Origin of the sequence: Pseudovibrio sp. Ad5 (assembly GCF_001623095.1) — a bacterium.
Taxonomy (GTDB): Bacteria; Pseudomonadota; Alphaproteobacteria; order Rhizobiales; family Stappiaceae; genus Pseudovibrio.
Map to the genome: position 1 here is coordinate 57,672 of NZ_LMCH01000001.1, position 57,230 is coordinate 114,901.

Genomic DNA, 57,230 nt, shown 5'->3' on the forward strand with positions numbered 1-57,230 from the left:
TTACACCGCGTGTTGTTCGCAAGCAGTCTGAACTGCAGAACATTACGCAAAAACTGCGCCGTGAGCTGTCTTCTTTCTAAGCTGCTTTGAGCTGACAGATGTGTCCCCTGGAATGCTTCGGTGTTCTGGGGGATTTCTTTTTTAAGTTGTAGGATGGTGAGAGAAATTCATTCTTTCCGTATCTGCTAGGCTTTTGAATAATAAATGAAAAATAATGCGGATTGAGATTGCATCTTATTCAAACTGTATCGTTTAGCACTTTGTGTTTCTTCGTTTTCTGGCAGTGTTGTCTGCAAGAAAGTAAGGAAGCGGAGTACCCCAATGCTCGATAAATTGCTCAATGATGCATGCCAGATATTAGGCGTGAAACCACAAGAAGATGAACAGGATCCATCTATTCGTGTTGTTGACCTAGATGCATTCTCATTGAAATTTAAGCTGGTTACAGACAGTGATCGTATCTGTGTTTCTGCGCGTTTGTGTGAGCTGACAGCGGTGCAGAGAGACCGGATCCTGGAGCTGGTTCTCGTTTACAACACGCAAAGCTTCCAGTCAGGCGGTATGCGTCTGGTGCTGATCGAAAACGATGCGCTGGTCATGCATAATGACCTTCGTGCTGTTGCCTGGGATGCTCAAAAACTTGCCAAGTTTGTGTTGGCATTTGCTGATGTTTCGGCTGGCTGGCTGAAGATTGTTCGTGAAATGGGCGGGTTGGCTGAAAGCGCAGCTGACGATGATGAGCATGACCTGTTTGAACCAGCTTCTCTGATAAGCCTCTAAAAATCCAAGCTCCTTCCATGGGGCTTAAACGTTTCTTTTTCTAAAAATTTAAGACAGTATCCTGTGACTGATCCTGAGGAGGGTGGTTTGGCGGCTGTCGGTATCTGGCGGGCCACAATGACTGAAATCCTCTTTTCTCAAAATGATCGTTACACCAATGTGGTCGCACGCCTTGAGGCTGCTATTTCGGGCAAGTCGGTTCAGGATGCCCGTGTGAGCCTGAACCGAAGTGCGAGCAAAAATGGTGAGGTGCTTTACAAGGCCACAGTCTCTCGTGAAAACGGGGACGGGCTTAGTGAAAAAGTGCTTGGACTTTGCCGCGCTGTGACACACCACACCCGCTTTCTTCAGCATAAAGCAGATCGACCAGAGCAGAAGGTCTCCAACTGGAATGTGTTTTATCAGTTGTTGAGGAATGAGGCTGCGCAGAGCCTCTATGAAGATTCCGTGGATCAACGTCAGGACCTGTTTGATGAGGCCATCAGCTATATCTCCCAGTTTGTTTATGAGGAAGAGAAGAACAACCCAAAGGGGCTGAAGTTCTCCTCCCTCAAGACACTGAGTTCCTATTTGAAGAACCAGGGTGCTGTGACTGTTCTGCCCGAGAACTTCAAGGAAGAGCCAAAGGCGACTGTTGGTGTTTCCAGCGCGTTGCTGATGTCGTCTCTCGGCTTTCAACTGGCGGGTAATCAGATGCGATATGTCAGTGATGATGACTTCCGGTTTTCGTATGCCGGGTTAGGGCGGCGTAATCTGGACGACTATCTGGAGCAACAGCCTTCATCGCCGACGAATAGTAACGACGGCCCGCATGGCGACATTCCTCATCACGGAGAAGGTGTTTGTCCAACGGATACTGTTCAGCCGCCTGCAGAGGTGCCGCATGATGATCAGCCTGCGTTTGAGTCCAGCTTCAACAGCATGAATGAGGCTTCAGCCACTGAACTATCCCTCCAGCAATCGCGTGAGTTGCTTGATGAGAAGGGGGAAGTGGAGACGGGTGGACCTGATGAGGATGAAGCTGTGCGCGAGAAAGCCTATAGCCGCGACAAGCTGAAGACCAAGGCTGCCAAGATTACACCTGTTGGTGAAGAGGGTGATGTTGCGGATGAAGGCGGACACGAAATTCGTGTTGAGGATGCGTTTGCTGGCGCTGAAGATGATGCCGTTGAACGCGAAGTGCAGGAAGCCAAAGTCGCAGAACGCCGGATTAAAGTGCTGTCGTTTGATCGGGATTACCAGACGAAAAACTCACATGCAATTCGCACGGTTCGCAGTGCTTCAACTGCACCAACACAATAACAACAAAAGTGGAATGATGCTTTATGATTGACCTTGTTCTTCCTTCAAGGCCAACACTTAACGATCTGCTGAGTGCGCTTCTCAGTAGTGAACATGATCTGAAAATCCGAAAGTCTGATCTTGTTATTCCTCCGCTGAAAAAGGCGCGGGGACGAACTGAAGATGAGCTTGTCTTTCAAACCAAGCTGGTGAAGCCGCGTGCGTTCAGTCTCTCTCAGCCTCTCTGGAAGATGGTAGGAAAGCTTGGCGTCAGAGGCAGGTTTTTGACTGCAAAAGCAGAGGCATTCGAGCAGCAAGTGCATGATGTTGAAGATGCCGGGACATGGTTTGATTTTGAAGTCCTCATTGAAAATCAGATCAAAGCGCATGATTGCGATGTGGTTGAGTATATGAAGGAGATTATTCAGCAGACATTTGGTGATGGTGGACCATCAGAGATAGCTTTGAGTCTCGGCGAGCTCACACGCATTAATGCTATTGTCATTGATGTACTCCCATCAGCTCCGGTCTTTTCAATCGCAGCAAAAATGTTTGATGAGGCGGAAGAGAAGATCGAGCTTGGGTTGGTGTACCTCGTGCGGACCAGTGGCTGTGTTCAGGACGAAACCTCTGATGAGGTTCTGGCTGAAATCATGATCAAAACGTTCGGATCTGCAGATAAGCAGAATATCTCTGCCTCTAACGATCAGATACGCAGCTTTAATGAGCAAATGCGGGTTTGGGAAGAGCTTGAGATGAGAGCAATTGCCCGCCAGATGGCAGTTGCTTAGTTCCTGCTTCTTGCATGCCATTTATTTCTGAGAGGCCGGTTCTGTTGGATCGGCCTTTGTGCTGTTTGGCACTTAACGCTAAGTTATTGAGATAACGAAGAATAATCAAATCGTGTTCTGATGCTTTTTCTGCAGGAAATGTCCGTGGCTGTGACCAACGGCACTCAGCTACGTGTCTCAAACGTGCATTCTAAATTCAAGAATTTACAGGTAACGAGCCGTTCGAGGCTTATGGAATGCGGAGGTAAGAATGACCGGAATTAGCTTTTCCAGTAGTAGCCAATTATCTGATGTTTTGGCGCAGATTGATCACCCGGCGAACAGGGACTTCGTTAAAGACAATGCGCAGGTTCGTGTTACTGGTGGTGAGTTCAGAGATGGCGAAACCATCTACAGCGCAGAGACAAAGGATGGAAGCAGTAAGGTTTCCAAGGCAAGTTTGGCCAAGCTGACTGGGGGCAAACTGTTTGGGAATGCGTTGCAAACCCACGACAAAAAGCTGAACAACTGGCATGTCTTTACACAATTGGCAAAGAATGAGATCTCTGCTGGTTTGGAAAAAGGTGGGCTCCAAAACCATCAGGCGAAAACTGGTGATATTCTGGCAGCAGCCTTTGAGAAGGTTCAAAGCAATCCGACATATCACAGCAATGATGTGCGTTTCGGAGCATTGCAAGAATTGAGCACAACGATCAATACGTTGGTTAGCGAGGCTTTGTCGGATGCCAGTGTGTACGATGAAATCTCAGTCAATCCTGGCGGTGGTCGCTTCATTGATCGGGATGGTGCTGTTGTTCTGCCTAACTCACTTTACGGCTCAGCTTACTCTGATGTGTCGGGTGACGGATATAGCTTGCTTGGCGGGGAAGGTGTGCCTGACGAAGAAGAGTATGCAACTGTTCGCTTTGAAGGCGATCTGAATAAGCCAGAGCTTGGGGATCAGCAGTATGCTGCTGTAAACAAGCGTGGCGGTGACAAAGAAGGCGCGCCGATCCTTAAGCATTACACGCCAAATCAGTTGCGAGAAGCCGCAGCAAATGAGCGTAGGGAAGCTGCGGGCGTTCTGGCTGATATCGATCGTCAGGCCATCGAGAATGAAAATCCATACAACAGGCTAAACTTCAACACTGGACCGTTGGCGGAGCCGGGCAGTTTCCTGCTTGATGAGACTTACGCGACTATAGATCAGTCTCAGGCAGATTCTCGCTGGGGAGAGAAGGTGAGCACTGTGAACAATGAACCGCTCTACGTAAATTCAGGGGTGGAGAGTGCTGTAGAGAACAGCAGTGAGTATTCTGATGTGCTTCTTGGTGATGATCAGGCGATCTACGGAAATCTAACGAGGGACGGAAGACCGGCTCCATTGCCCAAGCCAGCAGCTGGTGACATTCCACCAGTTCCGCCAAAGCGGGATGCCTCTCTTCAATAATCGTTAGGTTTGAATAGCGAAATCTATTCGATCAACTGACAACAAGAATTCGTATGCGGCTTGCTCTTTGAATCTAGCAGGTCGCATGCAAGCTTTGGAGTGAGGGTGGAATGAACGCAGAAGATTTTGATAGTGAAACCGTAAAGGTGCTCGCGGAGCTTGGTTTTATTGCTGTCTCCTATGGTCTTGCAGAACATGCTGACTCCATTTTCAAAGCGTTTCAGGTGATGCGACCGGATCAGGAGGCAGGACCTCTGGGCCGAAGCCTTGCTGCAATGACGCGCGGCAATGTGGATGAAGCCTTGCTCTGTCTGGAAAACGCACCGCCGACAGATACCATCCAGACGTATCGCGGACTGGCGCTGCTGCGTAAGGGCGAGATTGATACGGCCTGCGAAATCCTGAGCGAAGTTTGTGAGATGGCAGCTGGTACGCCGTGCGCGGAAATTGCTGCGCAGGCTCTGTCCTCCAGAGACGAACTCGCCAGTCCAGTAAGCGCGATGATGTCCCGTTAAGGGGCGTCCGGCTCAGTTTACCTTAGTTTCAGTAATACGTGAGGAGCATTCATGGCAACAGTATTGGACAGCGCACTCACCTCTCAACTGCAGCAGGCGTTGCAGGGCGGAGCCCCGTCAACCGTTGGTTCAACAGGCGATGTTACCGGTCTTGAGGACCAGTTCCAGACAGCACTCAATGCTGCCGGGGGCGTGCAACCGCCTGTGGCCGGGCAAATCGTAAATGGCAATGTGGTCATTGGCGGAGTGGAGCAAGTTAATGCTGCCCAGAACGTGGCAGCTGTTTCAGCACCAACACAAATCGCTTCCGTCAATCCGACGGACAGTAACTTCGTTATTGACGGGTTGGCCAAGGTCAGGGGTGTTTTTGCCGAGACCAGTTCCAACATCAATGCAATTTCTGAAGGTGGCAAACTCAGTCACTTTGACAAGCTGATCAACATGCAGATCGAAGTGGCGAACTACTCTTTGCTGGTTGATGTGAGCTCGAAAATTGCAGGCAAAACCACGCAAGGTTTGGACGCTTTGATGCGTTGATTAAGACTGCGCATTCAGTAGGTATAGTGAAAGTCTAAATGAATATTCGGCGTTTTATTACAATTGTGGGCATGGTGATTGGTTTGGCCGCCTGCAACACAGATCTTTACACCAACCTCTCTGAGCAGGAGGCAAACACCATGCTCAGCCTGCTGCTGGAAAATGGTGTGTCTGCTCAGAAAGTTGGTCTGGGAGATGGTCTTGTCACCTTGCAGGTGGATGACGACGATATTCAGCGTGCCGTCACAATTTTGAATGCGAATGGCTTGCCGAAACGTACGCGTGACACGCTCGGTCAGGTCTTCCAGAAATCTGGCATTATCTCCTCGCCATTTGAAGAGCGTATTCGCTTTATCTACGCGTTAAGTGAGGAAGTGGCTGAGACCATTACCGAGATCGATGGTATTGTTTCTGCTCGCGTTCACATCGTTTTGCCGGAAAAGGCGGATCTTGGCGAAGAGGTGAAGCCTTCTTCTGCTGCGATCTTCATCAAGCATCGCCCAGAGTTTGATATTGAATTTCTGATCCCTCAGATCAAGCGCTTGGTCAGTAATGCGATTGAGGGTGTTGAATATGCCAGCGTTTCTGTTGCGCTTGTTCCAGCACGTGAGCTGAAGCCAATCTCACAGCGCTCAGCGCAAGAGTATGAGGCCGTGTTCCCGGGCTTACGCATTGCACGCGATGATGCCGGTATGTTCTGGCAGATCCTTGGCGCCGTGGGTGTCGTGCTGCTGCTGTTGATTGGTGGCGTTGGCTATTTGCTGTTCAAGCAGATCAGCTCCGGCAGCAAAAAAGCCAAGGGTGGAGACGACGACGAGCTTCTGCCTGAAGAACTTGCTTAGTAGCAGGGGACTGGCATGATGACAGGCACTCCACATCACTCCGCAGTCTGGCCGCTTCAGGCCAGACTTGCTGCGTCTTTGCTGAACCCTCTTTCCTTTGCGCATGATGACCACCTGACAGCTGCCGGCCTTGAGTTGAACGTGCTGCGTGGTCTGGCTGGGCAGGAGGATTTTCAGAGGCCTTTGAACACGCATGTCTCGCAAAAGCTTGGGCTTACTGCGCTTGCTGCTGATGTGGCGGTCACGCCAACTCTGGCAGTCTCAGAGCAGGCCCGGCTTGCACTGATGTTGTGCAGTTTGGGTGCTGAAGACTTTGGCGGCGTTATGCGCATCATTGCGATTGCCAGACTTCATGAAATGATCGGGCGCCTTGTGCTGAAGAATGATTGCCAGCGTATGGAAGCTCTGTTTGGTGAAGAGGTCTTTGATATCGCCATTCGCGATGTAGCGTTCTTCTTCAGTTCGCTTGGCTACGAAAGTGAGAATGATGAGGCATTCCATCATCTATGCCGCGGAAGTGATGAAGAGGCTTTGCAGGCGCTGACACTTGTTGGTGCCGAGGGCATTTTGGCTTTCGTCAATGCTGTTGATGCGAAACTTGAGCCGCTTGTTCGTCTTCGCTTTTCCAATGAACTCAACGAAAAACTTAGCGCTCGTTTGCAGGTGATGCGAGCAGAGCAGCAAGAGCATTTTGTCCAGTATTTGCGTCGGAGATTGCCACAATGGCGAGCATTTATAGACTGAAAGAGCTGGGCGCAAACCTGACGCCAGGCACGCACATCATCAAGGAAGCTGAATTTGCTTCCGTTGAAACAGCTGACCAGATCATTGCAAATGCGCAGCGCAAGGCAGAGGAAATTCTGCAGGATGCGACGCGCGTTTATGAAGAACAACAAAAGCAGGGCTATGAAGATGGTGTGCGTAAAGCTCAGTCTGAAGCCTGTGAACGCATCCTTGGTGAGCAAGAACTGCTCGACACGCGCCTGCGTGACGTGGAGCATGATGTTGTCACGGTGACCATCACGCTGTTGCGTCGGTTGCTGGATGAGTTTGATGATGCTGAGCGCGTTCGCCTGATGGCCCGTAGTATGCTGAAATCACTGCGAGCTGAAAAACGTGTGCGGTTGCATGTTGCACCAGAAATGTATTCCCAAGCGATGGCCATGAGTGGTGCGATCACTGATGGTTTCAAGCAGGTCGAGTTTCTTGAGATTGTCGAGGATGGCGACTTGCAGGGGGCTCACATTGTACTGGACGCACCTGTTGGCCGCGTTGATGGCAACTTGCAGGTTCGGCTGGAGGAAATTGAAGAGATCCTGCGTCGCACCTCATCTGCTCAAGCACCCTCCAAGCGATTGTCGGAGGTGTAATGGCATCTCTCATTGAACCTGCTGAGCATGTTGAAGGCCGTCGCAACCAGATTGGGTCCGGGGTGCCGCGGCTTGGTCGTGCTCTTGTCAAAGCTGCCACGGATGTTGACCCTTATCCGCTGACAGGCCGTGTCCGCAAAGTGGTGGGTACACTCATCCATGCAGTGGTGCCAAAGGTGGAAATTGGCGAAATTGCTGAGCTTTACACGCGCTCAACAGGTCGCAAACTTATGGCAGAAGTGGTTGGGTTTCATGATGATGAAGCGCTGCTGTCTCCCATTGGCGAGCTTTATGGCGTAGGGCCGGATACCGAAGTTCGTCCGACGGGGCATGTGCAATCTGTTCCTGTTGGTGATGGGTTGCTTGGCCGCGTTCTGGATGGCATGGGCAACTTTATTGATGGGCTGGACCGGGAGTTTACGCCTGCAACGCATTATCCGGTCAACCAGGAACCGCCGGATCCTATGCAGCGCCGGATTATCGACAAACCGCTGCCAATGGGTGTGCGTGCCATTGATGGCATGCTGACCACCGGCGAAGGCCAGCGTATGGGCATTTTTGCGTCTGCTGGTGGTGGTAAGTCCACGTTGATGGCGATGTTGGTGAAGGGCGCCGCTGTTGATGTGACCGTGCTGGCGCTGATTGGTGAACGTGGCCGAGAGGTGCGCGAATTCATCGAGCATGATCTTGGTCCTGAGGGGATGAAGAAGTCCGTTGTGGTTGTTGCCACTTCTGACAAGAGTTCCCTGGAACGTTCGAAAGCAGCGTTTGTTGCAACCTCGATTGCAGAGTACTTCCGCGATCAGGGCAAGCGCGTGCTGTTGCTGATGGATTCCGTGACCCGCTTTGCACGTGCGCAGCGTGAGATTGGCCTTGCTGTTGGTGAGCCGCCGACCCGCCGTGGTTTCCCGCCTTCTGTTTTTGCCACGCTGCCGCGCCTGATGGAGCGTGCAGGGATGAATGATAAAGGCTCGATCACTGCGTTCTATACGGTGCTGATGGAGGGCGATGATATGAACGAGCCGGTTTCGGATGAGACCCGCTCCATTCTGGATGGGCATATTGTGCTGTCGCGCAAGCTGGCAGCGGGCAACCATTATCCTGCTATTGATATTCTGAATTCCAAGAGCCGCGTGATGACAGCGGTTACCACGCCTGAACATCGAGAGATGTCTGGCAAGGTGAACTCGTTGCTGGCGAAATATGAAGAGGTTGAGCTTCTAGTGCAGATTGGTGAGTACCAGAAGGGGGCTGATGCTGAGGCTGATCTGGCGATTGCTAAGAACAAGCCGATCAAAGAATTTCTGCAGCAGCGTACTGATGAGTTCAATGGCTTTGATGAGGCCTTGAGCAAATTGAAGAGCACTGTTGCGTGATCAACCAAATCAAAAAACTTCATCTCGTCAAAACACTTAAGGAGCAAAAAGCTCAACGGACGCTCAACGCTGAGCTGGAGAAAGTTCGGCGTGCCAAAGAGCAGCTGGAGCACAAGCGGCAAGTTGCGGCAGATGAACGTGCTGCGCTGCCAGCCAAGCAGGATGCGCTTTATCTGGAGATCATTAAGAAGGTCATTTCAACGGATGATCTCGATAAAGTGAAAGAACAGGCGCAGATCCTTGAAAGTGCGGTCAAAAAGCTGGAGGACGCAGCGGAACGCGCGGCCTATGTTTATGATCGTGCGCTTAAAAATGCGGATGCTGCCCGCCTTGAGTATCAAAAAGCACTTCGCATCAAAGATAAGTATGGAAAGGTTGCGGATGATCTTCGGGTTGAGACCAATGCCTTAATGGAGGCTGCGGAGGAGCAGGAGATCGAGGAGCAGTTTTCCGGGCGAAGGCAAGTGGAATTATGAAAGTTTCTCAGGGTTCGCAGCCACTTGAGCAGCAGCAAAATCTTGAAAATATACGTGGTAAGCAACCTCGTGAGCATGGCAAAACGTCTGGCAAGCAGCAGGGCAACAAATTTTCCGAGGGGTTGAACCGGCAGGATGTCAGCTTGTTTCAGGAACAGTTACGCAGCGCTGAAGGCAAGTCTGTTCCGGTTCATGGAAAGGGTGCTTTTCAGGAGGAGGGCGAAGGTTCCGAGCAGGGCCAGACTGACCCGCTTGACTTGAGCCATGCCCGGTTGCTGGCCGCGTCTGATCCCGCTGAAGCCCGCAGTATTTCCGTTTCCAATCCGTCCGAGCTGTTCAGCTCCGTGCGTCAGGCGAGTACTGAAGCACGTGTCGATAAGGCGATGAGCGCGATTGCGAACCAGATTGAACAGGCTATGCGCACAGAGGCCATGGCAGACAAAAGCGATGGACGCGTCTTGAGCCTGACCCTTGATGCCAACCGGTTTGGCCTTGCGGGACTGAAAGTTATGACAACACAAGGCGGTCTGGCTGTTGTGCTGGAGCGCGTGAGTGGTGACCGGGTTGCTGGTGAAGTGCAGGCCGCAGCGCAGGGGCTCATGAGCACTTTGCAGCAGCGGTTTCCTGACCGGAAAATTCGCATTCTTGATCGACTGGAACAGCAGGAGATTGAAAGTGTTGATGCTGGTTCGTCTTCAATGGGAGGTCTGTCCTCCATCTTTGCGGGGAACAGCACGAGCTCATGACATCCTTGAATTATCAATCCAAAACAGACCCGTTGGCCTACTGGAACGCAGCTTTGAGCTATGCGGAGCAGGACATTACGGTTGAGAGCACGCACACGCTGAACTTTCAGGTGAGTGAAGCGCCTTCCGCTTTTGCGCAAGGGAGTGTGCTGCGCAGTGCATCTGGTGCAACAGCTCTGCTGGTGCTTGAGGACTTTCCGTTTGCTGCACAACTGAATGTACCGCTCGCTTATGCGGATGTTCTTGAGCTGGAAGACGGACTTCGCAATGCTCTGGTTGAAGGCATTGTTTCTAACTTGCGCAATGAATTGCCCGCTGATTTTACGAAGATCCAGAGCGAGCTGCCGTTGCAGGCTGTATCTGCCTTGTTGCCAGCGCGTGACTTGGAGCAACTGAGTTGGTTTGCTGTCCGGTATGGCGAAATTGGCGGTGCTCCTGTGCTGGCCAAAGTTGGTGTGCGGCCTGACGCGCTCTCCGGTTTTCTTGGAGATTTGCCGCTGACCGCGCAGCCTGCGTGGCGCGCGGTGCGTGAACAGTTGAACACCTCCATCTGCCTGACGCTGTGTGAAGCGCCGTTGCCAACCGCTGAGGTTTCCAGTCTGCGCATTGGGGATCTGGTGGTGCTGGATGCGCCTGCGCTGGGGCAACGGATCACTGTGGACGGGCCGCTGAGCCGGCATTATCTGGTGCTGGTTGAGCAGGGATGGGGCTGCGAACGAATTGAGAGTGTGAACGGTATGAGTGAGTTAACCGAAGAAGCGAATGCAGAGCAGGTGAGTGGTGCTGAGGAAATCGGCTCCATTGATCTGTCGCAGATGACAGTGCCTGTGCGGTTTGAAGTTGATGAGCGCGAGATCTCTATTGCCGAGCTGGAAAGCTGGGCGGCGGGATCGCTGGTGAACATTGATGTGCCTGCGCTCAATGAAGAGACACCGGTTTATGTGCGAGCTGCGGGCAAGCGCATTGCCAAGGGGCATCTGGTGCAGATTGATGAGCGGGTCGCACTGCGCATTTCAAAAACTGACCGGGGCACCGGCCTTTAAAACTGCTTTCGGTCACGCCAAAGCCTAACATAACCAGAGGTGCCCAAAGGTGCCCAATCAGAGATTTGCTGATGACGTCTGATCCATTCTCGCTCATATTAGTGCTTGTGGTTGTGGCCCTTGTTCCGTTTCTGGCCATTGTCGCCACATCCTTTATCAAGCTTTCGGTGGTGCTGCTGCTGGTGCGTAACGCGCTTGGTGTGCAGCAGATTCCGCCTAATATGGCGTTGAATGCGCTGGCTATCATTTTGTCCGGCTACATCATGCTGCCGGTCTTTTTGCAGACATTTGAGATCGTAGAGCAAGGAAACCTCTCCATCACCACGGTGGAGGAGATGAAGACCACCTTTGTTGCTGCTAAGGGGCCGCTTGAAGATTTTCTCGCCAAGCATGCGGACAGCAAGGAAAAGGCGTTCTTCCTTGAGGCGTCCCGTCAGTTGTGGCCTGCTGATATTTCCGCAAGCATGACAGAGGACAGCATCGCAATTCTGCTGCCGGCCTATACCGTTTCGCAGTTACGTGAGGCGTTTGAGATCGGGTTCCTGCTGTATCTGCCGTTCCTTGCGATTGACCTTGTTGTTTCCAACATCCTGCTTGCCATGGGCATGATGATGGTGTCGCCGCTGACGATTTCCCTGCCGTTTAAACTGTTCCTGTTTGTGGCCGTTGATGGGTGGTCGCGTTTGATCCTCGGTCTCATCAAGACCTACGTTTAGCCGGAAATGTGAGAGGAGTAGCTTATGTCCCCTGAAGACGCCGTCTACCGCATTTCCGAGGCGATGATCCTTGTGATGATGCTGTCTTTGCCGCCGATCATTGTTGCCTCGCTTGTTGGCCTTGCAGTGTCGCTGTTGCAGGCTTTGACGCAGATGCAGGAGCAGACAATCCAGTTTGGGGTCAAGCTGATCGCCGTGGCGCTGACGCTGTTTATGATGTCCAGCTTCCTTGGCTCGGAGACCATTGGCTTTACGCAGGCTTTGTTTGATGATTTTCCGACATTGGTCAGGTAACGCCAATGAACCTGCTTGCGGAGATCACCACAGTCCATCGTGATGCATTTCTTGTTTTGTTGCTGACGTTTCCGCGTATTTTTGCGGTGTTTGCAACATCACAGATCTTCAATGCCACGTTGATGTCGCGCATGGCGCGTAATGTAGTTGTGATGGTGATTGCGATCCCGCTGTACCCTTATAACCTGCAGTATGTGGACGGGTTTTCGCCAACCGGATCGATGTTTGTTGTCTACTTCTTCAAGGAGTATGCCATCGGGTTTCTGATTGGCTATACGATCTCTTGTTTGCTTTGGGCTGTGCAGTCCGCCGGGACATTGATTGACAACCAGCGCGGTGCTGCGGTTGCCTCCAGTATTGATCCGATGCTGGGGAACGAGAGCTCGCCCGTCGGGGATTTGTTCTCCCGTGCGTTCATTCTCTATCTCTTCCTGACGCCAGGGTTCTTCTTCATCCTGACACTGGTTTATAACTCCTACATGATCTTTCCGGTGACAGAGTTTATCCCTGTTCTGCCAGAGGAATTTCCGGAGTTGATCCTGTCGATCTTCGACAATGCGATGCGCCTGATGTTTGTTATGGCTGCACCATTGGTGATCCTGATGTTCCTTGCAGAGTTTGCACTGGCGATTATCAGCCGGTTTGATCCGCAAATTCAGGTGTTCATTCTTGCCATGCCGATCAAGAGTGGCGTGGCCGTCATTCTGCTGACGTTCTATCTGTCATTCCTGCTGCCAGAAGCGGCTGAGCACCAGATTGAGCTGAAGCTGTTTACGGACGAGATCTTCGGGATTTTTGAAAAAGGCAAGGACATCTATCAGGATCAAAAGCTTGAGGTCCGTCCATGAGTGGGCAGAGTGCTGGCGAAAAAACCGAACTTCCCACCCCCAAACGAGAACGTGAATCTCGTGAAAAAGGGCAGGTAGCCAAGAGTACCGAGGTCACGACCACCATCTCGCTGTTTGCGGTGATTGCTTATCTCTGGTTTGCGTGGGACCGCAATTTCTCCAAGCTGGTTGGCCTGATGGATGACATGGCCAGTCTGGCGACACGGCGAGACTTTTCTTCCTCCGCCGGAGAAGGGGTCTTTGGTGTTTTTTCGACCTTTATGGACATTGTGCTGCCGCTGATTGGTGTTGCCATTGCGGCGGGTATCTTTGGCAACTTTGTGCAGTTTGGCTTTCTCTGGGCCGTTGACAGCATCATGCCCAAGCTGAGCAAGATCAGTCTGGCTGAAGGGTTTAAGCGCATCTTTTCCATGAAGCAGGTGGTGCAGGTTCTCAAATCCATCCTGAAGATCGCCTTGCTCAGCACCATGCTCTACTTCACAGTGAAGTACGCGATTGGCGCTTACATCAACTCGCTCTCCTGCGGCATTCCCTGCATTGCTAATATCAGCGGTGCGATTATGAAACTGATCCTCGGGATCTCGTTTCTGGCCTTTGTTGGCGTGGCGATCCTTGATTTCATGTTTCAGAAGCACACCCACATCAAGAGCCTGAAGATGACGAAGGAAGAGGTGAAGCGGGAACATAAGGAGTCCGAGGGCAGTCCTGAGATTAAAGGGCAGCGTAAGCGGATTTCTCAGGAAATTCTCATGAGCGACAACCTTGAGAATACCCGCAAAGCCAGTGCTGTTGTGGTGAACCCGACGCACTACGCGGTTGCCATTTCCTATCGCCCGGATGAGGTTGCTGTGCCGTTGGTGGTTGCCAAGGGGCTTGATCTGACTGCGCTTAAGATGCGTACAGAAGCTGAGGCGGCAGGTGTGCCGATTTTTGCCAATGTTAAGCTTGCCCGTATGTTGCATGCGGAAGTGGAGATTGAAGAGCTCATTCCGCAAGACATGTTTGCAGCTGTTGCCGAAATCCTCGTCTGGATCGATAAGAACAAAGACATCCTTTACAACGGCCCGCTTGAACGCGGTGTGATCGATCTTGAGCATGAGAAGAAGAGCGGTGATGAGCCGCTGAACTAAAGCAGTTCGCATTTAAGCTGAAACACCTGAACTGCTTTAGCCTTTGTTTTTGCGTATCTCCGAAAACCGGTCTCCACTTTTCGGAGATACACTGTCGTTTCATCAATGTTCCGAGAAGCGCCCCAAGTCCTATATTTTCTCGTCTTTCTGTCTTGAATAATCCAGCTTGCAGTTGTGTGAGAATCGTGTTTCATTTGTAGTTGTATTGTAATGCAATTGTAATTCATATGAGGGCAAGATGTTTTATAGGCTCAATAAGCGGGACGTGGTTTCGGGTTTCATCACCAGTTTGTTCGTTTTGGTTTTCTTGTTTTTCGCGCAAGCCTCTTTGGCGCAATCGCCGCATCAAAAGGGTGGTCCCATCAGTGAGCCGCTTGGTGAACTGAATATGCAGATTTGGCGGGTTCCGGTTGAGTTGGAAGACGGCAGTAGGACGATCACTTTGGATGCGACCACCTTCAAGCCGGATGGAGAAGGGCCTTTTCCGCTGGCGGTCTTTACTCATGGGGCGGCTCGGAGTGCTCCACGTGATGGTCCCTATGATTTCCGTCCTGACGCTGCAATCAGGTGGTTTCTTGCGCGAGGATACGCTGTTGCCGTTGTTATTCGCAGGGGCTACGGACGTTCAGAGGGGCAGCGTTCTGTTGTTGAGGATGGGGATTCAGAAGGTTTCATAAAGGTCCTTGAGGAGCGCGTTCATGATATCAATAGTTCAGTGCGTTACTTTCAGGATCAGCCGTTTGTGGTTGCTGATCATATTGTCCTTCTCGGATTTTCTGCAGGTGGGAACAGCGTATTAGCCGCGTCTCGGAAGGCTCCAAATGGTGTTCGCGGTGTCATTTCTTTCGCACCGGGAGCCGTGACAATCGATGATTATAGTGCGCGGGATTTAGAACAGGCAGAACAAGGTTTCAGGATGTTTGGGGCTGGGACAACGCTACCAACACTCTGGGTTTATGCGGAGAACGAGGAGTACTATAGCCCGATGTTGGCCAGGTCATTTTTTGAGGCCTACACATCAGAAAGTGATGCAAAGCAAGAGCTTGCCATTTTGCCGCTTGAGGGTGAGAACGGCCATGATCTCTTTCTGAGGGATGAGGGTCCTAAAGTCTGGGGCCCGGTTGTTGCGCCGTTTCTTGAGCGATTGATGCCTTAAAGCAGTTCGCATTTCAATTGAAATACCTGAACTGCTTTAGTCTTTGTTTTTGCATATCTTTATCCGAAAACCGGTTTCCACTTTTCGGAGATACGCTGTCGTTCGTCGCGTTTGCATCAAAAACTTATTCCCCTTGGTTCCGCCAGCCCTAAGATTATCTCGTGTCCACGTACACGGGCAGCTGGCGGAGCGACCGTCAGTTCGGCGTGGGCTGGGCGGGGCTACCGGAAGACATAACGCATCCTCCGGCGGGTCCGTTGAAACACCCCTTGAAAGTCTTTAGTGCAGGGACCAAGCGGAAGCTGGTCACCCGATGGGCGTCTACACTGGCAGCTGCAGCTGTCAGGGACAAGTCAAACTGTCCTTTACAGCAACTGCCCAAAGAGGTGAGTTTCGAAGCAAAGCCTTGTGTTTTGTGAGACCTCACAGTGATGGGTAGGCACCTGCTCCCAATGCCTTTCGGTGGAGACCTTGTTTCATACAAAAACGCCCGGGCAAGGCGACAGCCAATGCCGAAGAAACTAATTTAATACCTAGCGCAGGCACTGCCTGCTCGCCTTGCCCCTCCCGTTTCTCGGGACCCTAAATTCCACCACTGCATGGAAGGCCATGCGGTGCCATTGGTGTTTGTATGGCAGGTTGCTGAGACTTGGGTTGGATTAGTACAAAAATGGATGCTCCACCTTCATGTGAATTTAAAGTGTCCCCGCGAGAATTGCTGGGTAACTTTTCGGAGAACGAGAATGGGTGTTGAGCACGAAAAATGGGTGACTGATGTTTTGAAACACATTGGTGTTAACCCGGAAATCCCAGCTCAGGTAATTGATGAAGAGCCGGTTGGGACTGGTGATCAACCAGACGGCAATGAACAGCCGGAGCTGAAAGCCGGTTCTCAGGACCAGGTGGAAACTGTCGGTCAGGACCACGTTAAGAGCGTGGAAAAGGCTGAGGAAAAAGAGCTCGATGACGTCCACGAGCAGGTTAAAGATGACGTTACGGAGCCTGAAAAAACAGCTGCTCAAGAAAAAGTGGAAGCAGAAGTTCAGGAGCCGTCTAAGCCTGAAGACGTTCCTGCCGTTGATGGTGATGCCTCCAAGCCAGATCTGATCCTGCCGGAAGATGGAAGTTTGAAAGAGGCTGCGGATATCATGGCGATAGCTGAGCGAGAAGTTGGATGCGGGGAAGGGGAAATCAAATTCACAGGCTTCAGTTCTTGCATCGGCGTTACCGTGCGAGACGGCACCAAGGTAAAAGGCGTGCACCTTGCACTGATTAAAGAAGATGGCAAACCATTCAACAAAGATGATGCAGCAAAAGTGCTTACGTCTTTAGGGACCTACTCAGAAGCAATGATTTTTGGCCAAATCGTATTCTGGAAGAATCCTGCAAACCAGGTTGCCGATGCCTTTAAGGTTCTGGAGGAGGGACTAAAAGCTGGAGCGACCAAAGAGGATGGTTATAAGGATTTTCAGTTTGATGACGGGGAGTACGGTGCTGAGATCACCGAGGATGATGATTTCTTCCCAACATTTTAAGAACAGGTGGAACCCGATGACCCGAAGTTGGGGCTTCTGATTATGGTTATTCGGGTTCCACCTTACTGCCCGGGCAAAGGGCAGGTTTTACGCGGTATTCGGGGATCAGGCTGGTAGGGTGCCAACCTTGCCGCGTAAACTGATTTTCTCTAATGGCTGGATGTTGGCGTTTGGCGCCAGTTCCTGGAAGGACAACACAGCCAGATCGGCATAGTCGCGCTCGATTACTTTTCTGAAGAAACGGCGGATATCCATTGGGACCAGAATGACCGGAGCGATGCCGTTGTGTGCCAGATTATCGCCAATGGCGCTGCGCATGACGGTGATGAGCTGGCGGTGTGTATCCGGCGAAAGCGCCAGATAGGAGGCGCCGCTGGTCTGTCTGATGGCACCGCGCACTTCATCCTCGATGTCTTTATCGATGAGATATGCCGGAATGATGTGCTGACCTGCAGAGTATTTGTGCGTGATGTAGCGGCTCAATGCCATGCGGATATGCTCCGTCAGCATGAGTGGATCTTTTTCCTTCTGGCCCCATTCCACGATGGCTTGCAAGATTGTGCGCATATCACGGATGGAGATGTCCTCACGCACCAGACGCTTGAGAACATCGGCCAGCGAGATGAGAGGGACAGCGCGGTTTACTTCGCGCACCAGCTCGTCAAAGTCGCCTTCCATGTGCTTGAGCAGGAACATGCATTCCTGAATGCCGAGGAACTCTGCGGCGTGTTGTTTAAGCACATGAGCCAGATGCAGGCTGAGCATGCCGGTCAGTGTCAGGGTTTGAATGCCAGCGCGCGTTGCTTGTTCAAAGTGCCGGTTGTTCACCCAGAAAGACGGGGTGTTTGGCAGGAAACTGTCGCCTTCCTCGTAAGGAATGTTGAACATAGCGAGGTTTGGCGGTGTTTCGCGGGCAATGAAATAACCGGACCGTGCTGCGCCACGGGCAACAGGGACTTCGTTGACGAGGATACGGTACTCGCCTTCCGGCAGGCTCTCGTTGAGGCGCAGTTTGATGCCGGGGAAGGGGACACCGAGATCGAAATAGAGCGCTTTGCGCACCTTTGCGACTTCTCTGTCGAGCTTCTTCGGGTTGAGTGTAGACCTGACTGAAGACGAGATATCGACAATGAGCGGAACGGTGATTGTAATGGCCAGATCCTGAGCGGCTTCCACTTCGGTCGCCATGTCCTCATCAGGCATCATCATAGCTTCGCCTTCAGGCGCTATGGCGGGCGCAAAGGCTGAGAGCTGCTGTGAATCCTTTCTAGCGGACTGAGATTTTGTCTTTCGCATGGAGAAGAAAGAAACAGAGCCGAAGATTGCTGCAAGGAGCAAGAAGATGAAAGTTGGGAAGCCAGGAATAAGCGCGAAGCCAACCATGATTGTCGCTGCAATCATGAGGGCCCTTGGTTCACTGTTCAACTGTTTGGCAATATCAGATCCAAGGTCGCTGGAATCTTCGGTGCTTACACGGGTGACCATGAACCCAGCTGTGATGGAGATGAACAGAGCCGGGATCTGAGCAACCAGACCATCACCGATGGTCAAAATGGTGTAACGATCCAGAGCATCAACAGCGCTCATACCATGCTGGGAGGTGCCAATGATGACGCCGCCGATGATGTTAACCGCGGTGATGATCAGGCCCGCAATCGCATCGCCCTTCACGAACTTCATGGCGCCGTCCATGGAACCGTAAAGCTGGCTTTCTTTTTCCAGCTTGGTGCGGCGGCGCTTGGCTTCATCCAGTTCGATCTGGCCAGCACGCATGTCGGAGTCGATCGACATCTGCTTGCCGGGCATCGCGTCAAGGGAGAAACGGGCAGAGACTTCTGCCACGCGTTCAGAGCCCTTGGTGATCACCAGAAAGTTTACGATGGTCAGGATCAGGAAGATAACGATACCGACGACCAGATTACCCTGGACCACGAAGTTGCCGAAGGTGTCGATGATTTCACCGGCATCGGCTTTGAGCAGGATCAGACGGGTCGTCGTGATGGACAAAGACAAGCGAAAGAGGGTCGTCAGAAGCAAGATAGAGGGAAAGGCCGAGAGGGCTACAACATCTTTCAGGTAGAGCGCAGCCATCAGCAGGATCGCAGCAAGGCTCAGGTTGATTGCAATGAGCGTATCCACGAGAACCGTCGGTAACGGAAGGATCATCATGAATACGATTGCGATCAAAAGAAATGCCAGGAGAACATCATTTCTCCCTGACAACATTTGAAAGATTTTTTGCACGTCCTGCTCCTGATTTCAGCCTGCTCTTGCTTTCAGGCCAATTCACCTTTCGCTTCTAACAATTGGAAAAAGCCACAGGTGTGCCGCAGCAAACACTTGAGTAAAAATTTAAAAGAAGATTTGGAGTTATCCTTGCTCGTAAACGCTTATCAGGCGGGTAAAATGATTTCGCCGGTGTTTTCGGTCAAGGAGATCTGCGGTCCGGGTGTGGTCTCAATCATGAGATTGAGTTTGCCAGCTTCGCTCAAAAAGTCTTTGAGCGTGGTGTAGAGTTTGTTTCTATCCAGATTGTTGGTGTACTCGGTTTTGATCAATGCGAGATCGCCGTCCTTCTCAACAAGGCCAACACGGTAATTATTTTCTGCCTGTTGTTCCCCTGAGTAGCGTAGGGCGTTAAGATATGTATCCCTTCGGGCTTCTGGCGCAGGGCTGCCTATAATGGTGGAGATATGAAGGATATTATTGTCTTCATCACTTTCCAGGATGATCAGGAAATCTTCCAGTAGAACAGTCCAGGTTTTGGCTTCTGCGTACTCTGATATCTCCAAGGCTTCCAGAAGCGGTCCGACTTCAACCATCAAGTCGTGAATGATTTTGAAGTTGCCCATTCAGTTGTCCCTAACTCTACTGATTTATCTGGGATATTCTGTAGGGCCGGTCTCGAGAGTGTGTTGTGCTGTTTGATACAAACTACAATCATCTGAAGAAGAAAATTGCAGGCTGCATGCAATGTTTATTGGCGACGACTTATGATGAAGTTTTCGAACAGATGACTCGGCTCTGCTTTGAACTGTGAAATTGCTTAAGTCACTATGCGGAATTGGGTTTTACTTATTGCTTGACAATATAGTCTGATGAATATCTCATTACCTTAATAAAATTATAATGAAAAATCTTTTTGGGGGAGGGGTTGTTTTGTCTAAAGGTAATTTATTGAAATCTAGTCTGGTTGCACTTCTGCTTTTCGGCGGTGTTCTCTCTGCGGAAGCTGAAGTTATCAAGATCGGATACATTGATCCGCTATCAGGTCCGTTTGGGAGTACGGGTGATGCTGGGGTGAAGCACTTCCGCTATGCGGCTGAAGAAATTAATGCTGCTGGTGGTATGGGCGGCATGCAGGTGGAAGTGGTTGCTTTTGATAATAAAATCAATCCGAAAGAGAGCCTTGTTCAACTGCAGAAGGCGATTGATCAGGGCGTCCGCTTTATTGCGCAGGGGAACGGGTCGAGCGTTGCGAATGCTTTGACTGATGCGATTGCTAAGCACAACAAGCGAAATCCGGGAGAAGAGGTTCTTTTCCTCAACTATGCAGCGGTTGATCCGGCGCTGACCAACAAGAAATGCAATTACTGGCATTTCCGGTTTGATGCGCATGTGGACATGAAAATGGCGGGTCTGACTGATTGGCTGCGGGATCAGAAAGACATCAAGTCTGCTTATATTCTGGCGCAGGATTATTCTTACGGGCGAGCGTTTACAGCAGCTGCAAAGTCCATGATTGAGGAGAAACGTCCGGACATCAAGATTGTTGGTGCAGAGCTTCATCCGATTGGCAAGGTTAAAGATTTCACGCCGTACGTGCAGAAAATGATGAGCGCGAAAGCGGATGTTGTGTTTACGGGAAACTGGGGAACAGACATGACGCTGCTGGTGAAAGCGGCGAATGCGTCCGGTCATACAGTGCCGTATCTGACGTTCTATGGTGGCGGCCTTGGGGCTCCGACCGCGATGGGGAAGAGCGCTGTTGGGTTGGTGAAGCAGATCACTGAGTTCCATGAGAACATCGAGGCCTCTGAAAAGCAGATGGCTCGGGTGGATGATTTTGAGAAAACCAATAGTCTCGATTACTATTATGAGCGGGTTTTCACCTTGATGAACATGCTTGACAAGGCCGTTGATGCGGTTGGGTCAGTGGATGTGCCCAAGGTTGCAGCTGAGCTGGAAGGGATGACTTATGAGACGCCGTATGGAGAGGTGACCATGCGGGCGGATGACCACCAGCTGATGCAACCTCTTTATATCTCTACGTTTTCTGAGGGTGTTGCCCGTGATGTTGAGAATACCGGTTACGGGTTCAAAACAGATATTACCATTCCGGCAGCGGCGACTGAAACTCCGACGACGTGCAGGATGCGTCGTCCTTCCTAACGATCTTACTTGAACAATGGCATACTCGGGCAATTGGGCTTGAGCATGCTCTTTTCTTTTGAGGGATGTTATGGAGACGGTTGTTTTTGCTCTGCTCAACGGGCTGATCTATGGCTTGTTGCTGTTCATGCTGTCCAGCGGATTGACGTTGATTTTCAGTATGATGGGCGTTCTCAATATGGCTCATGCCAGCTTTTACATGCTGGGTGCCTATTTTGCATTTACCCTTGGCCAGCACACTGGTTTCTGGTTTGCGTTATTTCTGGCGCCGATTTGCGTTGGAGCAGCTGGAGCCTGCGTTGAAAAGTGGGGCCTGCGCAAAGTGCATGCCAGGGGGCATGTGGCTGAGCTGCTTTTCACGTTCGGGCTAGCTTATGTGATTGAAGAGCTGGTGAAGATCATCTGGGGCAAGTTTGCAGTTGCCTATGAGATTCCGCTGGAGCTCAATTATTCGCTCTTTGAACTGTTTGGTTCTCAGTATCCGGCGTATCGCATTTTCATGTTGGCTGTGTCCATCGCGATGCTGGCGGGACTTTGGTACCTGTTGAAGCGAACGCGGGTCGGGCTGATCATTCAGGCGTCGCTGACACATCCGCATATGGTGTCTCATCTGGGGCATAATGTGCCGCGGATCTTTATGCTGGTGTTTGCTGCGGGCTGTGCGCTGGCGGGTCTCGCCGGGGTGATTGGCGGCAACTATCTGGTGACCGAGCCATCCATGGCGTTTTCAATCGGACCGATTGTTTTTGTGGTTGTTGTGGTCGGCGGTATGGGCAGCCTGGAAGGGGCGCTTATCGCCAGTTTGCTGATTGGCTTTCTTCAGACATTTGCCATCTCAATCGATAGCAGTTTTGCTGAGATCTTTTCGTTTGCCGGATTGAGCGCTGATGGCGATATCGGGCGTATTACAATTGCGTCTTTGGCTCCCATGTTGCCGTTTCTTCTTTTGGTACTGATGTTGATGCTGCGTCCGCGTGGTCTGATGGGGGAGCGTGAGTTTTGACCGACTACAGTCTTGACCGGGTGCCTGATCTGGCTCCGAGTGCACGCTACAAATTTGCGACACGGGTTCTGCCGCTGTTGCTGCTTGCTCTGATCCTGTTGAGCATTCCGCTGTTTGAGCCGTCCAGAACGTGGCTATCGCTGTTCAACGCGATTGGCATCAATATGGTTTTTGCTCTGTCCTACAACATGTTGCTGGGGCAGGCAGGTATGCTTTCGTTTGGCCATGCGGTCTACTTTGGCCTTGGTGGTTATGCGGCTATGCACGGGATGAATGCGATTGAGAACGCAAGTTATGATGGTGGTGTCTGGGCAGCCTTTCCCATGTTTGCCCTTCCACTGGTGGGGTTTGCGGGAGGAGCGCTGGCAGGCGCTGTGATTGGCTGGCCGTCCTGTCGGCGGGCGGGTGTGCCGTTTGCCATGATCTCGCTTGGCATTGCCGAGCTTGTTGCAGCTGCCGGGTTCATGTTTATCAGCGTCTTCGGCGGCGAAGAAGGCATCACTGGCGATCGTATGAATGGTGTTGAGCTGTTCGGGTTGTCTCTTGGGCCGCTGGGCGAAGTGTACTGGTTCATTGCGTTCTGGACTTTTTTAGGCACCGCGCTGATGTATGCCTTCACCAGAACACCGCTTGGCAAGATGGCGCAGGCGGTGCGGGATAATCCGGAGCGTGTGCAGTTTGTGGGCTATAACCCCAACCGTGTTAGATATCTGGTGTTTATTGCAGCTGGTGGTTTCGCCGGGCTGGCGGGCGGAATGTCTGCGGTGAACTATGAGATCTTTACGCCGGAAAGCCTGAGTGTAATCCCGTCGGGTCTGGTGTTGCTGATGGCGTTCATTGGCGGAGCACGATATTTTGCAGGGCCTATTCTTGGGGCTGTGGTGCTGACTTATATGCAGTCCAATCTCTCAGATTATTCAGAGGCGTGGCTGCTTTATCTGGGACTGCTGTTTATCGGGATGATCCTGTTTGCACCGGGCGGTCTTGCAGGGCTGTTGCTGAGCGGGACTGCAGCCTTAAAGCATTCTTTGAGTGGTAAGGGGGTGTTGCGGGCTGGGGTGTTTGCGACTTCGGCCCTGATGGCTGCAGCTGGTGTTATTGTGCTGGTTGAGTTGGCAGTGCGGCATTCCAATGGGTTTGGAGAGGTTTTTGAACCGTTTGGCTTCCATCTGGCTCCTGACCAGATGGTGCCGTGGGCAGTTGGTTTGATACTTGCCGGTGTTGGCATGAGCTCGCTCAAAGTGCTTTCCAGACAGGGAGGTGTCGGCTCATGAGCGCTCCAGCCTTACAGCTGACGGACCTTCGCAAAAACTTTGGTCCGGCGAAGATCATTGAAGGGGTTTCGCTGGACATTGCCCGAGGTGAACGGCATGCGATTATCGGTCCCAATGGAGCTGGCAAGTCCACGCTGTTCAATCTTATCTCCGGTCTGTTTCCGCCAAGTTCGGGAACAATAAGTTTGGCTGGGCAGCAGATCTCGGGCCTGAAACCTCACCAGATTAACCGACTTGGATTGTCGCGTAGTTTTCAAGCCTCCAACATCTTCGCCAATATGTCGGTGCGCGAGAATGTGCGCTGCGGAGTGTTATGGTCGCTTGGGTATGGGCACAGTTTCTGGCGGAATATTGGTAACCTGAAGGAGGTGCAGCGCAAGACTGCCGAGGTGTTGGAGAAGGTGGGGCTGACGGATAAAGCCGATGTGCCTGCTGTGCTGCTGACCTATGCGGATCAACGCACGCTGGAGATTGCTATCACCATTGCAGGTGGGGCAGATGTGATTTTGCTGGATGAGCCGACGGCTGGCATGAGTCACTCAGAAACTGACAGGGCGATTAAACTCATCGAGATGGCAACGGAAGGTAAGACGCTCTTGATCGTGGAGCATGACATGGGGGTTGTGTTTGGGCTTTCTGACCGAATTTCAGTGCTTGTTTATGGTGAGATCATCGCAACAGGGACGCCAGAGGAAATTCGCGGCAATGCACGGGTGCGAGAGGCTTATCTTGGGGATGAAACAGATTTTGCGGAGATGAGCGCATGAGTGGAACTGCTGGAGGTGAAATGCTGAAGGTCCGAGATCTGCATGCGTTTTATGGCAAGAGTCATGTGCTGCGCGGTGTGAACATGGATGTGCCCAAGGGCAGTGTGACAGCGCTGTTAGGGCGCAACGGTGTCGGACGGTCCACCACGGCCAAGGCGATTATGGGTGAGGTGGCACCGAAAGGAGATATCTGGTTCAAAGGTGAGACTATCTCTGGTCTGCCGAGCCATAGCATTGCGTGTAAGGGGCTTGGGTATGTGCCGGAGAACCGGGATGTCTTCCCTCTGATGAGTGTGCGGGACAATTTACTTCTTGGCATCAAGGACATGCGCAAGCCGGGCAGGTGGAGCATTGAGCAGATGCTCGATATGTTTCCAAACCTCAAATCACGCGCTGATACGGCAGCTGGTGTGCTTTCTGGCGGCGAAAAGCAGATGCTGACGATCTGCCGGACGCTGATGGGAGATCCTGATCTGATCATCATCGATGAACCGACCGAAGGGCTTGCACCCAAGATTGTGACGCAAGTTGGGGAGCTGATTGCGGAGATTGCGCGAGCCGGTGTTTCCATCTTGCTGGTGGAGCAGAAGCTTTCCATCGCGCTGAAGATTGCCCAACAGGTTTATGTGATGGGGCATGGGGAGATTGTTTATCACGGGACACCAGAGGAGTTTCGAGCGCGGGATGATATCCGGCGGGAATGGCTGGAAGTGTGAGCGGTGTTTTTCTTGGAGAAGTGCTGCAGGATACCTTGCTGGTGTTCTTTGAGTTGGATGATGTGTGTTAGGCAAGGGATGTACATGATCGGGGTGGGGTTTTAGCGTTGAGCGGACATGAAGAAAAAGACCGGCGGTTTGCGACAACGCTGGCGCGAGGGCTGCAGGTTTTACGGGCGTTCCGGGCTTCTGATGACGGGCTTGGCAACCAGGAAATCTCTCAGCGCACTGGCATACCCAAATCCACAGTTTCCCGTTTGACCTTCACTCTGCAACAGCTTGGTTATCTCAGCCATGCGCGTCGTCATGACCGGTATCGGTTTGGTCCGGCAGCGTTGGCGCTGGGCAATATTGCCAGCGCTTCTGTTTCCTTCATTGAAGCGGCAAATCCGATGATGCAGCAACTGGCTGATGAGACGGGTACGCTTGCTTTGCTGGCAGTGTTTGATGAAAACAAGATGCTGTTGACCAAGACGTGGCGCCCGCAAGGCGCTCCTGCCATCTGGCTGGAAGTGGGGCACCGCATTCCGGTCACTGGATCATCCTCTGGGCATGCTTATCTGGCCAGCGTAACGGACCATGAGTTTGCGCAGGTTTGCGAACGTGTACAGGGACGGGATGAGAGCATTCCCGTCGAGACATTGGAGAGCGCAAGGGCTGCAGGGTACTCTCAGCTGTTGGCCCAAGGCTTTGTAATTGTTGATGAAGATAAACGCTATGCTGAGAACATCAATGCGGTCTCAACCGGTTTCCGGTCTCATGATTTTGGCGAGCCGGTTGCGATCAGCTGCGGGGCAACACCGGACATGCTGAGCTATAATCGCATGCAAAATGAAGTTGGGCCGAAACTGCGGGACCGCGTGAAAGAGTTGGAACGGGCGCTGGGCTTGCCCTCGGTTCTGGTCAATCGGGGCTAAGCTTGTAGCGAGCGGAAAGCTCTTATTGTCGTGATCGCTGCTTGCTTTAAATTCTGCATATTAGAATTATGAATTACATATTGAAATAATCTGGATGCGCGATACTCTGATCTCATGATGGGGATGAGTTGAGCGATGCGTTCTGGATCCTCCCGACAGTTATGTCCAGTGAAGCAGGGAGGGCGGCATATGGACTTGAACTATTCAGCTGAAGAGTTGGCATTTCGTGATGAGGTGCGGTCGTTTTTAAACAATAACCTTTCGCAGACTCTCTCGGAAAAGGTCAGATTGGGAAAGCGCCTTTCCAAGACGGATCATGAAGAGTGGCATGCCACGCTGAACAAGCAGGGATGGCTGGCGAACAACTGGCCGGTGGAGCATGGTGGGACTGGTTGGAATGCAGTCTACCGGCACATCTTTGAGGAAGAGCTTTGCCTTGCCCATGCGCCGCGGACGATCCCTTTCGGGCTTTCCATGCTGGCGCCAGTGCTTTTGAAGTTTGGCAGTCAGGCGCAGAAAGATCACTTTTTGCCGCGGATTCTGGATGGTACGGACTGGTGGTGTCAGGGCTATTCTGAACCGCTGGCGGGTTCTGATCTTGCCTCCCTGAAGACCCGTGCTGTGCGGGATGGGGACCATTATGTTGTCAACGGTCAGAAAACCTGGACTACACTGGGTCAACATGCGGGCTGGATCTTCTGTCTTGTGCGTACGGACCAAGACGTGAAGGCTCAGGAAGGTATTTCGTTTCTCTTGATTGATATGAAGACACCGGGTGTCACTGTTCGGCCCATTACACTAATTGACGGTGGGCAGGAAGTGAATGAGGTGTTCTTTGAGGATGTGAAGGTGCCGGTTGCCAACCTTGTTGGAGAGGAGAACAAGGGCTGGACCTATGCCAAGTATCTGCTGACCCATGAGCGTACCAATATTGCAGGCGTTGGCTTTTCGACGGCGGCTCTTGTTCATTTGAAGGAGATTTGTGCCAAGCAGATGTCTGGTGGCAAGCCACTGCTGGAGAACCCGTATTTTGCCGGAAGGGTTGCGCAGATTGAGATTGATCTGATGGCGATGGCGACAACGAACCTGCGCATGATCGCCAAAGCGGCGGCAGGGCAGGCGCCGGGAGCGGAGAGTTCCATGCTGAAGATCAAGGGAACTGAGATCCGGCAGGCGATCAATGATCTGACACGGCGAGCGGTTGGGCGTTACGCTATGCCGTTTGTGTCGGAAGCGCTGGATAGTGGTGCGAACGCGCAAGGTGTTGGGCCGGAGTATGCCGCCGCAGCGAGCCCAGGTTACTTCAACAACCGTAAGCTTTCCATCTTCGGTGGGTCCAACGAGATCCAGCGCAACATCATCAGCAAAGCTATTCTCGGCCTTTAGGAGCGTTCCATGGATTTCAATCATAGTGACGAACGGCGGATGCTTCAGGACACTCTGCATCGCTACCTTTCAGATAACTACGATGCCTCGCAGCGGGCTAACTCTGTTGGGCATGCGCAGGGGTTTTCGGAAAAAATCTGGAATGATTTTGCTGAGCTGGGTGTGATTGGGGCGCTGTTTGCAGAAGAGTATGGGGGCTTTGGAGGCAGCGGCTTTGATATTGCGGTTGTGTTTGAGGAGTTGGGTCGGTTTGCCTGCATGGAGCCTTTGATGGCCTCTGGCGTTATGGCTGGACGGTTGTTGGGCGAGCTTGGGACAGAGGAGCAGAAGGCGCTGATCGGGGATGTGATTGACGGGAAGCTCAAGATCGTTCCCGCATTGGAAGAGCCTCAGTCGCGTTATGATCTGGATGCTGTGGAGACAACTGCAGAGCGGGTTGGGGATGGTTATCGGCTCAACGGCACCAAGTCGGTGGTGATTGGTGGGCCAAGTGCGGACAAGCTGATTGTGAGCGCTCGTGGTGCCGATGGGCTGCAACTGTTCATGATAGATGCCGATGCCTCAGGCGTGGAGCGGTACTCCTATCCCAATCTGGACGGCTACCACGCCAGCGATGTTGCTCTGGTGAATGTAGTTGTGCCTGCTTCTGCGTGTTTGGGTGCGCCAGAGGCGGTTTTGCCTGCATTGGAATCTGCACGCGCTGCAGGTGTGACTGCGCTGTGTGCCGAGGCCGTTGGGGCGATGGAAGCGGCGAAGGATCTGACGGTTGAGTATCTGCGCGTGCGGACGCAGTTTGGCCGTGCGTTGGGCAAGTTTCAGGCGCTTCAGCATCGGATGTCGACGGTCTTGATTGAGATCGAACAGGCTCGCTCTGCGCTGATCAATGTGGCGGGGCACCTTTCTGCTGAACCTTTCCAGCGAGATAAGCATGTGAGTGCAGCTAAGAATTTGATTGGCCGTGTGGCGCAACTGGTTTGCGAAGAAACCATTCAGTTGCATGGCGGTATCGGGATGACCGAGGAGTATCCTCTGGGACATTATGCCAAGCGTTTGATGATGATCGATCACCAACTTGGCGATGTCGACTACCATCTGGAGCGCTTTGTTGGAGCTATGCAGAGGGAACCTGCGCGCGAGGCAATGTCATGAAGCGTGCTTCTCTTGTCAGCGTTGAGCGCAAGGCGGATCGTCTGATCGTCATGAACTGTAACTCTTCTCGTCGCAATGCGCTTTCGCCAGAATACTACGACGGGCTTTCGCAGGCGTTGGATCTTGCCAATCAGGACACTGAGATCCGTAGCGTTATCCTGATGGGAGAAGGCGGTTATTTCTGTGCGGGTGGCGATCTGAACACGTTGGTTAAGCGCCGCGAGATGACGGTTCTTGAGCGAAAAAATAATATTGAAAAACTCCATAATCTGGTTCGAAAAATAAGGGACTGCGCAAAACCGGTGATTGCGTCGGTTGATGGAGGTGCTGCCGGAGCGGGTGTGTCTTTGGCTCTGGCTTGTGACTTCCTGGTGGCAGAGCGGCCGTCTCAGTTTATGCTGGCTTATGTGAAGGTTGGACTGGTGCCGGATGGAGGGGCTACAGCTTCATTGTCCCGGCTTATTCCCCGTCAACTGGTCTTAGAGATGTGTTTGCTGGGACAACCTGTTTCGGCTGAACGGCTCTACCAGCTGGGGGTGGTCAATGTGCTTAGCGATAAGCCTGCTTTGGCAGAAGCGCACCTGATAGCGGATCGTGTAGCGCAAGGTCCAACAAGGGCACAGGGGGAGATTAAGCGATTGGTATCAGCTGCTGATCACAACAGCTATGACGATCAAATGGATCTGGAGCGGGATACAATGGCAGAGGCTCTGGGACATGATGAAGCGCAGGGAGGGATTAATGCGTTTCTGGAACGGCGATCTCCAAATTATGCTTAGATTACAATATCTTGATCAGGTGAAGCCCGAGTTAAATGTCTGGAATGGTGCATTTTGAGCAAGTCGATCAGTCAATTGAGAAACCTAGGCCCAAAGACCGAATATATGCTGTCTGAGGTGGATGTTTGCAGTGAAGATGATCTGCGTGAGCTTGGAGCAGTGCAAGCTTATCAACGTCTGAAATTTCGGTTTGGTCGGGGTGTGTCCATCCTCGCGCTTTATGCCATGGAGGCGTGCCTGCGGGATTGTGACTGGCGGGATCTTTCAGCTGAAAACAAGAAAGAACTGAAGGCCCGAGTTGCAGAGGCTGATTGATCGGCTTTGAAGGAGCCTTGAACGGATTTCGTCAAGATCCAGACAGGGCGTTATGGATGCCGGCGGTGGCATAGGCTACGAGCAATGTTTTCATTTCAGCAATGCCGGAGGTGTGATCTTCTTCTGCCATTGCATCAACACGCCAGGCTGAGGTGCATAGAGCGATTTGTGAAGAGATGGAAAAGACGAAGGTTGCGGAGACTTTCCTAAGATCGGCAGTGGGATAGAGCTTGGCGATTTCTGAAAGAAATACTTTTGCTGTTGGGTCAAAACAAGCTTGTGAGATTGCGCTCCAGCGTTCTTCTGCAGAGATCATGGCAACCAGACGTGCGTAGGCGAGCCAGCCGTGGCCGCTGTTTTCAGCTTTGTCCAGATAAGGGTAGAAGAAACTCTCCAGAATGCCTTTCAGGGTGATGACTTGTTCTGACGCTTTCAGCTGTTCCAGTGCATCAAGACGGAGACGGGCGAGTTCGTCGGCACGGCGTTCGACTGTTTTGAAAAACAGGTCTTCCTTTGTGCCGAAGTGGTGGTTTACGAGGCCCAGTTTTACCCCTGCTTTTTGGGCGATATCTCTTATGGACGCAGCGTCATAACTGCGAAAGGCAAACAGGTGTTCTGCGGCGTCGAGAATCTTTTGCCGCGTCTCCAGAGAGCTTTTTGAAGGGGCTCTTTGTCTTTGTTTTTCCTGCGAAATCTTCTTAATCATAAAAAGAGCTTGCCTTATTTTGTACGACTGTTCAATCTAATTGTAGTTCTTAGGGGGGACGAACAGTGAATATTTCAAAGGAGAGCTATGCCTTAATTGGGGCAGGGCCGATGGGGCTCGCCACGGCCAAGACACTTATTGAGCAGGGAATAGATTTTCAGGGTTTTGAGCTGCACAGCGATGTGGGTGGGCTTTGGGATATTGATGGGCCGAAGTCGACCATGTACGAATCCGCGCATCTGATTTCATCCAAGAAAATGACCGAGTTTACAGATTTTCCGATGGATGATCACATTGCTGAGTATCCCGGTCACCGCGAACTAAAGACCTACTTTCAGGAGTTTGCCGAAAAGTTCGATTTGAAGCGGCACTATCGTTTTGGAGCAGAAGTGACCTGCATCGCGCCGTTGGGAGGTGATGGTGAGGGGTGGACGGTTAGCTGGAGAGATCAGGACGGAGATCATTCAGCTGAGTTTGCCGGAGTGCTAATTGCAAATGGCACGCTTTCTGAGCCCAACATGCCAGAGTTTGCGGGAGAGTTTTCTGGCGACCTCATTCATTCGTGCCACTACAAGAGTGCGCGGCAGTTTGCTGGTAAGCGGGTGCTGATTGTCGGGGCGGGCAATTCAGGCTGCGACATAGCGGTGGATGCGATCCATCATGGGGTACAGTGCGACATATCTATGCGTCGCGGCTATTACTTTGTTCCCAAGTATGTTTTCGGGAAACCGGCAGACACGATGGGTGGGGCGGTGAAGTTGCCGCTCTGGCTGAAGCGGCGAGTGGATCAAACATTGCTGAAATGGTTTGTTGGTGATCCGCAGGCCTATGGGTTTCCCAAACCAGACTACGAGCTTTATGAGAGCCATCCGGTGGTGAACTCGCTTATTCTCTATCATGCCGGTCACGGGGATGTTGGTATTCGGGCCGACATCAAGGAACTGGATGGGCATACGGTTCGGTTTCGTGATGGTGAAGAGGCTGAGTATGATCTCATCGTCACCGCGACTGGCTATAAACTGCATTATCCCTTTATCGACAAAGAGCTTTTGAACTGGCAGGACGATGCACCGCATCTGTTTTTGAACTGCATGCATCCAGAACGGAATGATCTGTTTGTAATGGGCATGATTGAGGCAATCGGTCTGGGTTGGCAGGGGCGCCATGATCAGGCGGAACTGGTTGCGCGTTATCTGAGAGGCCTCAAGGACGGAAGTAGGACAGCTGAGGCAATCAAAGCTGAGAAAGCCAACGGATTTGAACGTGAGACAGGGGGGATGAACTACCTCAAGCTGGCGCGGATGGCCTACTACGTGGACAAACAGAGTTATCGCTCCGCACTGAACAAGCGCACACAGGCGTTGAAGAGGGAAATGGCATGAGTGACATTGACCTTGTTGTTCTCAACTTCAGTTCTGGTTCGCTGACCTTGCTCAACGGTATTTTGGGTGTTGTGATGTTCTCAATCGCGCTGGACCTGTGTCCTGCGGATTTTAAGCGATTGACACTGTCGCCAAAGCCTGTGGTGATTGGGCTGTGCTCTCAATTTCTGCTTTTGCCGAGCCTCACATTTCTGCTTGTTCTGATCGTTCAGCCCCGGCCTTCGATTGCTTTGGGGCTTATTCTGGTGGCGGCGTGTCCGGGTGGTAATATCTCAAACTTCATCACTCATCGTGCTGGCGGCAATGCAGCGCTGTCGGTTTCCATGACGGCTTTTGCTACGGTGGGAGCAATTGTTGCGACACCCTTTAATATCGCATTTTGGGGTAGTCTTTACGGCCCGACGCGCGCGATATTGCAAGAGACGCATATCGATAGGCTGTCAGTTGCAATTACTGTTTGCTTCATGTTGGTGTTGCCATTGTTTCTTGGCATCATGCTCAACCGTATCAAACCACAGCTGGCTGCTAAAATCCGGCAGCCACTGCGCATGGCGTCCATGGGAATTTTTATCGGTTTCATCTTCATCGCGCTGTTTGCCAACTGGTCGTTTTTTCTTGCCTATGTGGGTGCTGTGGCATCTCTCGTGATTGTCCATAATGGGCTGGCTTTGGCGGCAGGGTATACTCTGGCGAGCGTTGCTGGTGTGTCTGCTTATGACCGGCGGGCCATTACGATTGAAACTGGCATCCAGAATTCTGGCCTGGGGCTTGTGTTGATCTTCGGCTTTTTCGGTGGGCTTGGCGGTATGTCTGTTGTGGCGGCTGCCTGGGGGATTTGGCATGCGATCAGCGGGCTGGTGCTTGCCAGTTTTATGGCGCGCAAAGCAGTCAAGCTTCCCGCGGAGGCGACGTTATGACCAAGCTTCTTATCACCGGGGCTGCCGGAGGTGTCGGACAAGCATTCTTACGGCAATTGGCGGGCACGGAGCAGGAGGTTGTTGCGACTGATATTCGTGAGCCGAGTGGCCTCCCAGCAAATGCCCGGTTCAGAACGCTGGATGTGACTACAGACAGGGTGTCAGCATTGATTGAGGAGGAGCGGCCTGATGTGATTGTGCATCTGGCTTCCATCGTCACACCCTCTGTGGGTTCTACACGGGATATTGAGTATCTGGTTGATGTTGTTGGCACTCAGTCGGTGATTGATACTGCGATCAAAGCAGGTGTGAAGCGTCTTGTCGTCACATCATCCGGGGCAGCTTATGGGTATCATGCAGACAATCCTGTGCCATTGCATGAGGATGATCATATTCGCGGCAATAAAGAGTTCGCGTACTCCTATCATAAGCGTTTGGTTGAAACTGCTTTGGCTCGTGCACGTGCGGAGGCACCGCAACTGGAGCAGGTTGTGTTGCGGGTTGGGACGGTTCTTGGAACGGGCATGAACAATCAGATTACCGCGTTGTTCCATAAGCCGAGGCTGCTTGGGGTCGCCGGATCGGACAGCGCGTTTGTGTTTATCTGGACGGAAGATCTTGCGCGTATTCTGTTCCTTGCTGCGACAGAGGCTCCTGAGGGGATTTACAACGTGGCGGGTGATGGAGCGTTGTCGATGCAGCGGTTGGGGCAAATGCTCAATAAGCCTGTTCTCAAGTTGCCGTCCTGGTTGTTGAAATTTGTTTTAGGTGTGGCGAAACCACTGCGGCTTTCCCGGTATGGACCGGAGCAGGTTCGGTTTTTGCAGTACCGTCCTGTGCTGACCAATGAGCGGCTGAAATCAGTGTTTGGCTATACACCGGAAAAAACAAGCGCAGAAGTGTTTGAACACTGGCGAGCATCTGTGGGGCTTTGATGAAAACAGCGGTTATTACAGGTGGTGCTGGTGGCTTAGGGCAGGCACTTGCAACCCGGTTGCAGCGCGAGAGCTGGCATACGGTTCTTCTGGATTTGGCCGGTCCGGTACTGGAGGAGCTGCCACAAAATGAGCGACAGAGCATTTATGCTTGCGATCTGACGGATGGCGGTGCGGTTGAGCAGGTTGCCCAGCAGGTTTTTGCTCGGCACAACAGCATTGATCTGGTGGTTTACAATGCAGGCATTACGCATATCGGATTGTTTGCGGATATGGACCTGACAGCGCATCGCAAAGTGCTGGATGTCAATTATTTCGGGGCGGTGCATACGGCGCGGGCATTTTTGAAAGCGGTGCGGGCCTCCAGTGGATGTCATCTGGCGATCTCGTCAGTTGCCGGATTCTCGCCACTGATTAAACGGACAGCTTATGCGGCCAGCAAGCATGCGCTGGAGGGGTTTTTTGGGTCGTTGCGGTCTGAAGAGAAGTCTTATGGCGTTCATACGTTGATTGCAGCGCCTTCGTTTGTGGCAACCAATGTTGGACGGTCGGAGACGCAAGAGAATGGTCTGGCCCGTCCGGGTTCGTCAACAGATGGCGTTGATTATATGAGCGCGGAACGGGCGGCGGACATCATCTACAAGGCGTATGTGCGCAAGACAGAGATGAAACCGGTTGGCCGCGTTGCCAGTCTGGCGTGGTGGCTCAACCGGTTGTCACCCAAAGCCTATCAGCTGCTGATGGAGCGCAACATCAAGGAACCTTCCTAGGTTTGATGAAATGTCAGACCTTCCTGGCGTAGGTCTGGCATTCAAAACTGGTAATGGTGGTTGCAAACACGTCGTATTCAGCTTTCCGGCTGATGCCGTAGAGGCGATGAAACTCTGCTGTGCTCATCTGCTCAGCCGTTTTGCTTTGCGCCCATGTTTGGATTGCTGTCTCCCAGTTTCCTGTCAGGTGATCATATTGGGTGAGGTCCGCTTCCAGGTTGATTGGAGTACCGGGATCGCTTCGGTTTTCAAGACCGTGATGAATGCCTTCAAGGATCGCTGAGACAACCAGATATGGGTTGGCATCAGCGCCAGAGACTCGGTGCTCCAGCCTAGCGCCTTTGCCATGTGTGGCTGGCACGCGGATAGCTGCGGCGCGGTGGTCATAACCCCAGCAACAGGTGATTGGGGCATAAGAACCCGGCTGCAAGCGGCGGTAGGAGTTGGCGTGTGGAGCAAACAGGATTTGCATGTCCAGCATGGTGTCCAGCAGGCCCCCTACGGCGTTGTGCAAGGCCGGGTTTGCTTCCTCTGTGCTGCCGCTGAAGATGTTGGTGCCTTCAGTATCCAGCAGGCTGGTGTGGACATGGAAGCCGCTGCCAGTCTCTTCTGCGTAGGGTTTTGACATGAACGTGACATCCATGCCGTGTTTGCGGGCAATATGGCGGACAACGCGCTTGAACAGCAGGCAGTGATCCGCAGCTTCCACTGCACTTGGCACGTGAAGCAGGTTGATCTCAAACTGCCCGTGACCAAACTCGGAGATGGTGGTGTCTGCAGGGATATCCTGAATTTTACAGGCTTGGTTGATCTCCATGAGGATCGGTTCGAATTGAGCCATGATGTCCAGATCATAGATCTGCGAGGCCTCGAGGCGCTGGGTGGTGCCGGGAATGTAGGGAGGGAGTGGTAAGCCAGTTGGGCCGGATTCCATGTCGACGAAGTAGAACTCCAGCTCTGTGGCGACAACAGGTGTCAGGCTCTTGTTCTGGAACTTCTTCTCAACGGTTTCAAGAACATATCTTGGATCCAGTGGGGTTGGCTTCTGGTCCTTAATCTCGAAAAGAGTGACGAGGACTTGCGCGGTCGGCACTTTGGCCCATGGCACGCGCTTCAGCGTTCCTGGAACTGGGATGCATATGCCATCCGGGTCTCCACGCTCAATGGCAAGGCCTGCTGCCGGCACATCAACGCCCCACACGTCCAGTGCGACGGTGGACAAGGGCAAACGAACACCACCTTCGGCCAGCTTGTGCAGCATTTCTGCTGGCAACCATTTGCCTCTGAGCGGGCCACAAAAGCCAGCATAAAGGACCTCGATCTTTTCGAGGTCGGGATATTGTTTCAAAAAGGCATCGGCTTCAATTCGAAACTGTTCCAATTGCGGCTGTACTGCTGTCAGGGTTGGCATGCGAACTCTTCTGGTCGTGATCTGATGTGTTGTTTTATCGGGTGTTCTGATTGAACTGGCTGGCATAGATGCAAAGTAAATCCAAGGCTAAAGTCGCACCGGCCAGTGCTGTGATCTCTGCATGGTCGTAGGCTGGTGCGACTTCTACAAGGTCCATGCCTTTTAGGTTTATTCCAGCAAGCCCACGCAGGATCTCTCGTGTCTCTCCGGTGTTCAGACCGCCAACAACCGGTGTTCCTGTTCCCGGTGCAAAGGCTGGATCGAGGCAATCGATGTCGAAGCTGATGTAGCTGGCACTTTTGCCTGTCACCTTATGGATGCGTTCAATCGTGGCCTGTGCTCCATTATTACGGACCCAGTCTGCCGTAATTGTGGTCAGGCCCTGTGTGTTCTCATTGTTGGTTCTGATACCAACTTGTATCGATGTCTGCGGGTTGATGAGACCATCTTTTACCGCTCTGTAGAACATGGTGCCATGGTCAATACGGCTGGAGTTGTCAGTCCATGTGTCGCTGTGTGCATCAAACTGGATGAGGGAGAGTGGTCCGTGTTTTTTCGCGTGCGCTTTGAGCATGGGATAGGTGCAGAAATGATCTCCACCCAGCATGAGTGTTGCCGTACCTGCGTCTAAAATGGCAGAGGCCTGCTGTTCCAGTTCTTCCGGTACGCTCATGGGGTAGCCGGGATCGAAGATGAAATCGCCGTAATCGACAACAGCAAGGCGGTCGAACGGATCGAAGGACCAGCCCCATGCGTGGTCCCAGGCCAATATGGAGGAAGCTTGCCTGATTGCTCTTGGGCCGAAGCGGCACCCCGGCCTGTTGCTGACGGACGTGTCAAAGGGGATGCCACAGACAGCGACATCTATCCCCTTAAGGTTCTTGGTGAATTTACGGCGCATGAAACTGAGCGCTCCGGCATAGCTGGATTCAGCTATGGTCCCATAAGGGGTGGAGCGGGTGTAGGCCAGATCGCCTTTTGAGTATTCATCCAGCGAGGATGGGTGTTTTGTATCAGACACGTATACTTCCTCGATCAATTTGAGCTTATCGCCAGTCGTTCTTCTTTCATGCGCTTGACCTGTGCTTGTTTTGTGACCAGCGAAGCGGTGACCACGCCAACAGCGACAACAGAAATGAGAATGGATGACAGGGCATTGATTTCAGGTGAAACGCCAATGCGCACCTGCGAATAGATCTTCATAGGCAAGGTGGTTGCACCCGGACCTGATGCAAACGAGGCTATGACCAGATCATCCAGGGAAAGCGTGAAGGCCAGCAGCCATGCCGCCAGAATAGCCGGAAAAATGATGGGCAGTGTTACCTGCATGAAGGCGGAAAAACGGGTGCATCCCAGATCAAGGGCAGCTTCTTCCAGACTGCGCTCGAAGGTCACCAAGCGGGCAGAGACGACGACGGCGGCGTAGCACATGGAGAAGGTTATATGTGCCAGTGTGACTGTCCAGAAGCCCCGGGTGAAATCCAGTGAGACGAATAGCAGGAGCAATGACAGGCCCGTGATGACCTCTGGCATGACCATTGGTGCGTAGATCATACCTGTGAAGAGCGTTTTGCCGTGGAATGGTCCGGCGCGATTGAGAACAAGTGCGGCCATGGTGCCGAGCACAGTCGCGACAGATGCTGAGATGAAACCAACACGGAGTGTGACCCATGCGGCATTGATGAAACTCTCATTGAAGAAGACTGATTGATACCACTTGGTGGAGAAACCAGCCCAAACGGTGACCAATCTGGATTCGTTGAAAGAGTAGATCATCAGCAGGATAATCGGCAGGTAGAGGAATGCAAAGCCGAGTGTGAGCGTTGTTGTGTTGAACCAGTTGAAGCGGGTCATTGGCTGGCCTCCGCTTGTTTTTCCTGCTGTTTCTGGAACAGGATGATGGGTAGGATCAACATTAGCAGCAGCAGAATTGCGACGGCGGATGCGACTGGCCAGTCTCTGTTGGAGAAGAACTCCACCCAGAGCGTTTTGCCGATCATGATAGTGCTGGACCCGCCCAGAATGTCTGGAATGACAAACTCACCGACAGCAGGGATAAAGACGAGGAAACAGCCTGCCCAAACTCCTGATAATGACAGCGGTAGAGTAATGACCCAAAAGGCTTTGAGAGGCGAACACCCCAAATCTGTTGCAGCTTCCAGCAATGAGATATCTAGCTTTTCCAGAACTGCGTAGAGTGGCAAGACCATGAAAGGCAGGTAGGAATAAACGATGCCAATGTAGATGGCAGTGTCGGTGTTCAGGATCATCAAGGGTTCGTCAATGATGCCGGTCCAGAGCAGGAAGTAGTTGAGGAAGCCTTCTTTTTTGAGAATGCCGATCCATGCATAAACGCGGATGAGAAAGCTGGTCCAGAAGGGCAGGATCACCAGCATCAGGAGGGTTGCACGCCACTCTTTCGGGGCTTTGGCCATGGCATAGGCGATAGGATAGCCGATTGCCAAAGTGAGTAGCGTTGAGATGGATGCGATCCTGAGACTGCTTAGATATGAGTTCAGGTAGAGTGTATCTTCCGTTAGCCAGACATAGTTTTCCAGGTCAAACGCCTGAAGCATGGCGAGCAGACCTTGCCAGCCCTCTGAGATGTCGAAGTTTGGAAAGTATGGCGGGCGCGCCAGTATGACGTCTGACAAGGAGATCTTCAGTACAATGACGAAGGGTGCGAGGAAGAAGATCAGCAACCAGATATACGGGATCGCTATGAGCAGTCTGCGTCCCCAGCCTGAACTCGGACTGGATGTCTCCTGTATTTCTTCTGAGGGGGAGGTGATATCTGCAACTGCCATCGCTCACCTCACGTTTCCAGAAAGACGCCAGCGCCTTTCTCCCAATAGACATAGACGGTGTCCTCCCATGTGATTGGGCGGTCGGCGAGATGTTCTCTGTTCGAGACCTGTGCTTTCAAAATGGAGCCATTTGAGGCTTTGACGTGATAGGTTGAGATGTTGCCAGTGTAGCCGATGTCCCAGACTTCGCCCTTAATGCAGTTGTCAGCGTTTGCTGGCTTGTCTTTAGAGATGCGGAGTTTTTCAGGGCGAACTGCGAGCCAGGCGGTCGTTCCTGCTTGAGGACGGAGCTTGGTTGAGATTGCCAAAGGTGTTTCACCTTCAGCCCACGCCAAGCTTGCAGTTTCGCCAGTGGTGACATCTATCTGGCCTTCAATGATGTTTACGTCGCCAAGGAAATCAGCAGAATAGCGGGAGTTTGGATACTCGTAGATTTCAGCGGGTGTCGCGACCTGAACGATTTTGCCGTGGTCCATCACGGCGATGCGGCTCGCGACTGTCATAGCCTCTTCCTGATCATGAGTGACGATGACGAAGGTGAGGCCAAGCTGCTCCTGAATGTTCATTAGCTCAAACTGGGTTTGCTCGCGCAGCTTTCTATCTAACGCACCAAGCGGTTCGTCGAGCAGCAGGAGCTTGGGCTTCTTGGCGAGGGAACGAGCAAGAGCAACGCGCTGTTTTTGGCCGCCGGAGAGTTGGTGTGGTTTGCGCTTGGCAAAAGGTTCCAGCTGGACCAGCGACAGCATTTCTTCAACACGTCGCTTGATCTCAACCTTTGCGGTCTTTTCCTGTTTGAGGCCGAAACCGATGTTCTGTTCTACTGTCATATGCGGGAAGAGGGCGTAGGACTGGAACATCATGTTGACGGGCCGCTTGTGTGGCGGTGCTTTCTGCAGGTTGTTCTGACCGAGCATGATGTTGCCAGCAGTGGGATATTCAAAGCCTGCCAGCATGCGCATCATAGTTGTTTTACCGCAGCCGGACGGGCCGAGAAGGGCGAAGAACTCGCGCTCATAGATGTTGAGCGTTAAGTCCTCAATGGCAGTGAAGTCGCCAAATTTCTTGGTGACGTTTTCAAAGCGCACCAAAGGTTCCTGAGTTGGATCCTCCCAAGGTGCGAATTTGCAGACTGGCTGAGTGTTTACCAGAGTTTCCATCGTGGCCCGCTCCACCCTCTGTTGTTGTCCTGCTTCCAAAGAAACATGGAAGGCGTGCGGACAACTTGAGTTGCCCGCTGCTGCCGATGATTACTGGCCCGACTTCACTGCGGTCCAGGCACGGGTCACAATCCGCTGAATTTTAGGTGCGTAAGGCGTTGTGACGTAAAGTTTTTCCATGGTTGCTTCATCTGGATATACGGCAGAATCTTCCAGAACCTCCTGATCCAGATGCTCGTGTGAGGCTTTGTTGCCGTTGGCGTAGACCACGTAGTTGGAAGCTTTTGCGATGACATCCGGGCGCATGATGTAATCGAGGAACATATGTGCTTCTTTGGAGTTGGCTGCATCTGTCGGGATTGCCATTTGATCAAACCACATCAACGCACCTTCCTTTGGAATGATGTAGTTGATGGTGACGCCGTTGTCGGCTTCTGCTGCTCTGTCGCGGGCCTGAAAGACGTCTCCAGACCAGCCGATAGCTAAGCAGATATCGCCGTTTGCGAGGGCGTTGATGTATTCGGAGCTGTGAAACTTCTGGACGTATGGACGGATGGTTTTGAGGAGTGCAGCAGCTTTTTCAATATCTGCCTTGTTGTGACTGTCTGGGTTTAGCCCGAGGTGGTTGAGCGCTGCGGGGATGAGCTCTGTTGGCGCGTCCAGCATATGAATGCCGCAATCCTGAAACTTAGCGAGTATTTCTGGGTTGAAGATGATTTCCCAACTGTCGACCGGTTTGCCGTCCAAACGTTTAGCAGCAGCCTCTACATTGTAGCCGATGCCAGTGGTGCCCCACATGTAGTTGATGGAATACGCATTGCCCGGATCATAGATGGAGGTTCTTTCGGAGACGAGCGACCACATGTTCTTCAGGTTTGGGAGGGCGTCTTTATCCAGCTTTTGGAAGACGCCAGCTTGAATTTGCCGGGAGAGGAAGCTGCCTGTTGGAACAACAACATCGTACCCTGTGGTGCCTGCGAGCAGCTTGGTTTCCAAAACCTCGTTTGAATCGAAAACGTCGTAATTGACCTTGATACCGGTTTCAGCTTCGAAATCTTTCAGAACGCTTTCGTCGATGTAATCAGACCAATTGTAAACGTTGATGGTGCCTTTTGCGTGCGCTACGCTGGCTGCACATGCAACCATTATTGCGGTCGCCATTGTGCCCGTCAGTCTGGACTTGAAGTTTGAACTCATTTCATCTTCCCCCCTCAAATTTTTGCACAGCATCGGTGCTGGCGTGTCTGGATCCGGCCGTCTCCGTTGTTCTTAATTGTGTGCCTGTTTTGAAAGATGACCACAGAATTCTCAGCTAGGCAATAGTTTGTGATCAAATTATCTTTGCAGCTGGTTCGGGTGCTTCTATAGTTCCTTCATGAGTAAGATGACTTTACAAAGCGCTGTTATTCCTGATGTGGGGATCCCTGTTCATGAACAGGTTTACCGGCAATTGAGAGAGCGGATCCTGTTTGGTGGTTTTCTGCCGGGTAAGGCTGTGACCCTGCGTGGGCTGGCTGAGGAACTGGGTGTGAGTGCGATGCCTGTTCGTGAGGCCGTGCGACGTCTCATTGCAGAAAACGCGTTGGAATTACACGGCAATAGGCGTGTTTCTATCCCAGATGTTTGCGAAGATATAATCGATGAAATCTGGTCAGCTCGGCGGTTGTTAGAAGTTGAGCTGGCATCCAAAGCTCTGGTGAATTTGAAAGAAGAAGATATTCAGGTTCTCCAAGGCATTGATGATCAGATTGATGTCGCTCTGGAAACTGGCGATGTGGAAGGGTACATGCGCGGAAATTACGAGTTTCATTTTTACCTTTACTCAAAAAGCCGATCTGAAATTCTTATCAAGCTTGTCAAAAATCTATGGGTTCAGTTTGGTCCATTTATGCGCCTGGTCTATGGGCGGTCTGGTACCGCGAATCTGGAAGATCAGCATAAACAGGCATTGGAAGCACTGAAAATGCATGATCAGACTGCTTTAAAGGTTGCCTTGGAAGAGGATATTGCACAGGGTATGGGGTTTATCAGAGAGTCTCTCAGCCTTGCTGAGAAGGTTTGATGATCTGCTGTTTTCTCTGGCTGAGTTCACAGAGCCGCAGGCTTTGATGGGTTAGACTGGAGGCATAGGCAGGTAGCTTCTTTATTGAAGTAAAGATTGACTCTCCTACATTTGTGATCACAAAATAATGGGGAGTTTACTTCTATTGCCCGGTTTGCAGGGCGTGCCTCTTTTCGGAAGGACTGACCCCATGGACTATATCGCTAATCTTCCGCCCACTCATGTTCTGCAAGAAAAGGATGCTGCCCACCATCTGCATCCGTTTACAGATACCAAGTCCCTCAACGCCAAGGGGACGCGTGTGATTACGCGGGCTGATGGTGTTTATCTTTGGGATTCTGAGGGCAACAAGATCCTGGATGGAATGGCAGGGCTTTGGTGCGTGAATGTGGGGTATGGCCGCAAAGAAATTATCGAGGCGGTTCACCGGCAGATGCAACAACTGCCTTATTACAATACGTTTTTCCAGAGTTCTCATCCGCCTGCGATTGCCCTTGCCGAAAGGATCTCTAATCTAGCACCAGATCATCTGGACCATGTATTTTTTGCAGGTTCGGGTTCTGAAGCCAATGACACCGTCGTTCGAATGGTACGCCATTACTGGGCCAGTGAAGGCAAACCGACCAAGAAGACGATCATCTCCCGTCATAATGCTTATCACGGCTCTACCATGGCCGGTGCGAGCTTGGGCGGTATGAGTGCGATGCACGCGCAAGGTGGGCTGCCTATTTCTGACATCACTCACATCAACCAGCCTTACTGGTATGGTGAAGGTGGGGAGATGGACCCTGCCGAGTTTGGCCTGATGCGTGCCCGTGAGCTTGAGGCTGAGATTGATCGTCTTGGCGAAGACAATGTGGCGGCCTTTATCGGGGAACCGATTCAAGGGGCAGGTGGTGTTGTTATTCCGCCGGAGACCTATTGGCCAGAGATTCAGCGTATCTGCCGTGAACGCAACATCCTGCTGATTGCTGATGAGGTGATTTGCGGGTTTGGGCGTACCGGGAACTGGTTTGGCTCACAGACTTTCAACTTCAAGCCAGATCTGATGCCGATTGCTAAGGGGCTTTCCTCTGGTTATCTGCCGATTGGTGCGGTTGTGGTGAGTGAGAAGGTTGCCAAGGGCTTTATTGAGCATGGCGGCGAGTTCTATCACGGCTTTACTTATTCTGCGCATCCTGCAGCTTGCGCAGCAGCACTTGCGAACCTTGATATCATTGAAAATGAGCGACTGCCTGAAAAGGTTGCGAATGATACAGGGCCGTATCTGGCTGAAAAGTGGAAAGCTCTCGGCGAGCATCCGCTGGTTGGCGAGGCGCGTATTTGTGGCCTGGTTGGTGCTTTGGAACTTTCGCCGGATAAGGCGCGTCGTGCTCGGTTTGAAGCTGAAAAAGGCACTGTTGGGACGATCTGCCGAGATCATTGCTTTGAGAGTGGCTTGGTGATGCGCCATGTTGGCGACAGTATGATCATCTCGCCGCCACTTGTGATTTCGCGCAGTGAGGTGGATGAGTTGATTGAGAAAGCGCATCGTGCGTTGGATCTGACGGCTGCTGATGTTACTGCCCAAGGCATCAAATAGGTTTTGAGGAGGCTCAGGCTCGATTGAGTTTGCATCGCATATTTCAAGAGGATGCATATGGAGAGCAACCGGTTGCCGAGAATTTCTGGCATCGTTCGCTCTCTCCTCAGGCGCTTGGTGCGCCGCTTTCCGATGAACAGTCCTGTGAAGTTGCTGTTGTTGGAGGTGGATATACAGGGCTGTCTGCAGCGTTGAAACTTGCGCAGCAGGGTGTCGATGTTGCGGTGCTGGATGCTCAACATATTGGATGGGGGGCTTCTGGTCGCAATGGTGGTTTCTGCTGTCTGGGTGGGACGATTGCAGATGATGCTGACTTGATTGATCGCTATGGGGAAGCGGATGCACGGCGGTATTTTTATGCAGAGCGTGCAGCCATTGATCTGGTTGCAGAGCTGTTGGAACAGAACTCGATTGATGCCGATGTTGTTTCCAAAGGAGAAACGGTTCTTGCGCACAAAGCTCGGCGCGTTGATCAGCTGAAAGATACAGCTGCGGACATACAAAAGCGCTATGGGATCAGCTGTACCTTTCACGGCAAAGATGAACTTGCAGAGCTTGGGATGACGGCCTCAGGGCTTTCTTCTGGGCTGACGATTCCAATCGGGTTTGCGCTGCATCCTTACAAATATGCGCGAGGTCTTGCTGAGGCTGTGAAGGTGAAAGGAGGCCGGTTTTATGAACAGACCTCTGTGCTCGGCATTACTCCTGCTGCAGATGGGCAGTATGTCCTGAAAGCAAGAACTGGCCAGTTGCGTGCGCAAAAAGTACTTTTGGCGACCAATGGCTATTCCTCTGAAAATATGCCGGAGTGGTTGGCTGGAAGATATCTTCCGGTACAATCTAACATTTTGATGTCGCGTGTTCTTTCTGAAGAGGAGTTGAAGCGTCAGGGGTGGTTCTCTAATCAGATGGCCTATGACACCCGGACTTTGCTGCATTACTTCCGTCTGCTCCCGGACAGGCGAATGCTCTTTGGTATGCGGGGAAGCGTAAGTGCTACGCCACATGCGCGAAAGCGTATGCGCATAGCTACACGGCGTGACTTTGAGCGGATGTTTCCTGAATGGGCGAAAGTTGAAACGCCAGATTTCTGGTCTGGTCTTGCCTGTTTGACTCATAAACTTGTGCCATTTGCAGGTGCGGTTCCCAATACGCAGGGGCTTTACGCTGCTTTTGGTTATCATGGGAACGGCATTGCTATGGCCACTTATTCCGGGCAGCTGGTGGCAGCTGAGATGCTTGGTGCGGCAACAAAAATGTCTTACCCAAGTTTTATGAAGCAGGCGCCGACAGAGTTTCCTTTCAGGACTATGCGCCGCCACCTGCTTGCTCTCAGCTACACTTGGTTTGAGTTGAAGGACAGATTACTCTGAGGTTTCCTGCATCTCACTCTGCAGTTGGCTAGCGACCATGGAGTAAAGCCTGCCGCTTTGCTTGATGGTGCGTTTCTGGGTTTCAAAATCAACGTGGATCAGGCCAAAGCGCGGGAGATACCCTTCTGCCCATTCGAAGTTGTCCATGAGTGTCCAGCAGAAATACCCTTTTAACGGTATTCCATCTTCAATCGATCTGGCTGCCTGCTTCAGATGAGACAGAACGTAGGTGCTGCGGTCCCAATCCTGAATGCTTCCGTTTGTTTCCAGAGTATCGGAGAAGGCGGCTCCGTTTTCGGTTATGAAGAGCTGTTTGGGTGCATAATTGGTGTTTACATACTGTAGAATGTCATAGAGGCACTCAGGATGAACTTCCCAGCCCATCTGGGTATATTGGCCTTCTGGTAGGTGGCGCTTGAAGTTGACTGGTGCGAACTCGGTGCCATCCTTGATGATAGATCTGCGGTAGATGTTGATGCCAAGGTAATCCAGAGGCTGGGCAATCTCCTGAAGGTCTATCGCCTCAATATGAGGAAGAACAGTCTTGTATGTCTCAAGCATGTCAGGTGGATATCGACCGTTAAAGATGGCATCCAGATACCAGCGGTTCTGACAGCCATCAAAGCGTCGAGCTGCATCAATATCTGTAATGGCGTCGCTGGCTGGGGTGACTGGATTCAAATCCAGAACAATGCCGATTTGAGCGTCAGGTACGTTCTTGCGGATGATTGGAACAGCTCTGCCATGAGCCAGGAGGGCGTGGTGACTTGCTGCCAGTGCTGCTTTTGCGCCGCCGCCGAGGCCGGGTGCGTCCTCCTTCAATCCATAGCCCCACCATGTGAAGGTGAAGAGCTCGTTGAAGCTGGTCCAGTGCTTGATTTTAGTACCAAGTCGCTTCGTGGTGATATCGATGTAATTGATATAGTCGTCCACCAGCCCTCTACGTAGCCAGCCGTTGCCTTCTTCTTGCAGGGCAAGTGGTAAGTCCCAATGGTACAGGGTTGCGTAGGGTGTGATGCCTGCTTTCAGCAGCAAGTCGGTCAGGCGCTCATAGAAGGCCAGGCCCTCTTCATTGATCGGGCCACGGCCATTGGGAAGGATGCGCGACCAGCAGATGGAGAAGCGGTAGGCCGTGAGACCGAGCTCTTTCATCAAGGCGACGTCTTCTTCCAGCCGGTGGTAATGATCACAGGCTATGTCACCGTTGGTATCGTCTGCAATATTGCCGGGAATGTGAGTGAAGTGATCCCACACGGTTGGGCCGCGACCGCCTTCGTTGACTGCACCTTCAATTTGGTAAGACGCGGTGGCGGCTCCCAGAACCATGTCTCTTGGGAACTTGATTGAGTTTGCCAGCTGTTGGAGATGCTGCAGTTTACTAGTGTGATTTGCGCTCATAACGTCTCTCAATTGATTTGATTATGCTGGCAGCGCCCAGAGTGAGGACGACATAAAGAATTGCAGCGGAGTTGAATGGGGCAAAGGGCAGGAAGCTGCTCGCCTGAAACTCTCTCATACGCTGTGTAACGTCGCGAACAGAGAGGATCGACAGCAGAGAGGTGTCCTTCAACATGGCGATGAACTCATTGCCAAGTGGCGGGATCACAATGGACAAGGCTTGTGGGAGTACGACAAAGCGAGCGACTTTCCAACGGCTTAGGCCCAAACTCCGTGCAGCTTCAATCTGACCTTTTGGGACGGCTAAAATACCGGCCCGGAAAATCTCGGCCATGTAGGCGGAATAGCCGATGGAGATGGCGACGATGCCGCGGGTCATGTTGGACAGATTGATCATGCCGTCTGATGCACTTTTGAGGGCTCCGCTGAGAGGGAGACCTACATAGAGGATAATCACCAACATTGGGATGCCGCGGACGGTGTCTATGAAGAACTCTGCCGCAATGGCGAGTGGGTGTTCGTTGCGATAAAAGGAGCAGCTCACCAGCAGCATGGTGAAGAAGCCAAGCACGCCAAACGTGATGGCGGGATACTTGCTCTCATCCGGCAAGAAGGATGTCTGCCAGAGGAGATTTGCATTTGTTGGAACGGCTTCAGTTGGAATGAAAGCTGCCGATACACGTTCGTTCATTTCAACGGTGACCAGCGCATGGCTTGGGTCCTTCACACTGCGGATGTCGATACTGGTGTGATCTGCGCCATCATATTCGCCAAAGCGGATTTGGTCGGTGATTGACTGCGGGGTGCCTTTGATGATGGCGACGCGGCCTTCCAAGGTTCCGATCAGGCTGTAGGACTGCTGCGGTTGCAGGGCGAAGACAGCGCAGAGACCGAAGAAGATGAGAGCGGCAACCGCGTAGAAGAGGTTGGTATGCTTCTTCTTTTCCAGGCTTTGCAGACCTGCCCAGATGAGGCCTAAGACAATTGAGGCAAAGTAAGCAAAGAATGCTGCGCGGAGGGTGACCATCAAACCGGCTGCGAACCCTGCGTGGGCGACAAAGAGAATGTAAAAAGCACCGAGTAAGTTGGTCAGGAGCAGCAGGGGCAGCGTGTATCTGCTTATGGAAACAAACGCTTGCTTTGATTTACTGAAGTAATGAAACAGTAGGATGCCAAGTGAAGCAATCAGGTAAATGAAAGTAGCTTTAGAAAAAATGCCAAGCACTAAGTTTTGAGCTTCTGGTGTGAGTTGGCGTGGTCTGACTGCTTTTTGGATGAGGTCAGATGTGTAGGGATCAACACTGTTGGCGATGACAGAGTTAACAAAGACTGACAGGTCTATGGTGTTGGTTGCGATTAGCGCCAGAAGGGCAAAATAGATAATGAATGCAGAGTTTTGGCCAAGTTTGTTGGCTTTGCTTGGCTCGGTGCCTTTCAGCAGGGAGTAGGCAAGCCAAAAACCTGCGGTGAAGATGACCAGCAGGCACAGGAAGCCTGCAAACAATGTACTTGCGTTTTCTCCGATGCCGACGATTGCGAAGATTGAGCGCTTGTAGTTGTTGGTTGAGACAAACAGGTAGATTATGAAGGGCATGGTAGCAATGAGGATGACATTGCTGGGCCGCAGTGTTTTTAAGACATTCACGGGATTCCTCCACTCACATCAATGACTTGATGCGTTCCGTGGATCGCTTCGAAATATTGGGAGAGCGGGCTGCTCACTTTGAACAGTCCCGCCCGGAGGTTTAGGCATGGTGCCTAAAATGGTGCCTAAAAGAGATTAGTTCTCAACACCCCAGTATTTGGCAGTGAGGGCATCCCATGTGCCGTCTGCTTTGATTTGCTCGAGGCCTTCGTTGAAGGCGTCGACCATTGGTGAGCCTTTTTGGAAGACGATGCCGAGCGGGTCAGATTCCAGTCCTTTGATCGCGGCTGTCAGTTCGCCAGCAAACTCCTGCTCGTAGGCATGAGCGGAAGTGCCGTCGATGATCACGCCGTCTACGTCAGCGTTCTGAAGGGCGAGGATGGCGGCTGCGAATGTGTCGTAAAGGCGTGTGTTCTCACGTGTAACGAGTTTTTCGGCCAGTTGAGCGTTGGTGGTTCCGGTTTGGGCTGCCAGTGTTTTACCACCGCTCTGGAACCCTTCAAGAGATGTGCCTTCGTCTTCTACACGCAGCAGGATAGCCTGGCTGACGACAAGGTAAGGTTCTGAAAAGTCCATGGTTTTCTTGCGTTCGTCGGTGATGGACACGCCTGAGACAACGACGTCAAACTCACCTTGAACCAGAGCAGCGAAGATACCGTCCCAGGCGGTTGTTACGAACTCGGCCTTGCAGTTAATTTTCGCGCAGATGGCATCCATGATATCTACATCAAAGCCAACGATTTCACCGGTTCTCTCATCAACGGTTTCCATTGGCGGGTAGGTGGTATCAGAGCCAACTTTGAGAACTTTCCCTTCCAGATCAGCGGCTTGTGCGCTCGCGATCACCATGGTGCCAAGAACAGATGCGGCAATAATTTCACGTAACATATTATGCTCTCCTCATAATTTTGCTTGGCTCAGCCAGAGCGCTGGGCCGTGTGCGTCTGAAGCCTAAGGTTTCAGGCGGTCGTCCTGCCGTTCGATCAGTTGTGGCATGACCATTCTTTGGAGGTCTTGTGCCGGCTCTCCCTCTATGCGGCGAATGATGAACTCGCCGAGAGCCTTGCTGGTTTCTTCAATGGGCAGGAAATATGTCGTGATTGGTGGGGTGAAGTATGCACTGACATTGATGTCGTCGGTGGCGTTCACAATCGCATCCTTGCCGAACTTTATGCCCAGTTCGTAAAAGGCGGAGAGCACGCCGAGTGCGCTGGCTTCGTTGGCGCAAATATAGGCTGTTGGTTTTTTGTCGTGATTATACAGGGCCTTAACGGTCGCTTTGCCGAACTCCGGTGTAAGCGGGCCTGTTGCGATGAATTCAGTTTGGACGTCTATCCCCGCGTCTTGCAGGGCGCGGATGTAGCCGCGTTGGCGTTGTTTGGAGTACATCAGCTCGTCTGGCGGGTTGATGGAGACGATGTTGGTGTGGCCGAGCTGGATGAGGCGGGTGGTGGCTTTTTGAGACATTTCCTGCGAGTTCGCATCCACATAGGAGTAGGGAGTGAAGTGCTCACTCATGCCGTATGTGACGAAGGGAAAGTCCTTTTCCAGCATATAGCTGATGCGGGCGTCATCGGGGCGGGTGCCTGAAATGATGATGCCGTCGGCCAGGCGCTGTTCTACGATAATTCGGATTTCCTGAAAACTGCTGGCAAAATCATCGACCGGATAGATCGCCGCGCGGTACATGGTGCCGCGCAGAGCGCCCATTATGCCATTGAGAATATTGGTGTATTCGACACCTTCCCACTCATGGCTACCAGTGGTAGGAGTGGTCATGACGACGGCGACAGAGTAGGTGCGACCGGTGCGCAGGCGGAGACCGTCGAGGTTGCGGACGTAGCCGATTTCCTCGGCGATCTGGCGAACGCGCTGTTTGGTCTTGTCCTTGACTGAAGAGCAATCCTTCAATGCTCTTGAGACGGTACCAACCGACAGTTCTGCTTTTTGAGCGATGGTTTTGATTGTTGCGCGTGCCACTCTATGAAATCCGACAGATTGGGCTCTTCCAGACTCGGAAAAGCAATAATTAAAACGTTTGTATTTTAGGAATCAAAATTTTTATCTGTCAAGAATGACTGAAAATATAGACTTTTAAGAGGCGCGCGCGATCATATAGATATGTAGGAAATACGTTTTAATTTTTGCGTTGCAATGTGCGTTGCTATGTAAAATTTGCGCTGAAAGGGTAGGAGGATACGTTCATCGGTATTTCATTGAGGCGCGCATATGTGCTGCGACTGCAAGTGAGGTTGAGGGAAGGTGAAAGCGGGGATAAAAGGAAGAGCTAAGGGGGATAAGGGCCACAGCGTGTGTGACCCTTTTTGTTTGATTTAAGGTGCGCCGCCGACGCGCATAACGGCTGCTGCACCGCACTTGTTGCCATCTTGCAAACAGGTCTCGATGTCTGCTCCGCGGAGCCATGAGCTCAGGAAGCCAGCGTTGAAGGCATCTCCGGCGCCAGTTGTGTCGACAACAGGGACGGGGTCTGCGGCAACGGTGATCTCGCCGTCCTTAGTGATGGCGGTTGCACCTGCCTTGCCTTTTTTCACAACTGTGAGTGTCGGGCAGTTGGCTGGCTCTTTCAGGTAGCCCAGATGCTCAGCTTCCATCTCGTTCGGCAGGAAAAGGTCCACCTGTGCGATGAGGTCCTGAACCTCTCCATTGAGGAGGCAGTTCTGATCCCATGAGCAATCCAGAGAGACCGTCATGCCTGCGGCCTTGGCGATCTCCAGCAGTTCCGGGAGTTCCTGCAGTGTTGCCAGTTCACCGATGTGCAGGTGTCTGGCTTTTGATGTGCTGAACGCCTTCAGCATGTCTCTTGGTACTGCGGTCCCATTGCGCTTTGTCAGGAAGGCGCGGTCTTCCTGACAGCCGATGACGGCTGTTACCTGAGCACCGTTTGCGGTGTTAAAGGGCGACAGGCTCAGGTCAACGCCGCTGCGCTGCATCTTGTCTAAAATCGCAGAGCCGAACGGGCCGCCGGGCATGGATGCCAGAAGGGTCGTTTTGTGGCCCAATGCGGAAAGGTTGGCAGCGGTGATGAAACCGCCGCCTCCGGGTTCAACGGCCAGTTCTTCGGCGTAGGTTTCTTCGCCTAGTCTTGGCAGTTCGGTGAGCCCAGTAAAGATGAGGTCGCAATAAACCCGTCCCGCACAGACGATTGCCCCATCGGTTTGTTTTGAGGTCACCGGATGGCCTCCCCGGTGTGCGCATCAAACAAGTGAATGGCTTCAGGTGCTGCATGCAGGTTGACTGTGTCGCCAACGGCAGGTGGTGTTCTGCCAGAGGCTTTGGCGATGACTTCCTTTTCGCCCACTTTCACGTAGGCGAGGGTGTCTGTGCCGAGTGGTTCGATCACGGACACTTCGCCGGAAAAGAGGCCTTCGCCTTCCTGAACCAGCAGGGCATCCGGGCGCAGGCCAACGGCGACCTGCTGATTTTCACTGAGCTTGGTGGTTGGAACTGGAACTGAGGTGCCATTGTCCAGAGCGATCGTTTCTCCCTTCACAATGCCATTCAGCATGTTCATGGAAGGGGCACCGATGAATTGAGCCACAAAGATGTTTGCTGGCTCGTAGAACACTTCGAACGGTGTGCCGACCTGCTGGATGTGACCGTCTTTCATGATCACGATACGGTCTGCCATTGTCATGGCCTCGACCTGATCGTGGGTCACGAAGATGATGGTGTTGCCAACCCGCTGATGGAGTTTTTTGATCTCCAATCGCATCTGAGTGCGCAGCTGCGCGTCCAGATTGGACAGAGGTTCGTCAAACAGGAAGGCAGCTGGATCACGCACCATGGCGCGGCCAATGGCGACGCGCTGGCGCTGGCCGCCTGAAAGCTGGTTCGGTTTTCTGTCTAGCAGGTCTGTCAGTTCCAGAATACCGGAGACTTCATTGATACGCGCGTCCTTCTCGTCCTTGGAGAGTTTGGAGGTGCGCAGTCCGAAGCCGATGTTTTTGCGCACCGTCATATGAGGGTAGATCGCATAGTTCTGGAAGACCATAGCGATGTTGCGCTCTTTGGGCTCCATGTCGTTGACCACATCACCGCCGATGCGGATGTCGCCTGCGGAAATTTCCTCCAACCCTGCGATCATGCGCAGGGTGGTGGACTTGCCGCAGCCGGACGGGCCAACCAGAACAACGAACTCACCAGACTGAATGTCCAGATTGATGCCATGCAGGACCTGAGTGTCCCCGTAGGACTTAACGAGATTGTTTAGGGATACGGTGGTCAATCGATCACTCCTGCACTAGTTTTGCAAAAGCAGCGCTGCGCACTAAGGTGGCCTGCACGCTTTGATCTGCAAATGATTTGTTTTTGGCTCTCAAGGCTTTGGCTGACTGCTTGTAAGTTTCCAAAGCAGCATCCAACGCACTTGGAGCCGGCCCGCCGGGACGGGTGCGAATAGCAACGAAATTTTCGGCACTGACAGCATGCATGAACTGGTCTTCGCTCATGCTGGATACCTTTTGAGCATGTGCCTCAAAGGCCTTGCCAAATGGGTCAAAGCCGTCACGCAGTGGCTTTTGCTCTGCGATCACTACTTTGGCTGTGTCTGCTGCAATCTCATGAGCCTGACGGAAAGACAGACCTTCCTCACGCACCAGCGTATCTGCCAGCTCTGTGATGGTGATGCAGGAGGCGTCCGTGTTCTTTGCGACGCGTGCTTCGTTGATTGAGCTTGCGGCGATGAGTGCTGCAAAAAGATCCAGCACGCGGCTGCCGCTTTCAAAGGCTGCATACCCTGCCTGCTGCACTTCCCCCTCACTGTCGTTCATATCGGTGAACGGGGTGTTGTGCATGGTGCCGACGATTGCATCGCAGCGGCCAACGGTGATGGATGCCAGATGGCGCAGGTGTTCGATTGGCACCGGATTGCGTTTTTGCGGCATGATGGAAGAGATCTGCACCAGGCTGTTTGGCACGTAGAGCTGTCCAACTTCGAATGCGCTCCAGAACTGCATGTCCTGAATGACGCGGCCCAGATGCAGGAACATGAGCTTCATGGCCGAGTAGAGGCCAGTCACGTAATCTACGGAGGCAATACAGCCATAGGAGTTGAGCAGCGGTTCGCTGAAGCCAAGCAGCTGCGCCATACGCTCCCGATTGATCGGAAAGCCAGAGGTGGTGATGGCTGCTGCGCCCATTGGGCAGTGGTCAATGCCGGCTCGTGCCAGATTCAGCCGTTCCAGATCACGCAGTAGCACTTCCAGTGCGGCGGACAGGTAATGGCCAAAGGTGGATGGCTGTGCCGGTTGCCCGTGGGTGTAGGCAACAATCAGCGTTTCCTTTTCGATCTCGGCTTTCTTGATGAGCACATCACACAGATGCAGAGCCTGCTGGGTGAGGGCATCACAGCGTTTTGCCAGCGCCAGCTTGAAGACGGTGTGGTCCATGTCATTGCGCGAGCGGGCTGTGTGCAGCATGCCAGCGATGTCTGGGCCGAGCCGCTTTTTTAGCTCAGCTTCAACGAGGAAGAAGTAGTCCTCGTATTCGCCCGTGTATTCCGGATCAGCGTCTGCCAGATCCTTCTCGATCTCAAGGAGTGCCTTGGCGATTTGCTTGCCGGTTTCAACTGGCACAATGCCAGTCTCGCACAGCATCACCAGATGGGCCTGATTGATCTGGGTGATCGAGGCGACATGGTGTGCTTTCACGCCTTCAAAAAGCGGTGCAAGCACTGTGTCTTTGTAGACAGGATGGGGGAACTTGGAGCTGTCGATCATCCTTTAAGCCCTGCCATTACTACGCCGCGAATGATGTAGCGCTGGAACACCAGGAATACGATCAGGGTCGGGATGGTTGAAATTGCTGCACCTGTCATGATCAGTTCCCACTCCACCTGCGCTTCTACGGAGAAGGTGGTGAGGCCAACGGGCAGGGTGTACATTTCCTGACTGTTGGTGACGATGAGAGGCCAGATGAAGGCTGTCCAGTTGCCAAGGAAGACGAAGATTGCCAGCGCTGCCAGAGCAGGGCGCACCAGCGGCATGGCCACTGTCCACCAGATCTGTAGTTCGTTGAGGCCATCAATGCGCGCGGCTTCCAGAAAGTCGTCTGGTACAGTTTCAAAGAACTGCTTCATGAGGAAGGTGCCAAAGGCTGTCATAAGACCTGGGAACATGATGCCCCAGTAAGTGTCGAGCCAGCCGAATGCAGAGCTCATCAGGTACCACGGAATAACCAGCATTTCGGTCGGGATCATCAGGGTCGACAGGATGGCGATGAAGATGATGTAACGGCCCGGGAAGGTGTACTTGCACAGGACGTAACCGACGAGGCTGTCAAACAGCACGTTACAGATGGTTGTGATGGTTGCGATGAACAAAGAGTTGGTGAACCAGCCGAAGAAGCGCCCGTCTTCAAGAACGTAGGTGTAGTTCTCGATTGTTGGTTCTTCCGGGATGAGGTTCAGGTTGTAGACTTCAAACGGGTATTTGAAGGACGTGGACAGCATGAAGACGATTGGCATGATCATGGCGATGCCACCTGCAAACAGCAGGAGCCAACGGATGAACTGCGCCTGACTGCGTTTTCTGCGGGCAGAATTGCGCAGGGCCGAGGTCTTTTTGCTTGTGTCCAGAGTATCTGAGAAAGCCATATTACTTATCCCTCATGACGCGCAATTGCAGCAGGCTGACGACAAGCAAAACGGTGAACAGAACAACTGTTTGTGCCGCCGCATACCCCATGTCAAAAGAGTTGAAGGCCGTGTCATAGATCATCAGAACCAACGGCTTGGTGGAGTTGAGCGGGCCGCCGGGATCATTCGTGGTCATGTTGAAGACCTGATCGAAGATGCGCAGGAAGCCAATGGAGGAGAAGACAACCAGAAAGACGATGGTTGGCTTGAGAAGCGGAATGGTGATCTCGGTCAGCGTTTCCCACGCAGAGATGCCATCAATGCGGGCTGCCTCATAATAGGTTTGCGGAATAGCGCGCAGACCAGCCATGAAGATGATGACCTGAAAGCCCAGTCCTGCCCAGATGGCCGGTGCCAGAATGGATGGCAGTGCAAAGGTGGTTGAGTTCAGGAACGGGATTTGCGGGATACCGAAAGTGGCCAGCGTGTTATTGAAGACGCCGATTGGAACCGGCTGGTAGAACCAGCGCCAGACCCACGCCATTGCGACCGCGCTGGTCATGAATGGCAGGAAGTACAATGCCCGGATCGTGCCATGCATGAAGCGTAGTTTGTCGAGATGGAACGCGATCACGAAGGCAAGGAGCAGAGAGCTTGGTGTTCCCAAAATCAAATAGAGGAAGGTGTTGCCGAACACTTTCCAGAATGTGGGGTCACTGAACAGCTTTACATAATTGTCGAACCCGGTCCAATTGCGGGAGCCGAGCAGGTTCCATTCCTGAAAAGAGAGCAGAATAGCGTTCGCTGTTGGATAGAAGCGCACGACTACATAAAAAACGATTGGGATGGCAAGTAGCCCCCACGCCCAGACGATCTGCTTTTGCGAGATCGAGAGCCTCTTATAAATCCCCAAAACCGCCCCCTGGTTATAGCCGGAATTGCAGCAGTTTGCTCAGAGTATGAGTCATGAGACTGCTTTAACTATTTGTTTTAAGGTGTTTTATGGCTCTGCTTAAAGAACCTTTGCCCTACATGCTGTCTTGATGGTGTGGGGGTAAGGTGGAGCCCCCACACACATATGTTTTGATAGACTGTCGCGTGATGCTTAGTTGTAGTAGTCGTCGAGGATCTTCTGCTCTTCGTCTGCTGCCTGAGCAAGAGAGTCATCTACAGACTGATCTTGAAGACGCATCCGTCCAACCATGTCCATCAGAGCCTGACGCTGACCACTTTCGTTGGCGAAGATTGTTGTCTTCGCATAGCCGAGGCCTTTGATGAATGGGCCGTAGACTTCGTGGTTGGCATTGGCTTCTGTCATCGCTGCAGATGGTTTTGCAGGAAGTTCGCCAACGGTGTCGAGCCAGACTTGCATGGCCTCATCGGAGGTGACGTACTTCATGAACTTGACGGCTGCATCGTACTTCTCATCGGTGGCTTTGGACGTGATGCCGTTCACCCAATAAGACGAGTAGTTGGAATGGGTGCCATCAGCTGCGGCTGGCAGCTCTGCAACGCCCCACTTGAGGCCGCGCACCTTGTTGAGTGCGCCGATGCGGAAGGAGCCGTCGATGTGCATGCCTGCGCGGCCTGCTTTAAAGGCTGCCTGTGGCTCATCCATGAAGCCTGCTGCGGTTACTTTGTGAGTGAACTCAAGATCGGAGTAGTACTTCAGAGCGGCTTTACCGGCATCTGTGTTGTAGTTCACTTTCTTGTAGTTATCCATGTATGGATCGCCGCCGAACTGGCGGATAAGCACTTCGCGGAACCAGTGGTGGTCCTGTGCGTTCATGCCTGTGGTGATGCCAACGGTGGACAGGTTGCCTGCGCCGTCTTTCTGGGTGAGTTTCTTTGCGGTTTCAACCAGTTCGCCCAGCGTCTTTGGCGGGCCATCGATGCCAGCTTTGTCGAACAGGCGCTTGTTGTAGAACAGAGCCAGCGAGCGCACTGCAGTTGGCAGGGCCATGTACTGATCGCCGCGCTTCATGGCCTGAACCATTGGGAAGAACTCAGCCTCAATTTCAGCTGGCGGGAAAACGTCGTTTGGAAGTGGCTGAATGAGTTGTGCGTTTACGTAGTCGTTCAACCAGCCATAAAACAGCTGTACCACATCCGGGCCCTGACCTGCAGGGATCGCTGCTGCCACTTTCGTACGGTAATCCGCATACGGGAAGTGGGTCATTTTCACGGTGATGTCCGGGTTTTCCTTCTCGAAGTTTTCGATCAGGGTTTCCATTGCTTTCACACGTGGCTCAAAGAAATATTGCCAGTACTCAATTTCAACTGCTTGTGCGCTGCCTGCTGCATACATTGCGCAAGCCGCGGTGGTTGCCCCCAGCATCCACTTTTTCAACTGCTTCATAAGACCCTCTCCTAAGTCCTAAAGTCGGAGCTGCCCTCTATTCCTCGCCCCGGCTTCTTTTGATAAATTGCGAAAAGAAATGTTCTTCTCTTAATATTTCACAATGCTGAACAGATTTAATTCAATTGAGTTGAGTATTCAAGTGTTTTGATTTAATGGATAGATATGCATCGAAAAACACCACTTAAAATCATTGGCTCCAACGCCGAAAGAACTCGACTTCACAATAGGAAAGTCGTTCTCGGGCACTTACGTTCTCATGGCAAACTGGGGCGAGCAGAACTTGCGCGCCTGACCGGTTTGTCCACACAGGCAATGAGTAACATTATAGCTGAATTGGAGAGCGAAGCTCTGATTCTTGCGGGTGAGCGGCAAACAAAAGGGCGTGGTTTGCCTGCGGTGCAGTACACTTTAAATCCGGCGGGTGCTGTTGCGCTGGGGGTGGAGGTTCGCCCCAACGCGATCTTGTGCGCGCTGGTGAATTTTCTTGGCGATACGCTTTACACCAAGCGCATACATATCGAGAGCAGTGAGCCCGCTGTGGTTTTGCCAACCGTTAAGGCGGCCT

The 57,230-nt window shown here is 52.3% G+C and carries 57 protein-coding genes (2 of these 57 cut by a window edge); 38 read left to right on the top strand and 19 right to left on the bottom strand.

What is annotated here, in order from left to right; genetic code table 11:
- The 20 genes from gspD to PsAD5_RS00310 all read left to right on the top strand — a co-directional run.
- A protein-coding gene (gene gspD / locus PsAD5_RS00215; protein WP_208988423.1) for a type II secretion system secretin GspD crosses the window boundary here: on the top strand, window positions 1–80 show its 3' end. 2,188 nt of this gene lie to the left of the window's left edge; the window shows 80 of its 2,268 coding nt (coding positions 2,189–2,268); the start codon falls outside the window, past its left edge; it ends in the stop codon at window positions 78–80.
- Between the two features lie 241 nt (window positions 81–321).
- Window positions 322–780, top strand: a complete 459-nt coding sequence (locus PsAD5_RS00220; RefSeq protein WP_057463715.1) for a type III secretion system chaperone — start codon at window positions 322–324, stop codon at window positions 778–780.
- A 63-nt stretch (window positions 781–843) separates the two neighbouring features.
- The gene (locus PsAD5_RS00225; protein ID WP_208988424.1) at window positions 844–2,082 is read left to right on the top strand and encodes a hypothetical protein; all 1,239 of its coding nucleotides are present in this window, start codon (window positions 844–846) and stop codon (window positions 2,080–2,082) included.
- Between the two features lie 23 nt (window positions 2,083–2,105).
- Entirely contained in the window at window positions 2,106–2,852 is a 747-nt protein-coding gene (locus tag PsAD5_RS00230) for a hypothetical protein (RefSeq protein ID WP_063290624.1), read from the top strand.
- A gap of 250 nt (window positions 2,853–3,102) precedes the next feature.
- Window positions 3,103–4,281, top strand: a complete 1,179-nt coding sequence (locus PsAD5_RS00235; RefSeq protein WP_063290625.1) for a hypothetical protein — start codon at window positions 3,103–3,105, stop codon at window positions 4,279–4,281.
- A 110-nt stretch (window positions 4,282–4,391) separates the two neighbouring features.
- Entirely contained in the window at window positions 4,392–4,796 is a 405-nt protein-coding gene (locus PsAD5_RS00240; RefSeq protein ID WP_057463718.1) for a hypothetical protein, read from the top strand.
- Window positions 4,797–4,847: 51 nt separating this feature from the next.
- Window positions 4,848–5,333 carry a hypothetical protein gene (locus PsAD5_RS00245; protein ID WP_063290626.1) on the top strand — a complete coding sequence of 162 codons (486 nt, stop codon included), beginning with the start codon at window positions 4,848–4,850 and terminating at the stop codon, window positions 5,331–5,333.
- Window positions 5,334–5,371: 38 nt separating this feature from the next.
- On the top strand, window positions 5,372–6,175 hold the full coding sequence (gene sctJ, locus PsAD5_RS00250) for a type III secretion system inner membrane ring lipoprotein SctJ (RefSeq protein WP_063290627.1): 804 nt from the start codon (window positions 5,372–5,374) through the stop codon (window positions 6,173–6,175).
- Window positions 6,176–6,190: 15 nt separating this feature from the next.
- Window positions 6,191–6,919 carry a hypothetical protein gene (locus tag PsAD5_RS00255; protein ID WP_063290628.1) on the top strand — a complete coding sequence of 243 codons (729 nt, stop codon included), beginning with the start codon at window positions 6,191–6,193 and terminating at the stop codon, window positions 6,917–6,919.
- Window positions 6,898–7,545, top strand: a complete 648-nt coding sequence (sctL, locus tag PsAD5_RS00260; protein WP_063290629.1) for a type III secretion system stator protein SctL — start codon at window positions 6,898–6,900, stop codon at window positions 7,543–7,545. Before PsAD5_RS00255 ends, sctL begins: the two co-directional genes overlap by 22 nt.
- Window positions 7,545–8,921: a type III secretion system ATPase SctN gene (gene sctN, locus PsAD5_RS00265; RefSeq protein WP_063290630.1), complete on the top strand. Its 1,377-nt coding sequence runs from the start codon at window positions 7,545–7,547 to the stop codon at window positions 8,919–8,921. The genes sctL and sctN overlap by 1 nt, the downstream gene beginning before the upstream one ends.
- Entirely contained in the window at window positions 8,918–9,397 is a 480-nt protein-coding gene (gene sctO / locus PsAD5_RS00270) for a type III secretion system stalk subunit SctO (protein WP_063289307.1), read from the top strand. The genes sctN and sctO overlap by 4 nt, the downstream gene beginning before the upstream one ends.
- On the top strand, window positions 9,394–10,143 hold the full coding sequence (locus PsAD5_RS00275; protein ID WP_063290631.1) for a hypothetical protein: 750 nt from the start codon (window positions 9,394–9,396) through the stop codon (window positions 10,141–10,143). Before sctO ends, PsAD5_RS00275 begins: the two co-directional genes overlap by 4 nt.
- Window positions 10,140–11,186 (top strand): FliM/FliN family flagellar motor switch protein, encoded by a 1,047-nt coding sequence (locus PsAD5_RS00280; protein ID WP_063290632.1) that lies wholly within the window; start codon window positions 10,140–10,142, stop codon window positions 11,184–11,186. Before PsAD5_RS00275 ends, PsAD5_RS00280 begins: the two co-directional genes overlap by 4 nt.
- A gap of 71 nt (window positions 11,187–11,257) precedes the next feature.
- Window positions 11,258–11,902, top strand: a complete 645-nt coding sequence (gene sctR / locus PsAD5_RS00285; RefSeq protein WP_057463727.1) for a type III secretion system export apparatus subunit SctR — start codon at window positions 11,258–11,260, stop codon at window positions 11,900–11,902.
- Window positions 11,903–11,926: 24 nt separating this feature from the next.
- The gene (gene sctS, locus PsAD5_RS00290) at window positions 11,927–12,196 is read left to right on the top strand and encodes a type III secretion system export apparatus subunit SctS (protein ID WP_008546860.1); all 270 of its coding nucleotides are present in this window, start codon (window positions 11,927–11,929) and stop codon (window positions 12,194–12,196) included.
- A gap of 5 nt (window positions 12,197–12,201) precedes the next feature.
- Window positions 12,202–13,044 carry a type III secretion system export apparatus subunit SctT gene (gene sctT / locus PsAD5_RS00295; RefSeq protein ID WP_063290633.1) on the top strand — a complete coding sequence of 281 codons (843 nt, stop codon included), beginning with the start codon at window positions 12,202–12,204 and terminating at the stop codon, window positions 13,042–13,044.
- The gene (gene sctU / locus PsAD5_RS00300; protein WP_057463729.1) at window positions 13,041–14,174 is read left to right on the top strand and encodes a type III secretion system export apparatus subunit SctU; all 1,134 of its coding nucleotides are present in this window, start codon (window positions 13,041–13,043) and stop codon (window positions 14,172–14,174) included. The genes sctT and sctU overlap by 4 nt, the downstream gene beginning before the upstream one ends.
- Before the next feature lie 238 nt (window positions 14,175–14,412).
- On the top strand, window positions 14,413–15,330 hold the full coding sequence (locus tag PsAD5_RS00305) for an alpha/beta hydrolase family protein (RefSeq protein ID WP_063290634.1): 918 nt from the start codon (window positions 14,413–14,415) through the stop codon (window positions 15,328–15,330).
- 743 nt (window positions 15,331–16,073) lie between these two features.
- Window positions 16,074–16,865 (top strand): hypothetical protein, encoded by a 792-nt coding sequence (locus tag PsAD5_RS00310; protein WP_063290635.1) that lies wholly within the window; start codon window positions 16,074–16,076, stop codon window positions 16,863–16,865.
- A 105-nt stretch (window positions 16,866–16,970) separates the two neighbouring features.
- Here PsAD5_RS00310 and sctV read toward each other — a convergent pair whose 3' ends face one another.
- Together sctV and PsAD5_RS00320 are read right to left on the bottom strand one after the other, a co-directional pair.
- Window positions 16,971–19,109 carry a type III secretion system export apparatus subunit SctV gene (sctV, locus tag PsAD5_RS00315; RefSeq protein ID WP_057464013.1) on the bottom strand — a complete coding sequence of 713 codons (2,139 nt, stop codon included), beginning with the start codon at window positions 19,107–19,109 and terminating at the stop codon, window positions 16,971–16,973.
- Window positions 19,110–19,258: 149 nt separating this feature from the next.
- Window positions 19,259–19,717: a type III secretion system chaperone gene (locus PsAD5_RS00320; protein WP_063290636.1), complete on the bottom strand. Its 459-nt coding sequence runs from the start codon at window positions 19,715–19,717 to the stop codon at window positions 19,259–19,261.
- A 307-nt stretch (window positions 19,718–20,024) separates the two neighbouring features.
- On the opposite strand from PsAD5_RS00320, the gene PsAD5_RS00325 reads away from it, so the two are divergent.
- The 10 genes from PsAD5_RS00325 to PsAD5_RS00370 all read left to right on the top strand — a co-directional run bounded on the left by PsAD5_RS00325 (window position 20,025) and on the right by PsAD5_RS00370 (window position 29,563).
- Window positions 20,025–21,257 (top strand): branched-chain amino acid ABC transporter substrate-binding protein, encoded by a 1,233-nt coding sequence (locus PsAD5_RS00325; protein WP_057464018.1) that lies wholly within the window; start codon window positions 20,025–20,027, stop codon window positions 21,255–21,257.
- Between the two features lie 70 nt (window positions 21,258–21,327).
- The gene (locus PsAD5_RS00330; RefSeq protein ID WP_063290637.1) at window positions 21,328–22,260 is read left to right on the top strand and encodes a branched-chain amino acid ABC transporter permease; all 933 of its coding nucleotides are present in this window, start codon (window positions 21,328–21,330) and stop codon (window positions 22,258–22,260) included.
- Window positions 22,257–23,534 (top strand): branched-chain amino acid ABC transporter permease, encoded by a 1,278-nt coding sequence (locus PsAD5_RS00335; protein ID WP_063290638.1) that lies wholly within the window; start codon window positions 22,257–22,259, stop codon window positions 23,532–23,534. Before PsAD5_RS00330 ends, PsAD5_RS00335 begins: the two co-directional genes overlap by 4 nt.
- Window positions 23,531–24,301: an ABC transporter ATP-binding protein gene (locus PsAD5_RS00340; protein ID WP_063290639.1), complete on the top strand. Its 771-nt coding sequence runs from the start codon at window positions 23,531–23,533 to the stop codon at window positions 24,299–24,301. Before PsAD5_RS00335 ends, PsAD5_RS00340 begins: the two co-directional genes overlap by 4 nt.
- A gap of 20 nt (window positions 24,302–24,321) precedes the next feature.
- Window positions 24,322–25,017: an ABC transporter ATP-binding protein gene (locus tag PsAD5_RS00345; protein WP_063290706.1), complete on the top strand. Its 696-nt coding sequence runs from the start codon at window positions 24,322–24,324 to the stop codon at window positions 25,015–25,017.
- 107 nt (window positions 25,018–25,124) lie between these two features.
- Entirely contained in the window at window positions 25,125–25,934 is an 810-nt protein-coding gene (locus tag PsAD5_RS00350; RefSeq protein ID WP_063290640.1) for an IclR family transcriptional regulator, read from the top strand.
- 189 nt (window positions 25,935–26,123) lie between these two features.
- Window positions 26,124–27,320 (top strand): acyl-CoA dehydrogenase family protein, encoded by a 1,197-nt coding sequence (locus PsAD5_RS00355; RefSeq protein ID WP_063290641.1) that lies wholly within the window; start codon window positions 26,124–26,126, stop codon window positions 27,318–27,320.
- 9 nt (window positions 27,321–27,329) lie between these two features.
- Entirely contained in the window at window positions 27,330–28,469 is a 1,140-nt protein-coding gene (locus PsAD5_RS00360; RefSeq protein WP_063290642.1) for an acyl-CoA dehydrogenase family protein, read from the top strand.
- Window positions 28,466–29,248, top strand: coding sequence for an oxepin-CoA hydrolase, alternative type (locus tag PsAD5_RS00365; RefSeq protein ID WP_063290643.1), 783 nt, complete (start codon window positions 28,466–28,468; stop codon window positions 29,246–29,248). Before PsAD5_RS00360 ends, PsAD5_RS00365 begins: the two co-directional genes overlap by 4 nt.
- 54 nt (window positions 29,249–29,302) lie before the next feature.
- A complete protein-coding gene (locus tag PsAD5_RS00370) occupies window positions 29,303–29,563 on the top strand; it encodes a TfoX/Sxy family protein (protein WP_193778118.1) in 261 nt (86 codons plus the stop codon).
- A gap of 31 nt (window positions 29,564–29,594) precedes the next feature.
- On the opposite strand, the gene PsAD5_RS00375 is transcribed toward PsAD5_RS00370, so the two are convergent.
- Complete coding sequence (locus PsAD5_RS00375) at window positions 29,595–30,269, bottom strand: TetR/AcrR family transcriptional regulator (RefSeq protein ID WP_063290645.1); 675 nt, start codon at window positions 30,267–30,269, stop codon at window positions 29,595–29,597.
- Window positions 30,270–30,334: 65 nt separating this feature from the next.
- On the opposite strand from PsAD5_RS00375, the gene PsAD5_RS00380 reads away from it, so the two are divergent.
- The 4 genes from PsAD5_RS00380 to PsAD5_RS00395 are packed head-to-tail and all read left to right on the top strand — an operon-like array spanning window position 30,335 to window position 34,273.
- A complete protein-coding gene (locus PsAD5_RS00380; protein ID WP_063290646.1) occupies window positions 30,335–31,651 on the top strand; it encodes a flavin-containing monooxygenase in 1,317 nt (438 codons plus the stop codon).
- On the top strand, window positions 31,648–32,568 hold the full coding sequence (locus tag PsAD5_RS00385; RefSeq protein WP_063290647.1) for a bile acid:sodium symporter family protein: 921 nt from the start codon (window positions 31,648–31,650) through the stop codon (window positions 32,566–32,568). The genes PsAD5_RS00380 and PsAD5_RS00385 overlap by 4 nt, the downstream gene beginning before the upstream one ends.
- A complete protein-coding gene (locus PsAD5_RS00390) occupies window positions 32,565–33,503 on the top strand; it encodes an SDR family oxidoreductase (RefSeq protein WP_063290648.1) in 939 nt (312 codons plus the stop codon). The genes PsAD5_RS00385 and PsAD5_RS00390 overlap by 4 nt, the downstream gene beginning before the upstream one ends.
- Entirely contained in the window at window positions 33,503–34,273 is a 771-nt protein-coding gene (locus tag PsAD5_RS00395) for an SDR family NAD(P)-dependent oxidoreductase (RefSeq protein ID WP_063290649.1), read from the top strand. The genes PsAD5_RS00390 and PsAD5_RS00395 overlap by 1 nt, the downstream gene beginning before the upstream one ends.
- A gap of 13 nt (window positions 34,274–34,286) precedes the next feature.
- On the opposite strand, the gene PsAD5_RS00400 is transcribed toward PsAD5_RS00395, so the two are convergent.
- The 6 genes from PsAD5_RS00400 to PsAD5_RS00425 all read right to left on the bottom strand — a co-directional run bounded on the left by PsAD5_RS00400 (window position 34,287) and on the right by PsAD5_RS00425 (window position 40,845).
- Window positions 34,287–35,684, bottom strand: a complete 1,398-nt coding sequence (locus PsAD5_RS00400) for a glutamine synthetase family protein (RefSeq protein WP_063290650.1) — start codon at window positions 35,682–35,684, stop codon at window positions 34,287–34,289.
- 34 nt (window positions 35,685–35,718) lie between these two features.
- Window positions 35,719–36,705: an agmatinase gene (speB, locus tag PsAD5_RS00405; protein ID WP_063290707.1), complete on the bottom strand. Its 987-nt coding sequence runs from the start codon at window positions 36,703–36,705 to the stop codon at window positions 35,719–35,721.
- A gap of 14 nt (window positions 36,706–36,719) precedes the next feature.
- Window positions 36,720–37,538 (bottom strand): ABC transporter permease, encoded by an 819-nt coding sequence (locus PsAD5_RS00410; RefSeq protein ID WP_063290651.1) that lies wholly within the window; start codon window positions 37,536–37,538, stop codon window positions 36,720–36,722.
- Window positions 37,535–38,491, bottom strand: coding sequence for an ABC transporter permease subunit (locus PsAD5_RS00415; protein ID WP_208986805.1), 957 nt, complete (start codon window positions 38,489–38,491; stop codon window positions 37,535–37,537). Before PsAD5_RS00415 ends, PsAD5_RS00410 begins: the two co-directional genes overlap by 4 nt.
- 8 nt (window positions 38,492–38,499) lie before the next feature.
- Window positions 38,500–39,648 (bottom strand): ABC transporter ATP-binding protein, encoded by a 1,149-nt coding sequence (locus tag PsAD5_RS00420; protein ID WP_063290652.1) that lies wholly within the window; start codon window positions 39,646–39,648, stop codon window positions 38,500–38,502.
- Between the two features lie 90 nt (window positions 39,649–39,738).
- The gene (locus tag PsAD5_RS00425) at window positions 39,739–40,845 is read right to left on the bottom strand and encodes a polyamine ABC transporter substrate-binding protein (RefSeq protein WP_063290653.1); all 1,107 of its coding nucleotides are present in this window, start codon (window positions 40,843–40,845) and stop codon (window positions 39,739–39,741) included.
- A gap of 187 nt (window positions 40,846–41,032) precedes the next feature.
- Between PsAD5_RS00425 and PsAD5_RS00430 the strand changes: the two genes are divergently transcribed.
- The 3 genes from PsAD5_RS00430 to PsAD5_RS00440 all read left to right on the top strand — a co-directional run bounded on the left by PsAD5_RS00430 (window position 41,033) and on the right by PsAD5_RS00440 (window position 44,665).
- Entirely contained in the window at window positions 41,033–41,710 is a 678-nt protein-coding gene (locus tag PsAD5_RS00430; RefSeq protein ID WP_063290654.1) for a GntR family transcriptional regulator, read from the top strand.
- Window positions 41,711–41,900: 190 nt separating this feature from the next.
- Window positions 41,901–43,292, top strand: coding sequence for an aspartate aminotransferase family protein (locus PsAD5_RS00435; RefSeq protein ID WP_063290655.1), 1,392 nt, complete (start codon window positions 41,901–41,903; stop codon window positions 43,290–43,292).
- 23 nt (window positions 43,293–43,315) lie between these two features.
- A complete protein-coding gene (locus tag PsAD5_RS00440; RefSeq protein ID WP_063290656.1) occupies window positions 43,316–44,665 on the top strand; it encodes an NAD(P)/FAD-dependent oxidoreductase in 1,350 nt (449 codons plus the stop codon).
- Here PsAD5_RS00440 and PsAD5_RS00445 read toward each other — a convergent pair.
- From PsAD5_RS00445 to PsAD5_RS00490, 10 genes are all read right to left on the bottom strand, one after another.
- Complete coding sequence (locus PsAD5_RS00445; RefSeq protein WP_063290657.1) at window positions 44,657–46,063, bottom strand: GH1 family beta-glucosidase; 1,407 nt, start codon at window positions 46,061–46,063, stop codon at window positions 44,657–44,659. The genes PsAD5_RS00440 and PsAD5_RS00445 overlap by 9 nt on opposite strands.
- Window positions 46,044–47,708 carry an amino acid ABC transporter permease gene (locus PsAD5_RS00450; RefSeq protein ID WP_063290658.1) on the bottom strand — a complete coding sequence of 555 codons (1,665 nt, stop codon included), beginning with the start codon at window positions 47,706–47,708 and terminating at the stop codon, window positions 46,044–46,046. Before PsAD5_RS00450 ends, PsAD5_RS00445 begins: the two co-directional genes overlap by 20 nt.
- A gap of 135 nt (window positions 47,709–47,843) precedes the next feature.
- Window positions 47,844–48,596, bottom strand: a complete 753-nt coding sequence (locus PsAD5_RS00455) for a basic amino acid ABC transporter substrate-binding protein (protein ID WP_063290659.1) — start codon at window positions 48,594–48,596, stop codon at window positions 47,844–47,846.
- A 63-nt stretch (window positions 48,597–48,659) separates the two neighbouring features.
- Window positions 48,660–49,688, bottom strand: coding sequence for a LacI family transcriptional regulator (locus tag PsAD5_RS00460; protein ID WP_063290660.1), 1,029 nt, complete (start codon window positions 49,686–49,688; stop codon window positions 48,660–48,662).
- A 353-nt stretch (window positions 49,689–50,041) separates the two neighbouring features.
- A complete protein-coding gene (locus PsAD5_RS00465; RefSeq protein WP_063290661.1) occupies window positions 50,042–50,899 on the bottom strand; it encodes a carbohydrate kinase family protein in 858 nt (285 codons plus the stop codon).
- Window positions 50,896–51,954, bottom strand: a complete 1,059-nt coding sequence (locus PsAD5_RS00470; protein WP_063290662.1) for an ABC transporter ATP-binding protein — start codon at window positions 51,952–51,954, stop codon at window positions 50,896–50,898. The genes PsAD5_RS00465 and PsAD5_RS00470 overlap by 4 nt, the downstream gene beginning before the upstream one ends.
- Before the next feature lie 4 nt (window positions 51,955–51,958).
- Window positions 51,959–53,446, bottom strand: a complete 1,488-nt coding sequence (gene argH / locus PsAD5_RS00475) for an argininosuccinate lyase (protein ID WP_063290663.1) — start codon at window positions 53,444–53,446, stop codon at window positions 51,959–51,961.
- Window positions 53,443–54,321 (bottom strand): carbohydrate ABC transporter permease, encoded by an 879-nt coding sequence (locus tag PsAD5_RS00480; protein WP_063290664.1) that lies wholly within the window; start codon window positions 54,319–54,321, stop codon window positions 53,443–53,445. Before PsAD5_RS00480 ends, argH begins: the two co-directional genes overlap by 4 nt.
- Before the next feature lies 1 nt (window position 54,322).
- Window positions 54,323–55,216: a carbohydrate ABC transporter permease gene (locus PsAD5_RS00485; protein ID WP_063289273.1), complete on the bottom strand. Its 894-nt coding sequence runs from the start codon at window positions 55,214–55,216 to the stop codon at window positions 54,323–54,325.
- Window positions 55,217–55,408: 192 nt separating this feature from the next.
- Window positions 55,409–56,662 carry an extracellular solute-binding protein gene (locus PsAD5_RS00490; RefSeq protein ID WP_063290665.1) on the bottom strand — a complete coding sequence of 418 codons (1,254 nt, stop codon included), beginning with the start codon at window positions 56,660–56,662 and terminating at the stop codon, window positions 55,409–55,411.
- A 315-nt stretch (window positions 56,663–56,977) separates the two neighbouring features.
- Between PsAD5_RS00490 and PsAD5_RS00495 the strand changes: the two genes are divergently transcribed.
- Window positions 56,978–57,230: the 5' portion of an ROK family protein gene (locus tag PsAD5_RS00495; protein ID WP_063290666.1), read on the top strand. The gene runs 797 nt beyond the window's last position; the window shows 253 of its 1,050 coding nt (coding positions 1–253); the start codon lies at window positions 56,978–56,980; its stop codon lies beyond the right edge, outside the window.

Bases quoted from the DNA above. Each gene is read 5' to 3' on its own strand.
- sctN (WP_063290630.1), top strand. From the start codon at position 7,545: ATGGCATCTCTCATTGAACCTGCTGAGCATGTTGAAGGCCGTCGCAAC.
- sctU (WP_057463729.1), top strand. From the start codon at position 13,041: ATGAGTGGGCAGAGTGCTGGCGAAAAAACCGAACTTCCCACCCCCAAA.
- argH (WP_063290663.1), bottom strand. From the start codon at position 53,446: ATGATCGACAGCTCCAAGTTCCCCCATCCTGTCTACAAAGACACAGTG.
- PsAD5_RS00425 (WP_063290653.1), bottom strand. From the start codon at position 40,845: ATGAGTTCAAACTTCAAGTCCAGACTGACGGGCACAATGGCGACCGCA.
- PsAD5_RS00390 (WP_063290648.1), top strand. From the start codon at position 32,565: ATGACCAAGCTTCTTATCACCGGGGCTGCCGGAGGTGTCGGACAAGCA.
- PsAD5_RS00420 (WP_063290652.1), bottom strand. From the start codon at position 39,648: ATGGAAACTCTGGTAAACACTCAGCCAGTCTGCAAATTCGCACCTTGG.
- PsAD5_RS00220 (WP_057463715.1), top strand. From the start codon at position 322: ATGCTCGATAAATTGCTCAATGATGCATGCCAGATATTAGGCGTGAAA.
- PsAD5_RS00430 (WP_063290654.1), top strand. From the start codon at position 41,033: ATGACTTTACAAAGCGCTGTTATTCCTGATGTGGGGATCCCTGTTCAT.
- PsAD5_RS00305 (WP_063290634.1), top strand. From the start codon at position 14,413: ATGTTTTATAGGCTCAATAAGCGGGACGTGGTTTCGGGTTTCATCACC.
- PsAD5_RS00375 (WP_063290645.1), bottom strand. From the start codon at position 30,269: ATGATTAAGAAGATTTCGCAGGAAAAACAAAGACAAAGAGCCCCTTCA.
- PsAD5_RS00445 (WP_063290657.1), bottom strand. From the start codon at position 46,063: ATGAGCGCAAATCACACTAGTAAACTGCAGCATCTCCAACAGCTGGCA.
- PsAD5_RS00400 (WP_063290650.1), bottom strand. From the start codon at position 35,684: ATGCCAACCCTGACAGCAGTACAGCCGCAATTGGAACAGTTTCGAATT.
- PsAD5_RS00240 (WP_057463718.1), top strand. From the start codon at position 4,392: ATGAACGCAGAAGATTTTGATAGTGAAACCGTAAAGGTGCTCGCGGAG.
- PsAD5_RS00340 (WP_063290639.1), top strand. From the start codon at position 23,531: ATGAGCGCTCCAGCCTTACAGCTGACGGACCTTCGCAAAAACTTTGGT.
- PsAD5_RS00235 (WP_063290625.1), top strand. From the start codon at position 3,103: ATGACCGGAATTAGCTTTTCCAGTAGTAGCCAATTATCTGATGTTTTG.
- PsAD5_RS00320 (WP_063290636.1), bottom strand. From the start codon at position 19,717: ATGGGCAACTTCAAAATCATTCACGACTTGATGGTTGAAGTCGGACCG.
- sctL (WP_063290629.1), top strand. From the start codon at position 6,898: ATGGCGAGCATTTATAGACTGAAAGAGCTGGGCGCAAACCTGACGCCA.
- PsAD5_RS00310 (WP_063290635.1), top strand. From the start codon at position 16,074: ATGGGTGTTGAGCACGAAAAATGGGTGACTGATGTTTTGAAACACATT.
- PsAD5_RS00455 (WP_063290659.1), bottom strand. From the start codon at position 48,596: ATGTTACGTGAAATTATTGCCGCATCTGTTCTTGGCACCATGGTGATC.
- PsAD5_RS00275 (WP_063290631.1), top strand. From the start codon at position 9,394: ATGAAAGTTTCTCAGGGTTCGCAGCCACTTGAGCAGCAGCAAAATCTT.
- PsAD5_RS00245 (WP_063290626.1), top strand. From the start codon at position 4,848: ATGGCAACAGTATTGGACAGCGCACTCACCTCTCAACTGCAGCAGGCG.
- PsAD5_RS00330 (WP_063290637.1), top strand. From the start codon at position 21,328: ATGGAGACGGTTGTTTTTGCTCTGCTCAACGGGCTGATCTATGGCTTG.
- PsAD5_RS00280 (WP_063290632.1), top strand. From the start codon at position 10,140: ATGACATCCTTGAATTATCAATCCAAAACAGACCCGTTGGCCTACTGG.
- sctT (WP_063290633.1), top strand. From the start codon at position 12,202: ATGAACCTGCTTGCGGAGATCACCACAGTCCATCGTGATGCATTTCTT.
- sctJ (WP_063290627.1), top strand. From the start codon at position 5,372: ATGAATATTCGGCGTTTTATTACAATTGTGGGCATGGTGATTGGTTTG.
- PsAD5_RS00410 (WP_063290651.1), bottom strand. From the start codon at position 37,538: ATGACCCGCTTCAACTGGTTCAACACAACAACGCTCACACTCGGCTTT.
- PsAD5_RS00435 (WP_063290655.1), top strand. From the start codon at position 41,901: ATGGACTATATCGCTAATCTTCCGCCCACTCATGTTCTGCAAGAAAAG.
- PsAD5_RS00355 (WP_063290641.1), top strand. From the start codon at position 26,124: ATGGACTTGAACTATTCAGCTGAAGAGTTGGCATTTCGTGATGAGGTG.
- PsAD5_RS00255 (WP_063290628.1), top strand. From the start codon at position 6,191: ATGATGACAGGCACTCCACATCACTCCGCAGTCTGGCCGCTTCAGGCC.
- PsAD5_RS00385 (WP_063290647.1), top strand. From the start codon at position 31,648: ATGAGTGACATTGACCTTGTTGTTCTCAACTTCAGTTCTGGTTCGCTG.
- PsAD5_RS00480 (WP_063290664.1), bottom strand. From the start codon at position 54,321: ATGGCTTTCTCAGATACTCTGGACACAAGCAAAAAGACCTCGGCCCTG.
- PsAD5_RS00415 (WP_208986805.1), bottom strand. From the start codon at position 38,491: ATGGCAGTTGCAGATATCACCTCCCCCTCAGAAGAAATACAGGAGACA.
- PsAD5_RS00395 (WP_063290649.1), top strand. From the start codon at position 33,503: ATGAAAACAGCGGTTATTACAGGTGGTGCTGGTGGCTTAGGGCAGGCA.
- sctR (WP_057463727.1), top strand. From the start codon at position 11,258: ATGACGTCTGATCCATTCTCGCTCATATTAGTGCTTGTGGTTGTGGCC.
- sctS (WP_008546860.1), top strand. From the start codon at position 11,927: ATGTCCCCTGAAGACGCCGTCTACCGCATTTCCGAGGCGATGATCCTT.
- PsAD5_RS00360 (WP_063290642.1), top strand. From the start codon at position 27,330: ATGGATTTCAATCATAGTGACGAACGGCGGATGCTTCAGGACACTCTG.
- PsAD5_RS00490 (WP_063290665.1), bottom strand. From the start codon at position 56,662: ATGAAGCAGTTGAAAAAGTGGATGCTGGGGGCAACCACCGCGGCTTGC.
- PsAD5_RS00345 (WP_063290706.1), top strand. From the start codon at position 24,322: ATGCTGAAGGTCCGAGATCTGCATGCGTTTTATGGCAAGAGTCATGTG.
- PsAD5_RS00365 (WP_063290643.1), top strand. From the start codon at position 28,466: ATGAAGCGTGCTTCTCTTGTCAGCGTTGAGCGCAAGGCGGATCGTCTG.
- PsAD5_RS00230 (WP_063290624.1), top strand. From the start codon at position 2,106: ATGATTGACCTTGTTCTTCCTTCAAGGCCAACACTTAACGATCTGCTG.